A 57,671-nucleotide genomic window follows, 5' to 3' on the forward strand; every position below is an offset into this window, starting at 1 on the left:
TTCAGCATCTGAATTCTCCCCTATTTCTTTCTCTGTATACGACGTTCGCGTTTTTTAAAGTTTTCCACATCTCGTTGAATTTTCTTCTTGTATCCTGGCTTGACTTTAGTTGGCTTCTTGACGTGCCTGCTCGCTTTAACATCAATATCAGATTTTTGTTTTTTACGGTTTTTTCGTTTATTACGTTCGTCGATATCAACCCAATCACCGTTTTGGATATCGGCATCACGGAACTGAATGCCCATTTTTTCGAGGCGGTTCAATGAATCTTCATCGGAAGTATCGTATATGGAAGTGGCAATTCCTGAATATCCTGCACGAGCGGTCCTACCCGTCCTATGGATATAAAAGTCCAAGTCTGAAGGCAATTCATAGTTAATGATATGACTTACACCTTCGATATCGATTCCACGTGATGCCAGATCTGTCGCAACAATGAATTGATACTCCAAATCATTGATTTGCTTCATCATTTTTTTACGCTCACGAGGCGTTAAATCCCCATGAATACGGCCGACATTCAATCCTTTTTCGCTCAAGGAATTAGCCACATGATCCGCCATTTTCTTTGTGTTCGTGAAAACAATCGCCAAATATGGATTATAACGAACGATGATATCATGAAGTAACTGCTCTTTGTTACGGTGGCGAAGCGGTATAAGAACATGTTCAATTTTCGAAGCTGTCGCCTGCTTGGGATTCACTTGAACATACTTTGGATTCTCCATATATTTATTCAAAAACGGCTTCAATTTTTCTGGAATGGTTGCCGAAAAGACAAGCATTTGAATTTTTTCAGCCATACGTGAAGCAAATAAATCGACATCTTCAATGAATCCCATGTCTAGCATAAGGTCCGCCTCATCGACTACAAGCATTTTAGCTGTATACACCTGTAATGCCTGAGCTTCAACCAAGTCCTTGATCCGGCCCGGCGTACCAATTACCAATTGTGGCTGTGTCTTCAATTTATCTATCATTCGCTGTTTATCAGTGCCACCGATGAAACAACGGACTTGAATCTGCTTATCCTCAGGGAAATGGTCAGCAATTTTCAAAGCTTCTTTGTAGATTTGGTTCGCTAACTCACGGGTTGGTGCGGAAATAATCGCTTGAACCTCATTTTTACCAGCATCAAGCCTGTTCATGATCGGCAGCAAATAGGAATGTGTCTTTCCTGTACCTGTTTGCGACTGGCCAATTAAGCTACTTCCCTTTAAAAGCGACGGAAGCACGCGCTCTTGAATTTCCGTCGGCTTATCGAACCCTAAAGTACGAACCGCATCTAGAATGTAGCTTTTCAAATTAAATCGTTCAAATTGATTTTGTTTCATCAAAAAACTCCTTTATCCTGTCAGTCATTAGACATGTCCTGTTATTATAATAAATTTTACACAAAAAGCGCAAGCGCCTGGGTTGCTCGTGAAGAAAATAGGGATTGCCCCATAAGGCGCTTTTTGCCTTGTGAGGGCAATCTTCTTTTTCACAACGAGCTAGGCGCTGAGGTTAGTTCTCTTAAAATGGACTCTTGCAAACGAAAAGCCCCTGTCCTGGTCATAGCGTATCCCCCGCAGACATGGAGCTAAAAAGACTACCGTTACCATCTTACCTTCTTTCCGGTTACTTCACAACTGCCCAGTCACTCTTTCCTCAAACCTTTTTTGCCGAATTGCATAATTTATATAGAAGAGTACATCGCATATAAAAACTGAGGAGGTGAAACCTATGTTCCCAAATAAAAATCGTCAACCCGGACCCGGTTTTCAGCCACCCAATGGCGGAAGGATGCAGCAGCAACCTGCTCCTTTCAGACAGCCACGGCAAATTCCCCATCCTTATCAGCAGATGCAGCGGCCAATGGTCCAAAACAGACAGCAGATGCCACAGGGACCTCAAGGTTTCCGAGGCCCTTTCTCCCAACCGCAGCGGCAGGAAATGCCGCCAGCAAAGAAAGAGGGGCTATTGTCAAAAATACTCGGTAAGTCGAAACAAAAAGGAGCTTCCCCCAATTTGTTTGCGCCAGCCGCTTCCACTAACAAAAGTTCTTCAAGAAGCAGTGGAGGCGGTATTTTAGAAACATTAAAAAACCCTGATTCGCTTAATAATATGCTTTCCAACACGCAAAAAGTGTTGCAGGCCGCGGAACAATTCACGCCCATGGTGGAACAATACGGGCCAGTGATTAAAAATCTGCCTTCCATGTGGAAAGTTTTCAGGAGCATATCATCAGCCGATGAGACCAAGGATGCGGGAGCTACCGTTGAAAGCGAGCCAAAGGTTGAGGAACAAAAAAGCATTGAGGTAAAAACGGATTCGAAGAAAAAAGATAAAGCTAAAGAAGCTAGCCCCATCGCCCAAGTTCGTACCGAAACGAAAAGGGAAAGATCATCCGGGCCCAAGCTTTATATATAATGTCTGAAAAAATTTTTCCAATAACTGATTTTATGTAAATATGATGTTTTGTAATATCATCTATGGTCTTATATAATAGAAAGGTATAAAAAGTGGGAGTTTCTTGCCTTGAAGGAGGACACATAGATGAAAGTGATTAAAATTTCCCCGCGCGGCTATTGTTATGGCGTTGTCGATGCCATGGTCATCGCCCGAAATGCGGCTTTAGATAAAACCTTGCCACGTCCTATTTACATTTTAGGAATGATCGTGCATAACAAACATGTGACGGATGCGTTCGAAGAAGAAGGCATCATCACGTTGGATGGAAGCAACCGCAACGATATCATCGAACAGGTAGACAGCGGAACCGTCATCTTTACTGCTCACGGCGTTTCACCTGAGATTAGGAAGATCGCTGAGAAAAAAGGGCTCGTGACACTTGATGCAACATGTCCTGATGTTACGGCAACACATGACTTAATTCGGGAAAAACAAGCGGAAGGCTATCAAATCATTTATATAGGCAAAAAAGGCCATCCGGAACCAGAAGGTGCTGTCGGTGTTGCCCCTGATGTCGTTCACCTGGTTCAAAAGGATGAAGACGTGGAAGCCTTGAATTTGAATAGTGATAAGATCATCGTCACCAATCAAACAACGATGAGCCAATGGGATGTTTTGGATATCATGGATAAGGTCAAGGAAAAGTTCCCGCATGCCGAAGTCCATAAGGAAATTTGTTTAGCGACACAGGTTCGCCAAGAAGCGGTTGCCGAGCAAGCTGGCGAAGCTGATGTATTAATCGTTGTCGGAGATCCCAAGAGTAATAATTCAAACCGTCTTGCACAAGTATCCCAAGAGATTGCCGGCACGAGAGCTTATCGAATCGCCGACATTTCCGAGCTGAACCTTGAATGGCTAAAGGATGCAGAAACGGTTGCCGTCACTTCGGGGGCTTCTACACCAACTCCGATCACGAAGGAAGTCATCACATTTCTAGAGCAATATGAAGCAAATGATGAATCGACTTGGAATACCGAAAAGAAAACGCCATTGCATAAGATTTTACCAAAGATTAAAGTGAAGAAATGATTGCACAAAACAAAGGCAGCCACTAAGGGCTGCCTTTTTCGTGTTATTTAAATGAAGCGGAAAGGGTCTGTATTCATCCGGGATGGAATGAATTCAACATCGTAGTTCTTTTCGCGGCACATTTTTTCAAGGATTCGTGCAACACCTTTTTTCATCACCTTTTCAACATTGTGGCCCGGATCCACAATATTCAATCCAATCATCATCGCGTCATGGGCTGTATGGTAATACATATCACCTGTAACGTAAACATCAGCCCCCTTGAATTTCGCTGTCGTAAAGTATTTATTGCCGTCTCCGCCCAAAACGGCCACTTTTTTTATCGGACTTTGCAAATCTCCAACGATACGCACCTTTTCAACATCGAGAGTCCGCTTCACATGTTCAGAAAATTGTTCGAGTGTCATCTCTTCAGCAAGTACACCAATCTTTCCTAAGCCAAGAGACTCACCTTTGTTCTCCAGTTTATAAATATCGTGAGCAACTTCTTCATATGGATGGGCTTTAATCATCGCAGCTAGCACTTTCTTCTCGATATTTTCCGGGAATATCGTTTCAATCCTCATTTCAGCTACCTCTTCAAGCTTACCTTTAGAGCCAATTACCGGTTCACTGCCTTCACCTGGCAAGAAGCGTCCGGTCCCTTCCCCGGAAAACGAACAATTGCTATAGTTCCCGATCGCTCCGGCCCCTGCCTTGCCTAAGGCTTCCCTCACCTTTTGTTCGTCAGTCTTTGGAACATATACGACCAATTTCTTTAGGGCTGTCTCGTAAGTCGGAATCAATACCTCTGTATCCTGCAATTGTAGCGCTTCGGCAAGTAAATCATTCACTCCGCCCTTAGCAACATCCAAATTGGTATGTGCAGCATAAACAGCGATATCATGTTTAATCAGCTTTTCGATGATGCGGCCTCCAGCTGCGTTTGTATCGATCCGTTTCAATGGTCGGTAAATAAGCGGATGATGGGCGATGATCAATTCCACTCCGTGTTCTATCGCTTCGTCTACAACCTCTTCCAGCACATCAAGGGCAATCAGCACTTTAGTAACCGGCTTATTGAGCTGCCCGACATGCAGCCCGATTGGATCTCCCTCCATTGCATAATGCTTTGGGGAGAATTGTTCAAACGTTTCAATGATTTCGTGGCCATTCACTGTCTTCACCCTTTAAGCACCTCCTCAATTACTGAAATCTGAGATCTTAATTCATTGCGCTTCGTTTCCAGTCCGCTTCTTCCGCTTTCATCCAATTGTTCGATGATTCTTTCCAAATGTTTTTTCTCAAGCTGCCATTTTTTTATGAAAATGTCACTGAATTGCTCTCTTAAATATGGACCGAAAGTGAGGCCGGCTTGCTTGTTCACCCCATAAGGGCGGAGCGGTTCTCCTTTTTTGGCAATTAAGATCTCGTAGATTTTCCCATCTTCTTCAAGGATTTCCTCTCCACTAAGTTCCCAGCCGTTTTCGATTAGCCAGCTGCGAACATTCGCTGCACCTACATTAGGCTGAAGGATAAGTCTTTCTGCCTTGCCGAGTTTTCCTTTTCCGCTTTCCAATATACTTGATATTAACGTCCCACCCATTCCTGCAATCGTAATGCATGTCGCTTCATCAGGATTCAATACTTCAAGCCCGTCTCCTTTACGGACTTCTATCTTGTCCCCAAGCCCCGTCATTGCCACTTGCTTGCGTGCTGACTGATAGGGACCTTCTACAACCTCACCTGCTATAGCGCTGTCACACAAGCCGTTAGTCACCGCATAGCACGGTAAGTAAGCATGGTCTGAACCTATATCTGCTAGAATGCTTCCTTTTGGTATATGTATGGCTACACGTTCTAATCTCATCGATAGTTTTTCATGATTCATATTTATCAACTCTCTTAATTCAAATAATGTCTTACTATAATAAGTTTCCCATTCGATTATACCAAGTTCAATCGAAAAATTACAGATAGGAGAAATGGGGCCCTTTCTATCAGTTGGCAAAAGAAATCTTCCATCTGGAATCTCCCTTTTCCGAAAAATGAAAAACTGACTCAAAGAGCTCGCTTTCCAACGATTTCTTGAGTCAGTTTCATGACTTATTTCAGTCCATGAATATATTCGGCCATGGCGTCAATATTCTGTTCTTCGACTAGACCTGACGGCATTGCACCTCGTCCATTAGTGATCACTTCTTTAACCTCGTCCACCGACAGACGATCGCCTACTCCTTTTAGAGCAGGCCCTACACCGCCTTGATAGGCGTCACCATGACAAGAGATACAGTTTTGCTTATAAATGTCCTCAGGTGATGCTGAGGCATTTTCTGTTTCTTCTGTCTTTTCGCCGCCCTCTTTTTCCTTAGCAAGATCTTTGGCATCACCCAAACCTTTAAACGAAAGTAAAAACATAAGTCCAATACCAAAAACCATGATAATAATAAAAGGCATTACTGGATTGCGATTCATAGTATTTCCTCCCCTATGTAGAACCTAAACTTACCATAATTAATATTATATACAAACAACTATATATTATTTTACTTGAAAAGAGTTTCAAGTAAAAGCCCAAAAATAGAAGATATTATATAATTTCTTAAAATTGTCAAAAACTTATGTATATTTCCAAACATTTTACTTTTTCTTACATATGCTCATAATACCCTAAATTCATCATTTAAAACCGCTGGTTATATTAATAAAAAGTAAAGAATGACAAGTGCTCCCAGGCCCCCCGCTATGGAAAAATGGAGCAGCTTCAGTTTTTTGCCAATTAGTATCCAGAGTCCGCAATTAATGAACAAGAAAATATAAAGGATACCTACTTTGCCGGGTGCCATGAATTCCGCAAAACTGATGGTTAGTAAAAGCAATGATAGCACCATTCCCATCAACGACATTTGAAAAATGATTTTCCTGCCGATAAAGCGTCGGACCGCCAGCCAAAAGACAAGTATTGAAATTGTTGTCATAAGCATTTGCATTCTTATGGGTATTTCAGTAAAATAATTCAAAAATACAATAAATGCAAAAAGGACCCCAATCAACATCCCTGAAAAGATGCCGTTTTTTTTGCTCTCGGTTTTAATCGATTTAGATGGCGGCTGTTCGCCTTGAGAGTATAATGCAAGCAGGTAATTACAATATTGTTCTGGAAGCATACGGCTTTCCTTCCAGGAGTTTATTTCTTGAATGATGATTTTCTTTCTCATCTCATCCATGGATCTCACTTCCTCTTCACTTTTTAACGGCTTAGCTTTTTAGTTATGCAAATTGTTTCCGATTCCATTATACGGAAAAACGGATAAGTATTGTTCTTTCAAGGATATTTTTACATTAAAATTTAAAAAAAGAGCCGCTCCCGAACGCTAGGCATTCAAAGAGGGCTCTGTAAAGGACATATAAATTCTATTCCAGGAAATCTTTCAAGCGTTTGCTGCGGCTTGGATGTCTCAGTTTACGTAGCGCCTTCGCTTCGATTTGACGGATACGCTCGCGGGTTACCCCAAACACTTTACCCACCTCTTCAAGAGTACGGGTGCGGCCATCATCAAGTCCAAAGCGGAGTCTCAAGACGTTCTCTTCACGGTCTGTAAGAGTATCCAATACGTCTTCAAGCTGTTCTTTCAAAAGTTCATATGCTGCATGTTCCGATGGGGAAGTCGCATCCTGATCTTCAATGAAATCACCTAAATGTGAATCGTCCTCTTCACCTATTGGCGTTTCCAATGAAACAGGCTCCTGAGCTATTTTCAAGATTTCACGAACTTTTTCAGGTGTTAAGTCCATATCCTCCGCAATTTCTTCCGGAGAAGGTTCACGTCCTAAATCCTGAAGAAGCTGTCTTTGGACACGGATCAATTTATTGATGGTTTCCACCATATGCACCGGTATCCGGATCGTTCTTGCTTGGTCGGCAATGGCACGGGTTATCGCTTGGCGAATCCACCATGTTGCATACGTACTGAACTTGAATCCCTTGCGGTAATCAAATTTTTCCACTGCTTTGATAAGGCCCATATTACCTTCCTGAATCAAATCAAGGAAAAGCATTCCGCGTCCGACATAGCGCTTGGCGATACTGACAACAAGACGAAGGTTAGCTTCTGCCAAACGGCGTTTCGCTTCTTCATCTCCATCTTCAATTCTCGTCGCCAGAGATATTTCCTCTTCTGCCGATAAAAGGTCGACCCGACCAATTTCCTTTAAATACATGCGTACTGGGTCATTAATTTTAACGCCAGGAGGAACACTTAAATCATTTAAGTCAAACTCTTCTTCTTTTGCAAGTTTCTTCTCATCAGGATCGTCTTCATCTTCGTCTTCCTCACCATCAGTGAGTATTTCGACGCCATTTTCTGCTAACACCTCATAGAACTCATCCATTTGATCGGAATCCAACTCAAAACCGCCAATCATTTCAGCAATTTTTTCTAAAGTCAAAGAGCCCCGTTTTTTACCTAGCTCTAGTAATTTTTCTTTCACCTGTTCAAGGCTAAATTCATTATCAACTTGTTTGGAACGTGCTGGTTTTTCAGCCATTAGTTCCCCTCCTTCCAGGACTTACACCTAAACGACTACAACATTTTACGCAATTTAATGATTTCCATGGCAATTTGTGCAGCAGTGACATAATCACTTCGTCTAACTGCATCTTTTTCTTCAACTTGTTTTTCTTTTATCTTTAACAACTTTTCATATTTCAACACTTGATTTATACAATCGGTCAGTTCTTTATCGGTAACTTCCTCATTCACTGACATCATTTCTATTTCAGAAACGATCCTTCTCAAGTTTGGATCCGGTAAATAAGTAAGGAAAAAGCTTGTATCCGGTTCGTGTCCATCTTCATAGAACGCATATAAATAGGTGATGATTGCCTGATGTTCATCTACATGAAAGACCGTTTGACCAAGCAACTGCTGAATTTTGAATGTCATATCCCTGCTTTTTAGCATATGGGCAATCAACTTCATTTCAGCATTATGGTGAGCAGGCTTTAACTTATGCTCATATTGCAGGGCCATCTTCTTTGGAGCTGCTGGCTGCGGCAGTGTCCCCTTCTTGCGTTCCGTAAAGAACACCTGACGCTGCTGCTGTTCCAGCGCATCCAATGAAAGGGAAAATTCAGAGGATAGCTGCCGGAGATAATGATCCCTCTCCACTGCATTGGGCAATCGCGAAATTTCTTTAAGGACTTCTTCGATATATTGAATTCGATCTCCTTCATTATTTACATTTTTCCCTCGACGCAAATAATGCATTTTGAATGCCATGTAGGTTAAACTGGCCCCTATTACTTCAGAAACAAAGCTTTTTTCACCGAATTCCTTTATGTAGTCATCGGGGTCCAAGTTATCAGGCATGAGAGCGACTTTCACGGAAAACTCATGGTCCTGTAACATATTAACTGCACGATTGGCGGCGTTCAATCCCGCAGAGTCCGAATCGTAGCAAATAAGTATCTGGTCAGTATTTCTTTTTAAAAGCTGGATATGCTGGTCCGTCAGGGCAGTGCCCATTGTAGCGACCGCATTCTCCACACCTGCGCCAACTGCTGAAATGCAATCGGCAAAGCCCTCAAAAATGACAGCTTGTTCTTTCTTTCGTATGTGTGGTCTTGCATGATGGAAATTATATAAAGTTTTACTTTTATTAAAGATTGGCGTTTCAGGACTATTCAAATATTTGGGCTCATCGTCCCCCATCGCTCTTCCTGAAAACGCAATCGTATTTCCTTGATGATCCATAATTGGAAACATGACTCTATTTCTGAAACGGTCAAAATATGACTCGTCTTTTTCCCTGTAAATAATAAGCCCTGCCTGCTCCATGTATTCCGCTGGAAACCCGCGTTTTAAAAGGAATTTGGACACGAAGTCCCATGAATCCAAAGAGTAGCCAATTTGGAACTTTTCTATCGTTTCTTCAGTAAACCCGCGTTTAAGTAAATATTCGAGAGCATCCTGCCCCTCTTTCGTATTAACGAGGAGATGATGATAAAACTTCCTCAGCAGGTCATGGGCTTCAATCATTTGCTGAGAGCCTGCCGGCATGTTAGATCGCTTGGAATCCTTATTGATTTCAACATCCAAAGGAACATTTCCTTTTTCAGCTAAAACTTTTGCAGATTCCACAAAGCTGTAGCCTTCTATATCCATCAAGAAGGTGAAAATATTCCCGCCTGCCCCGCAACCAAAACAGTGAAAAATTTGTTTTTCCGTTGAAACGGAAAACGAGGGCGAGTTTTCACCATGAAATGGACATAGGCCAAAGTAATTGCGCCCCTGCTTCTTCAGCTGGACATACTCCCCAATTAAATCTACAATGTCAACAGCTTCGCGAATTTGATTAATTTTCTCATCTTCTATACGGCCATTTATCATTTTTCCACCTTGCAATATTGGTGATAGTTTTTTTAATTCGATACTGTTTCCTAATTCCCTGCAAAGTTCGACAATGTTTTCATAAGTTTATTTGTAAAACATGCACGATCTTCCTTTGTGAATGCTTTCGGCCCTTTCGTATGCTTACCCTGCCTGCGGAGTTTCGCCGACTGATAACGCATATCCAAGAGCATGAAAATATTCTCGTCAGTGTATTCTTTTCCCCTTGGCGAAAGGACATAAACGTTTTTAGGAAGCAGGGTCCCAGCCAAACCAATATCTGCTGTAACGACAATATCACCCTTTTTTACTGAGTTTACTATATAAAGATCTGCCGCTTCTTTGTCTGCATCGACATAAACCCATTTACCTTCAGGGTTATTCATCATATTTTTATATGATGCAACAAAACAGACTTCAACATCGTGCAAATTTGCACAATGAAGGATTTCGTCTTTCACCGGGCATGCATCGGCATCGACGTGTATCGTAGGTTTATTATTCATACCTTCTAATTCTACATCTTTCTGCATAATCCTTTTTCTCCCCTAAAATTTATGAAGATATGGTGAATTTTCAGCATTGATTCAGAGGATTCCCTCTAAAAAGAGCACAAATCATTCTCCAAAGAATACCTGCTTATTTAAGTGAAAGCACCTCTTTTGCCTTGAAAAAGACCAGCCCTTCCTGAATTATACGGAACATGTCGAATTATTTTTACAATAAAAACCTTGACATCTCATTAACCTTTAGTTTATTCCTTATTAATTAAGTCTAAACCTTAAGATTACTTTTTTCTCACAATTTTTTATTATAGTCTATTTGATTAGAAGATGCCAACATTTAAATTCTGAATGTTTTTTCATGCAAATCAGCGGATTGCACTTGGAAACTAGAGGAATTTTATGTAATTATTTTGAACTTATTCTTGTTATTCCCTTTTTCGACCTTGGCATTAAAATGTGAGCTGACACATAGAGTGTCTAGCTCACATTTTAATTTGCCTTAATTATAAGGATCAACGGTTTTTATTTTGAAGGATATTGATTATCAAATTGGCTGTTTCTTCGACAGCCTTATTGGTTACATCAATGATAGGACAGTTCAACCTTGATATGATTGTATCAAAGTATGTCAATTCTTCTTTTATTCGCTCCACATTTGCGTAAATGGCATGATCATTGAGCCCAAGTGACTTTAATCGTTCTTTACGAATATGGTTCAGCTTTTCCGGGCTGATCTTTAAACCGATGCATTTTTCAGGAGGTACCAGGAACAGCTCTTCTGGAGGTTCCACTTCAGGCACTAAAGGTACGTTCGCCACTTTATAGCGCTTGTGGGCTAAATACTGTGATAATGGTGTTTTGGAAGTGCGCGAAACACCCACAAGGACGATATCTGCACGTAAAATGCCCCGTGGGTCACGTCCATCATCATATTTTACAGCAAATTCAATGGCTTCCACACGCTTGAAATAGTCATCATCCAGCTTTCTCACCAGACCAGGCTCATTAAGCGGCCCTTTTGGCGCCCTTTCCTGAAGGATGTCCATGAGCGGCCCTAAAATGTCATAAGCAGACAGGTTTTCTTTCTCGACCTGTGCTTTCATATACGCTCTAATGGCTGGCTTGACAAGAGTATAAGCAATGATCGCCCCATCCAACTTAGCCAGTGATATCACTTCATCCACATTTTGTTCATCTTCAATATACGGAATTCTCTTTATGGAAAAAGCAGATCCCGAGAACTGGCTTGCAGCGGCTTTTGTAACCAATTCCGCTGTTTCCCCTACTGAATCCGATACAACATATATAATAGAACCGTTCATATTCTCCGTCATTCCTTTTGCAAGCCCCCTAATAGCCTTCATCAGCCAAAGCTACGAATGCTTTCGTAATATTGGTTTTTGTAATCCTTCCAATTACTTCATAGCCTTTTTCTGTGTCTTTGACGACCGGTAATGAGTCGATTTGTTTATCAATCAATTTTTTGGCAACATCAATCAACAGGTCTTCTTTTGAACACATGGTAATATTGGGCATCCTAGTCATGATGATGTTGACTGGAATGGAGTTAAGCTCTTGTTTCCCAATACTCGCACGCAACAAGTCTTTCCTTGATAAGACACCAACAAGCAATGCATGCTTATCGACGACGAACATTGTTCCGACATCTTCTAAAAACATCATGACTATTGCATCATATACGGAAATGCCCTCGTCAACAACGACAGGTATCGATTGGTAGTCTCGTACATAAAGATGGTTGAGGCTATCTGTCAAAAGCTGTGTCCCTGACCTGCCTGTATAGAAATACCCCACCCGGGGCCTGGCATCAAGAAAACCTGCCATCGTTAAAATCGCTAGATCTGGACGAAGTGTCGCCCTGGTAAGGTTCAATCTATCCGCAATATGCTCTCCAGTAATCGGTCCGTTTTCTTTTACGATTTGTAAAATATGTTCCTGACGCTTATTCAATTGGATTATAATCACCACCCCACTGCTTTCGCAGAGTAAAGTAACAAAAGTTGTTCATTTAATAATTATATACTAAATTATTTAATTAGGGCATTTTTGTCCTATTTATTGACCATTTATCTTTTGAAGAAATCGGAAGCTCTTATTAAAGGGTTTCCGATTTCCATACATCCTTTCGATCATGTAAGGATGATTTTATTCATGGCAGCAAAACCTGCAACTAAATCACTGATTTCCTTCATTAAGGATAAACGGTTATTACGGATTGCTTCATCCTCTGCCATGACCATTGTATTCTCGAAATATGACTCTATTTCCGTTTGAAGCGAAACAAGCTGTTCAAACCGCTCATTCTCATCTTTGGATTCCAAATAACGCTTTGCCACTTTTTGATATTTTACGTATAACGCATTCTCTTGATCATTCTCAAAGGCATTAGGGTCGACAGTTACCTTTTTGTCACATTTCACGGCAATGTTCATGACGCGACTCAAAGCTTCCAAACTTTCTTTAAAGCCAGCTTCGTCTTTTTTCGCATTCAAGACATGTGCACGTTCCACGATGGAATGGATATAGCCGATCTCATTGAACAGAACTGCATCAATCAGATCGTAACGGATTTGCTGTTCTTGAAGCAGGTGTTTGACACGGGCTTTAAAGAATATGAACATATCCGCTTTAACTTCTTCAAGATCACGTTTTAAGATGCCTTTTGATTCCAGTCCTTTAAGGCCTAAAACAATAAGCTCCTCTAAAGGAATATCCCATTTTTTCTCAGCTAGGATTTGGACGACCCCGCTCGCCTGCCTTCTTAATGCGTAAGGATCTTGGGAACCTGTCGGAATGACACCAATGGCGAAGAATGAAGACAGAGTATCAATTTTTTCAGCTAAACTCACAACTGCACCAATGACTGAAGGTGGTACAATGTCATCCGCATGTCTTGGCATATAATGTTCATTGATAGCCGCGGCCACTTCTTTGGCTTCCCCTTTTAGGAGAGCATATTTTTCACCCATATACCCTTGCAATTCAGGGAATTCATAAACCATATGACTCACTAAATCGAACTTGGCAATTGCCGCTGTACGAAGCGCCATTTCTTTTTCGGCCTTTAAATTCAAAGCATCCGCAAGGGCACCGGTCACTGCAGTTACCCGGGCAGTTTTCTCGGCCAATGTACCAATTTCTTCATGATAAACGATGCTGTCAAGTTTTTTCAAAGCATCCGAAATCTCTTTTTTCTGATCTTCTTGATAGAAGAATGCTGCATCCGATAAGCGGGCACGCAATACTTTTTCATTCCCTTTAGAGACCTTATCCAAATGACGGTCATCGCCGTTACGCACGGTTACAAAGTAAGCAAGCAGTTTCCCGTCCTTATCTTTAACAGGGAAATAACGTTGGTGTTCCTTCATTGATGTGATAAGTACCTCAGCAGGAAGCTCTAGGAATTCTTCTTCAAAATGTCCAAATAACACCGTTGGATACTCTACCAAATTATTGACTTCTTCAAGCAGATCTTCATCGACCGGGATGATCCAGCCTTTCTCCTGCTCAAGCTCTTTAATCTGATCCAATATAACTTGTCGGCGTTTATCTGGATCCGCCATTATAAATTGTTCTTTTAGCGTATCTTCATACCGTTCCGGCTGCTCGATGATTGCGCTATTGCCCAAGAAACGGTGTCCTTTTGTTTCACGGCCCGTTTCCACGTCAGCAATGCTAAATGGAACTATGTCATTGCCGAATAAGGCAATCAGCCATTTAATCGGACGGACGAAGCGGAGCTCCTGATTGGCCCAGCGCATATTTTTCGGGAAAGTCATGCCGCTGATGATTTCCTGAAGCTCAGATAAAAGCTGAGCAGTCTGCTGTCCTTTTATGAATTTATTCACATGGGCATATTCCACACCCTTGAGTTCTTTAAAATAAATGTCCTCTGGAGTCATGCCTTGACCCCTGACGAATCCCAATGCGGCTTTAGACCAGTTGCCTTCACTGTCCAAAGCGATTTTCTTAGCCGGACCTTTTGCTTCTTCTTCGATATCCTTTTGGGATTCTTCCACATCTTTCACCAATACAGCTAAACGTCTTGGTGTGGAAAAAGCTTCAACCGTTCCGAATTCAATCGCTTTTTCCGTTAGCCATTGCTGTACTTTATCTGACAATTGTTTCATTGATGCTGTCACAAAACGGGCAGGCAGCTCTTCCAATCCAATCTCCAATAACAAATCACGCTTGCTCATTTGTATTCTCCCCTTTCACTTTCAGGATCGGGAAGCCTAATTTTTCCCGCTCTTCATAGAAGGTTTTGGCAACCTTACGCGCTAAGTTACGGCAACGGGCAATATAACCCGTTCTTTCCGTCACCGAGATGGCACCTTTGGCATCCAAAAGGTTAAATGTATGTGAACATTTCAAGACATAATCATATGCAGGATGTACAAGTCCTTCTTCCATTTGGCGATGCGCTTCCTTTTCATACATCGTGAAAAGCTGGAATAGCATATCAAGGTCGGAGGTTTCGAACGTATATTTCGAATGTTCGTATTCCGGCTGACCAAATATATCCCGAACTGTGAATCCATCTGTCCATTCTAGGTCAAATACATTTTCCTTATCTTGAATGTAAGAGGCGAGACGTTCGATTCCGTATGTAATTTCCACTGAAACCGGCTTACACTCAAGGCCGCCCACTTGTTGGAAATATGTAAATTGAGTGATTTCCATTCCATCAAGCCATACTTCCCAACCTAGACCAGCACACCCTAGTGATGGATTTTCCCAGTTGTCCTCCACAAAGCGAATATCATGCTCAAGCGGATTTATCCCTAATGCGCGTAATGAATCCAAATATAACTCTTGGATATTGTCAGGCGACGGCTTCATGATCACTTGGAACTGATGATGCTGATACAGTCGATTAGGGTTCTCGCCATAACGGCCGTCAGCAGGACGGCGGGAAGGTTCCACGTAAGCAACGCTCCAAGGCTCCGGTCCAATGGCTCTCAGGAACGTGTATGGGCTCATCGTTCCTGCCCCTTTCTCTACATCATAAGCATTCATCAATATGCAGCCTTGTTCAGACCAATGCTTTTGTAACGTTAAAATCATATTTTGAATATTCATCGTACACCTCCAGATTATTTAAAACGGCTCTTATAAAATTAAGGAATAGGAACCCATTACATCTTGGCAAACAAAAAACTCCCGTCCCTATGCGAAATGCATAGGGACGAGAGTTTACCCGCGGTTCCACCCTAATTGCCGTTTATAAAACGGCCTCTTTTCAAAGCAACATGCTCCGGAAACGCCCTTCCCTGTAAATCCATACCCCGGCTTCCACCGTCCCGGGTTCGCTTTTTATGGAGAATGACAGATACTCTTTTCCATCAACGCAATCTTCTTATTTTGATGATTAGAATTTTATACAAACTAGCATGGAATGTCAATAGGGCAGATCCTAAAACATATCTTTCATCGTATCAATCTGTTTCAGGAACTTTTTTGATTTCAAATGCAGACCGGAATATTCCTCATAATATGCATCGATGATCTTCCGAAGTTCTTTTTTCGTTTCAGGCTTAACGGAAATGTTTCCGAGCCTTGATAAATCGAAATAATAAAAGATTCGAAGCAATTTGACGGCTGCAGGTGAAATTTTATAATGATAAGGGTCTTTCCCCAGACAGCGGTGACAGATAAAGCCCGCTTCCCGAAGCGAGAAGGAGAATTCCCCTTCCGTTTCACCACATACAGCACACTGATTCAGCACTGGGTTAATCCCATTTACGGGCAGCATCTTCATTTCAAAAATGAATGTCAAAACCTCTGCGTCATATTCCTCGTTTATGTAATGCAAGGTTTGCGAAAGCAATTCATATAAATACGGATTCGGCTTCTTATCCTCGACGCTTTTATCAAGCAATTCAACAATATATGAAGCATAAGCAGTGGCAAAAAGATCCTCCCGTATGAAACGGAGTGAATCGACCATTTCGCCTTGCTGAAGACTACCGAGTCCGGTTGATGTGGTTACAAGAAAATACCCGGAGCAAAAAAGCTGTGTGACGGCAGAAAGCCTGCTGTTTGGTTTACTGGCTCCTCTAGCCATAACGCCAATTTTTCCTAGCTCACGGGTATATATAGTAATGATTTTGTTATTTTCTCCATATGCAGTTCGCCTTATGACAATGCCCTCACATTTTTGGAGCATACCAAGACACCACCCATGCTCGCCAAGACTAACCTATGAAACAGGAAAATCAATTTCTGCTAGCTCATCGTTCAATACCAAGTGTCTTTCCTGTCTCTCGACTTCTATCTCCTTAAACAGCAAATAGGTGTCCACATTACCTGTTTCAGTAAATAACTCCCAGGTAAAATCCAACATATAAAGCCCACCTTTCATTTTTAACTAGCAATGAATATCCGACCATATGGTTAGCTTGACCGTTTTCCGAACTTTCATGAAGCGTAAATTTTGTTAATTAATACTCGCTCTCATTGAAGCCATAATCGCGAAGCTGGCTTGCTTTGTTCCGCCAATCCTTCTGTACTTTCACCCATAGTTCCAAGAAAACTTTCGAGCCCAATAAGTTTTCGATATCCACTCTGGCACGGCTGCCGACTTCTTTAAGCATTTTCCCTTGCTTTCCGATGACAATGCCTTTTTGTGAATCACGTTCGACAACGATCGTCGCCATGACATTAATGGTATCACTGTTGTCCATTTTTTTAATTGAATCGATGACAACAGCCACTGAATGCGGAATTTCTTCACGTGTCAGGTGCAGTACCTTCTCGCGGACCAATTCGGAAATGATAAAACGTTCCGGGTGGTCTGTCACTTGGTCAGCTGGATAAAACTGGGGACCCTCTGGCAGATGCCCCTTGATTTGTTCAAGCAGTGTATCGACATTATTTCCTTCAAGCGCTGAAATCGGAACGACCGCCGCAAAGGGGTATAGCTGTTGGTATTTTTCAATGATCGGAAGTAAATCATCTGGATGCATCGCATCGATTTTGTTTACAACAAGGAAAACAGGCGTTTTTACGGATTGAAGTTTTTCGATGATAAACTCGTCACCGCGTCCGTATCCTTCAGTCGCATTGATCATGAAGAGAATCAAATCGACTTCCTTCAATGTATTCGTGGCCACTTTCATCATGAAGTCACCAAGCTTATGCTTTGGTTTATGAATGCCGGGTGTATCGATGAAAATCATTTGTGAATCGTTTTGAGTAAGTACACCCTGGACCTTATTTCTTGTAGTTTGCGGTTTATCGCTCATGATGGCGATCTTTTGACCGATGACCCGATTCAGAAATGTACTCTTTCCAACATTAGGTCGTCCAATAATCGAAATGAAACCTGATTTGTAATCTTTTACTTGTTTATCATCAAATAGTTTATCCATTTAAATCCTCCGGTGAAAAAGCTCCTGGAAGCAATTCCTGTACTGTTAGTTCTTTTATATCCCCATGTAAGTTGGTCAAAACGACCGGCATATCCTTTTCACACAGTTCCGAAATAACCTGCCTGCATGCCCCGCATGGGGAAACGGGACCATCGGTATCTGCCACGACGGCAAGTTTAGTGAATTTTTTATCATTATGGGCATAAGCGCTGAATAAAGCTGTCCTTTCGGCACAATTACACATGCTGTATGCAGCATTTTCTATATTACAACCATGATAGACCTTTCCATCAGAGGTTAAAAGGGCAGCCCCCACCTTAAATTTGGAGTAAGGCACATAAGCTTTATCCCTTGCTTTTTTAGCTTCCTCAATCAATTCTTTTGTATTCAATTCACATCTTCCTTTCAAATTGAGTACCATTTTGGCAACCTACAGGCCAAACTTGGGCAAAAAGATAATCAATCCAACTATTATAGAAAATATAGCATATATGAATACAGCTCCGGCTGCAATATCTTTTGCCTGCTTGGCAAGCGGATGGATTTGATCCGTTACCAGGTCCACTACCCTTTCAATCGCTGAATTAACGAGCTCCAGCGTAATCGTACCGGCTATTGCCGCTAAAATGAAAAGCCACTCCATCCCATTCAATGAGAAGTACCAACCAAAGAATACGACGATTGCCGTTAACACGAAATGTATCTTGATATTGCGTTCAGTCCTAACGGCCTCCAAAATTCCCTGACAGGCAAAAGAGAAACTTTTTAATAAAGGATACCTTTTTTTACCCTTCTCTTGAAAGTCCATATTCTTCCAAGATCTCCTTTTGTTTAGTGAACATCACTTTTTCATCTTCTTCATTCATGTGGTCGAATCCTAATAAATGCAGAAAACCATGCAGTGCTAAAAATCCAAGTTCCCGGTCAAATGAATGACCATACTCTTCAGCCTGTTCTTTCGTGCGTTCAATGGAAATGATGATATCCCCTAACATGCGGGGCATTTCCGCACCGACAATTTCCACTTCATCTTCCCCCATTTCTTCAAGTGCAAAGGAAATGACATCTGTAGCTGAATCTTTATGTCGATATTCTTTATTGATTTCCCGAATCCTATCATTGTCTACAAATGTAACTGACAGCTCGGTGTCTTTTTCAATGTTTTCTTTTCTTGCCGCAAATTGCAGAATGCTTTCAACAAGCCGCTGGGCTTCCTCCGTTACTTCATTCGTTTCATCCATTAAATCGATAGCTAAAATCATTCTTTCACCTTCTGTCCTAATTTATCCGGCTCCGGATATTCAATCCTGGAGTGGAAGATACCATTCAGCGATTCACATAAGGAATGCTTCACGATACTCAATTCTCTCATAGTAATGTCACATTCATCAAATTGACCATCAGAAATCCTGTCCTGAATGATGAAACTTACCAACTCTTCAATCTTCTCCGGAGTTGGGTGCTTCATCGATCTCACTGCGGCTTCCACACTATCGGCTATGCCGATGACGGCCACTTCCTTCATTATCGCCCTCGGCCCGGGATATCGGTAGGCAGCTTCAAGTGTGGACTCATCCTGTTTTTTTGCCTTATGGTAGAAAAACTTCAATAAAGTCGTACCATGATGCTGCTCTGCAATATCCACAATCTCTTTCGGGAATTTGTGACCTCGCAGCATCTCCCCGCCATCTACGGCATGGGCAATGATGATATCCCTGCTCGTTTCCGGCTGCAGCCGATCATGCGGGTTCTCTTCATTCATCTGATTTTCGATGAAGAAATGCGGCCGCTTCGTTTTACCTATATCATGATAATAGCTGCCGACCCTTGCCAGCAACCCATTCGACCCGATGGCTTCACAAGCCGATTCCGCCAAATTGGCAACCATAACACTGTGATGATATGTCCCCGGTGCCTCAATCAAAATCCTCCGCAATAACGGATGATTGGGATTCGCGAGCTCGATAAGCTTAATCGATGATAAGATCCCGAAACCTGCCTCGAAAAACGGTAACAGGCCCATTGTCAAAACGGCTGAACCCACTCCAGAACCTATGGCGGCAGCAGCATAATACAAGTACTCCATTCTAGTATAATGGCTGTCCATAATAAAGATGAGAGAAAAAACAAATGCCATATTGATTAAAGACAATAGCAGCCCCGCTACCAGCACCTTTGATTTGAAATTCGGCCTGGATAGAATGATGATTGCCGTCAATCCCCCGAAAATGATATAAAGCCCCATCGAGAAATCCAGATTTCCAGGTGTATCACCATTAAATATAATCGTACCATACGAACCTAACAATATGATCATTGCCACCGCTAACTTATCATTCAATAATATCTTGATGATCATCGCCGCCATGGCACCCGGAAAAATGTATTCCAAGTTCGAGTTTTTCAAGTCTGCCAGAATGCTGACCGTTTTCATGGTAGCCATTGAAAGGATAAAGACAAGACTGAAGATCAATAATTGGTTGTACTTGTTATCCTTTTTGGAAATGGAATAGTAGAAATAGTAATAAAAAGCGGCAAAGGTCAGGAATATGAATAACAGCAGGCCGATATACGGGTAAATGGTAGACTCCGTATTTAAGAAGCCTGCCAGTTCAAGCTGCCTATATACATCCCTGTCCACTAATTGATTTTCTTCAACGATGATCTGACCTTGAAGGATCCTGATCGGCTCCACGCTTTCAATCGCTTTCCTTCGCTGTTCTTCGGTTTTGTCCTTATCGAAAAATACATTCTGAATGATTGCCGTACGCGCAAGGGAAGTGGAGGCTTTTTTCATATCGCCACTAATGCTCATATAATCCAATTCCTCTACAACCTTTTTCTTGGCATTTTCGACGTCACTTGCAGCGATCCGCGAGCTCATCACATTATTCACGGCTGTAATGGTTGAATCCTTCGCTATTTTCAACTCATCTTCATCCGCCTGAACTAATGCCAGGAAAACGGATTCCTCGATATTTCTATTCACTTCATCGGTCAATTTTTCTTTTAATATGGAAACTTTTTGAGCATCCGTCTTTACGGTCCCTTTTTTATCGTCTTTTCCCTCATCTTCTTTATGGTCTTTATCGGGGTCCGTTTCTTTATTGACCTCTATTGCTGAATCGAAAATGGATGAAATCAGATCGACTTTATTTTTGGCATATTCCTTTTTTAAAGAATAAACATCCGCCACCTGTTTTGAAATCTCTTCTTTTTCCTGTTCCGTCTTATAGGTATCTTCCACAGTCTTAGTTGAACGGATTGTTTGTTCCGCAGGCTTAAAAAGCTCTACCTGGACCCTTTCAGGCTTAACATTGGAGAACATTAACGCATACGCAAATAAACCAAGTATGATGAACAGAAGCACTTGAAAAAAGCGATGGACCAACAGCCCTTTTATTTGAGTGAAAAATTTCTGGATACGATTCAAGGAAGGTCCTCCTAAAAAATGATGTTTATAATTCTAGATATGTAAAATCATAACAGTTTTCATGTGAATTTTCACCTTCGTATTGCTAAATGTAGCTTCTTATCCACTTTTTCCCCATAAAGTTTGTCATTTAGACACATCACGAAAAATCCGCCGATTGAAATGGCGGATTTTTTCTTATGACTTCGCCTGCTCGTAAGCAGTAATGATTTTGGCGACAAGCGGATGCCTTACTACATCACTTTGTTCAAAATAAACAAAGGAAAGGCCTTTAACATTCTTCAAGATCTCTTCTACTCGGACTAGACCTGACTTCATGCCTTTCGGAAGGTCAATCTGGGTCCGATCTCCCGTAATGACCATTTTCGATCCGAAACCAAGCCGGGTCAAGAACATCTTCATTTGGGCTTCCGTCGTGTTCTGGGCTTCATCCAATATGACAAAGGCATCTTCAAGCGTACGGCCCCTCATATAAGCCAGAGGAGCTATTTCAATCGTTCCGCGCTCTATCATCCTTTGCGTCTGTTCCATCCCTAGGAGGTCATGGAGAGCGTCATACAGCGGCCGTAGATAAGGATCTACCTTTTCCTTCAGATCACCAGGCAGAAAGCCAAGGCTTTCCCCCGCTTCGACGGCAGGCCGTGTCAGGATGATCCGTTTAACATGTCCATTTTTCAATGCGTTGATGGCCATCACTACAGCAAGGTAGGTCTTCCCGGTTCCGGCAGGCCCAATTCCAAATACAAGGTCCTGTTTCTTTATAGCCTGAATATAGTATCTTTGCCCGATTGTTTTGACTTTAATGGATTTCCCTTTAGCCGTTTTAGCGATTTCCTCATCATATAATTCACCGAAGTACTCCAATGTGCCTTTTCTTGCCAATTCAATTGCATAAAGCACATCCCTGGAACTGATTGCAATTCCTTTTCTCACCACTGTCAATAATGCGTTGAGGATTTCCTCCCCCATCGTTACCCGCTCGATATCCCCGGCAACACTCACCGCTTCACCTCGGGTTATGACGGAAATGCCAAGCTCCTCTTCGAGCACTTTTACATTTGAATCTCCATTGCCCAATAATGCGATCGCTTCATTGGGTGATTTTATTTCGAGCTTAATTACTTTCACATCATCTGCCATTCGTTAGTCTCCTTGAATGATTGGCTGTCCAATCGCTATATCTTCAATAACTTGGTAATGTATAGATAATTTAACTTTACCATTCTCCATGCTTTCGTGCAAAATTTTTTCCTCGATGATTTCATCTTCCTCTTCTAAATGCTTTTTCAATTCTGCTTTAGCCATTTTCCGGCCTTCCTTGACCGCTTCTTTCTCGGTATAACTTCGTACAATATCTTCCTTGCTCCTCAATGTCACTTGTTTATAGGAAATGGGTAGTTCCCATTGAAGAAAGTGAAAAGGCCTCACTGTCGTTTCTTTTTCCTGTTTTCCATATCCCGGATCCTTGAAACCCCATACCGGAAGGGAAAAGCCCCCCATTTTCAAAAAGTGCCTGCTCGTTTCATCCCCGTTAAAAACAGAAAACTTGGTTTTTAACGGAACTTCCACTTTCGCTTTATACCACGTTTTCCCTTTTATTACTCCCTGTGCCGATACAATCTCCTGTTTATCCTCTTTTCCAATCAATCCTGAAACAAGAAGCTGCCCTTTTCCTACATAATCATTTACATTAACAATAGATTGTCCCTTTTCAACGAACATATCAGCGATGATCGCTTTTTTTGAAGCAACCAAATTTTGCGGAGATGTTTTCTCGACCTCTTTAGGCTGCCGTTTTTCTACTACCCGAAAATGGTATGTCGTTCCCTTTAGCTCTACCCCTACCCATGTCAATGCCCCAATCCGGTCTGACAGCTTACGCTGAATCGTATCCACATCATCAACAAAGAATTGTACTTTCCCGATCTTCACGCCCATCTTGTCCAATTCTTTCCGAATGGCATGCTCGGTTGCCGGTTTGGCATCTTGAACCTCGATGCCCCAAACCATATTGGAAAGTACAAATATACAGAGCAGGAAAGCGATCATCCCCGCTAAAAACCCGCTGTTTTTCATGACTCTCTTCATTAGGAAAGGGAAACCCTTTCCCTGCATGAACTTTACTTTACAATCGCTCTTACGCATGACCTGACGGAGTTTGGGGATATCCCTGATATCCAGATGGAAAATCAGGGCTTCACTTCCGACACGCTTCACATCCCAGATATGAAGCCCCCTTCTCGTCAGCATATTTATCAGCCGTTCTGCACCTTTGCCATAAGCCTTCACCTTTACATAGCCTGTATAATAGTTTGTCCATTGGTTTTTCATGGAGACCTCCCGGGATCATTCATTAATAAAATAGACCTTATCGATTTTGCCTTCGAGCATGATTTCTTCCGGCAAAATCGTCTTTATGACAAAGGCATTTCCCTTTATCAACAACTGCCCATTTTTCAGCATCAATCGCACTTCGCTGTCTGTAAAAGCCAATAAGCCACGATGGTTTTCAATATAAATATGTAATTGACCGATCATTGTAATTCGCGGCAGGTCCATCATGACATCTTGCGGAAGGTCCATTGTTTTGGTCATAAGCTGTTTCACTTTTTTTCCCCAATTGCGTGCCATAAAAAAGAACCCCCTTTCATCTCAATGTATGAAATGAAAGAGGGTTCTAGCACAAAATTATAAGTGATGAAAGTCTATTTTTTCATGCTCATTTAATGACGGGCTTAAAAAAGCCCTCGGTTCCGAATCACCTTCTGGACCTCTGAAGACTTCTCTTCGCCCTTGGCGGTCCCAGCACTTCTGACATGATGATGCCATCAATCAGCTGCTTTTTACCAAAAGACGGCCCTTTGCGATAGACCGGACTGTTATTATCTGAAATCGTTGATGTGATTTGATCCGCCTTCGCTTTTTGATATAAACGCTGCTGATCGTACTTCTGCTGAAGCCTTCTAAGCTCCGCAATCCGTTCGTTCGCCTCATTCGTCGTCTCATCGATCACTTCAACAGCCTGAGCCGCCTGCTGTTCGACTTTCCTTACGGGAGCAGGCGCAGGGCTTTGCTGCGGATTCTCCTGCTGCATTTCACCTTGAAGCTCCCGCATGACCTCCTGCCATTTCTTTTTCGGAGGCTTGTTAGGATCATCATATTGCTGAGGCTGCTTTTTCTTTCCTAACATGGACGTTAAAATACCGATCAAGACAATGATAAGGAATGGGTTCTTGAGAAAGAAATCAATAAAATCTCCCATTTAAAGACCTTCCTTCCCTGACCTAATTATTATTATTGTTATTGTTGTTATCTTTTGGATTGTCTGATATTTTACTGATGGAATCTCGCATATCCGTATCGGCCGTGATATTTTGGATATTCATATAATCCATCACTCCAAGGTTTCCGCTTTTCAGTGCATCGGCCATGGCCAATGGAACTTCCGCTTCGGATTGAACAACCTTCGCTCTCATTTCCTGAACACGGGCAACCATTTCCTGTTCAAGTGCAACAGCCATAGCACGGCGTTCTTCGGCCTTTGCCTGGGCTATTTTCTTATCGGCTTCAGCTTGGTCCGTCTGTAATATGGCCCCGATATTTTTTCCGATATCCACTTCAGCGATATCAATGGAAAGAATTTCGAATGCCGTTCCTGAATCCAAACCTTTCGATAATACCGTTCTTGAAATCAAATCGGGGTTCTCAAGTACATCTGTATGCATTTTCGAAGCACCGATCGTCGATACGATCCCTTCACCTACACGGGCAATGATCGTCTCTTCACCGGCACCACCGACAAGGCGTTCAATATTGGCCCGGACCGTTATCCTTGCCTTCGCTTTCACTTCAATACCATTCATCGCCACACCAGAGATGAACGGAGTTTCGATCACTTTCGGGTTAACGCTCATTTGAACGGCTTCCAGTACATCACGTCCTGCAAGGTCAATGGCTGCACCCCGTTCGAAAGGAAGCACGATATTGGCACGTTCTGCAGCAATTAATGCATTCACCACTCGATCGACATTACCGCCTGCAAGGTAATGGCTCTCCAATTGATTCGTTGAAACATTGATTCCAGCCTTATGGGCCTTGATAAGCGGGTTGACGACCCTGCTTGGTATAACACGGCGAAGCCTCATCCCAACTAATGTAAATATACTGATTTTGACTCCTGCCGCTAAAGCGGAAATCCATAGCATTACTGGTACGAATGTGAAAAACACTGCCAATACGATGATGGCAGCAATCACTGCCAGTACAATAAATATCGTTCCTGAAGTTATCACTTAATGATTCATCCTTCCTGTATCTTTTAATTTTAATTTGAATCCGGAATTTCCCGGACGACTACCCTTGATCCTTCAACTTTAACGATGATGATTGACGAACCTTTGGAAATAAAGCTTCCTTCGGTCACGACATCTACTCTTTCTTCTTTGACCAAAGCTGTTCCTGAAGGCCTCAAATCTGTAAGGGCCTTCCCTTCTACACCTAATAAATCCAAACGGTTCGGATTGCTGACATATCCTTGTTCCGTTTTTGTTGCATCGGTTAATATCATTTTCCTGAAAAATTTCATCTGTTTTCCAAACACCTTTACAAGTAGGATGAATACCAAAATGGATACGGTGACCGCAATTAGCAAGGATATCGTCATATGGACCGGATCACCTGTTGCGAGGAATAAACTCCCCACTATCGCGGTAAATCCGAGCAGCCCGATAATCCCCCCTGGGATAAAAAATTCAATTAGTACGAGAATGACCCCGATGATGAACATCGCTAACGATTCGTATCCGGTGATACCGGCGACAAGATGACCATAGAAAAATAAGACAAGACTGGTGATCCCAATGACCCCCGGAATTCCAAAACCGGGTGAAAACAATTCGATCACTATCCCGATTCCCGCTATCGTTAACAAAATGGGAACGACGATCGGGTTGGTCAAAAAGCGGGCAAGTTTCTCAGGAAAGCTTTCTTCGATTGACCGAATATCAGCATCCTCGACTCCAAGTATACTATACAGCTCCGCTTTCCCAGAGACGGTGCCTTCACTATATCCAGCCTTTTTTGCCTGTTCAGCTGTAAATGTCAGCAATTTCCCTTTTTCCGCTCCATATTCGGGCAGATCGATGTCAACATCCGCCATCGCCTGGGCGTATATGGGATCACGTCCATTTTGTTCTGCAGCAGTCTTCATGGCAGCTAACCAATAAGATTGCGCTTTCTTACCTGCAGCATTCCCCGTTGAATCTATCACAGCCGCAGATCCCATGGTGGCGCTCGGAACCATATAGATCTCATCTGCACTTAGAGAAATGTATGCCCCTGCAGATAATGCCCTATTATTGACATAGGCAACTGTCTTGATTGGTGAATCCGACAGTAACTTTGCAATTTCCCCCGCTGCATCCACAGCACCTCCAGGGGTATTCACCTCGAAAACGACAAGATCTGCATCAGCTGCCTCAGCAGTGGTCAGCGCGCGCTCCAAAAAGGCCGAGAGTCCCTTTTCCACCGTTTCTTCAATCGGAACATGGTAAACGATTTTCTCGTTTGCAGATGCCGTCGCCCCCCAAAAAGAAGACATGGTGAACAGCAATCCAAATAATAGTACAGATAAATAACGCCAAATTTTCAACGGAACGCCCCCTTTCCCGTATTAAACGCGGTAAGTGCCTCATCGCTCAGGAGGAACACCTACCAGTAAATTCAGCACGCAACTAAATTCGAATAAGGAGCAAATGAAGCGACCCTTTACTCTGTTCTTTAGTTATTACGTATGTATATGAAAAAGGTTTCAAAAAAAAGCAAATAAAATTAAAAGTGACCCCATTTTCTTGGGCTGCGTCTCAATAATATACGCTAAAAATTCATGAAATACACAAAAACCACAGGCAATTTGCCTGCGGTTAGGTTTCGAGTTTTAAGTTTAGAGTTTAAGATAGATGTTGTTGTACTAATTTGTTTACTAGAGAACCATCCGCTTTACCTTTAACTTTAGGCATTAAAGCTCCCATAACTCGCCCCATATCTGCTTTGGATGTTGCTTTGACTTCTTCAATCGTTTGTTTAACGATTTTAGAAATGTCTTCTTCTGAAAGTTGCTCAGGCATATATGCCTCTACGTATACTAGTTCGGTGCGGACTTTATCCACGAGATCTGAACGACCTGCGTTTTCAAACTCCTGGAGGGAGTCTTTGCGTTGTTTTAATTCGCGAGAGAGCACTGTCAATTCTTCATCATCTGTTAAATCTTGTCTCTGCTTCATGGCTTCGTTTTGAATAGAAGCTTTCAGCATCCGAATAACAGATAGTTTGTCCTTTTCCTTGTTCTTCATCGCTTGTTTCATATCATTATTTAAACGCTCGAGAAGACTCATCTTTCCACCCTCTCTTAGAATTTACGTTTTCTTGCAGCTTCAGACTTTTTCTTACGTTTTACGCTTGGTTTTTCATAAAATTCACGCTTCCTAGCTTCCTGAAGCGATCCTGCTTTAGATACAGTACGTTTGAAACGACGAAGAGCATCTTCAAGCGATTCGTTTTTACGAACGACGGTTTTAGACATCTCTTTCCCTCCCTCCGAAAACAACACACTAACTCAAGTTGTCAACATGTTATACATGTACTAAACAATTATAATATATCATCTTTAGCAGGTCAACTAATAAAATCAAACTTATTTTGAATATCATCATGTTATTATCATTATTTTTCACGAAACGTTGATTCAATTTGCATGAGAATCCAAATTATAGCATGTCTCCCGTCATTGGGCCATAAGCTTACTATGAGGTGACAGTCATGCATGAGCTATTTTCATTCCTTTTATTCATTGCGATATTTTTGGCAGGTATGTCGGTTTTACGAATCGGACTGTTCAATATGTCGGGTACAGCATTAAAAACCTTTCTCTCAAAGGTTACGGATAAGCCATGGAAAGGCTTAATGGCCGGAACCATCTTTACCGGGATCCTGCAGAGCAGCTCGGCGGTCATGGTCATGACGGTCGGCCTCGTTTCCGCAGGAAGCATAACGTTCCCGCAAACAATCGGGATTATTCTTGGAACGAATATCGGATCCACCTTTACAGCCGAGTTCATGACCTTCTCTCTGGATCGTTGGATCATTCCCGGTGTCGTAAGCGGCGCACTCCTTTGCTTCTTGCCGAAAGCATTACCGAGAAGCATAGGGATGTCACTGATCGGAATCTCAGCCATCTTCGCGGCGATGAGTGGTTTTAAAACGCTTTCAACACCGATTGCAGCCTACCCATCCATACAAACGCTCATCCATTACATAGAGGGCCACATGAGCTATGCCCTATTAGCCGGGGTATTATTAACAGCACTCATCCACTCCAGTTCTGCAACCATCGGGATAGCCATGAGCTTTTTGATGAATGGGGAGTTATCCGTCTCTTCCGCAATCATCATCATGCTCGGATCGAATATAGGCACTTGCATCACCGGATACATGGCCAGCATCGGTTCTGGTAGACAAGCCGCCTTCACGGCTTATGCACATATTTGGCTAAACGTCATCGGGGTTGCCGCATTCCTGCCTTTTGTGGACATCTTGGAAAGGACGGCTGCCCTTTTCACCGAAAACAAAGGGACACAGCTGGCCCATGCCAGTGTCATTTTCAATATCTTGACTTCTTTGGCCGTCTTGCCATTAGCAAGGCAATTCTCCAACCTCATTCTTTTGGTGCATCGGCCACACTTAAAAAAATAAGGAGCTGTCCAAAAGTCATTGGAGACTTTTGGACAGCTTCGCGGGAAGGATGGATATCACATGTAGCTGCACCAGATATAAATGGATGAATGATTACTGGGGGTTTTTCAATAAGCTCAAACCATTCGATATAACGGCAGCTGAAATCAAAATCATCAAACCTTTATTAGAGAAAGATGTTAGATAATAACAGATACTGCCACTATATTGAAGTGTCATATACTCAAAATTTCACCACTCATATAAAGTAGTGTTAATGATAAAAGAAAATTAAAAACCTTTTTTCATTTCCTTCCCCCTGTTCATGCATTTATTTAAGCAACTTTACTTCCTGTTTGATTCCCCTTAATATTTATTAAATCCACAATAAGTTTTTTTGAATTCATGGGTTCCAAAAATGATACGTGTCCTCTTTTTTATGGACATGGGATATCACCAGTTCAATTACAATCCGATTTTTTTATGGAAGTAATAAAAAAAGGCGGAGAAAAATAAAATATTTTTCTCCGCCTTTTTTATTTTCGGGGACTTATTATACGGTCCCTTTTTAAAATCAATAATCGGAATCAGCCGTTAAGCCCTTTACGATGGAGACACCTGCACTCGCTCCAATTCTTGTTGCACCAGCTTCAATCACTTTCTGGGCATCGCTCGTGTTGCGGACTCCGCCTGAAGCTTTGACACCGATATCCGGGCCAACCGTTTTTCTCATAAGCGTGATATCTTCAACAGTCGCTCCGCCGGTAGAAAAACCAGTTGATGTTTTCACATAATCCGTTCCTGCCTTTACGGCCAATTCACATGCACGGACCTTTTCTTCATCAGTCAATAAAGAAGTTTCAATGATCACCTTTGAAAGAGCCTTACCAGTGGATGCCGCTACAACAGCACGAATATCCCGCTCCACCAACTCATCATCCTTGTCCTTCAATGCGCCGATATTGATTACCATATCGACTTCGTGAGCGCCATTGGAGATGGCGTCTTTCGTTTCAAAAGCTTTGGTTTCCGGCGTGGTTGCACCCAGAGGGAAGCCGATGACCGTACAAACTTTCACTTCTGAACCTTCCAAAAGTTCGCTTGCATATTTCACCCAAGTCGGGTTTACGCATACGGAAGCAAAGTTATACTCTCTCGCTTCTTCGCATAATACCTTTATTTGCTCTTTGGTTGCATCTGCTTTTAATAACGTGTGGTCAATTATACCTGCTACATTTTGTGACATTAATAAATCCTCCTCAAAAACAATCTGTAACTAGTTGTACGTACCTCTCATGATACCATAGTTTTTCCACTTTGACGATATATATAGTCTTTACCCGAAAGTGCCAAGAAAACACATCAAAATGAGGATAAAAAAAGACAGCGATTAACCGCTGTCTTAGATATTGGATGCTTGTTGCAACGGAAAATCCTTCACTACCGTCACGAACTGACCTTCACTAGATGGATAGCCAGACTTTGTAATCTTCACTTTGACGATTTCACCGACCATATCATCTGAAGCCGGAAAGATGATTTTCATGTAATTATCGGAGTAGCCTTCATAAAGGCCACTTTCCAACTTCGTTTCAGGAATGACTTCCAGAACCTCACCCTCGAATCGGGAGGCATACTCTTTTGCCAGCTGATCCGACAACGCGATAAGGCGGTGGACGCGTTCATTTTTGATATCTTCATCCACTTGATCTTCCATACGGGCAGCTGGAGTCCCTGTCCGTTTTGAATAAGGGAAAACATGAAGTTCGGAGAATTTATATTTTTCTATAAAGTTATATGTCTCCATGAATTCTTCTTCGGTTTCACCCGGGAAACCTACGATGACATCAGAGGTAACAGCAAGACCCGGAAGTGCAATTTTCAACTTTTCGATTCGATCACCGAAGAAATCCATCGTATATTTACGTCTCATCCGTTTTAAAACTGTATCGGAACCCGATTGGATTGGTATATGCAAATGACGTACCACTTTTTTCGAATTCGTCAGCACTTCAATGATTTCATCTGTAATTTGGCTTGCTTCAATGGAGGAAATACGGATACGCTTCAGCCCATCGACTTTTTCCAAGTCCTGCAGCAGCATCGCCAAATTATAGTCTTTTAAATCGTCTCCGTAACCGCCAGTATGAATTCCGGTGAGGACTAGCTCTTTATAGCCTGCCTCGACAAGCTGTTCAGCTTGGTGAATGACTTCTTTTGGGTCGCGGGAACGCATCAAGCCACGGGCCCAAGGGATGATGCAGAAAGTGCAGAAATTATTGCAACCTTCCTGGATCTTAAGTGAAGCGCGTGTACGGTCTGTAAAAGCAGGTACATCCAATTCTTCGTAGACACGGTTTTTCATGATATTTCCTACAGCATTGATTGGTTCACGTTCCACCTTGAATTGCTCAATGTAATCAAGGAGTTTAACCCTGTCTTGTGTTCCTACAACAATATCCACACCTGGTATGGCCATGATTTCTGCCGGCGATGTCTGTGCATAACATCCCGTTACCGCTATGACGGCATTCGGGTTCTTACGAATGGCACGACGGATGACCTGACGGCTTTTCTTATCGCCAGTGTTTGTCACCGTGCATGTGTTGATGACATATACATCCGATGCATTTTCAAACTCAACACGATCATATCCCCCTGTTTTGAATAATTGCCATATAGCCTCTGTTTCATAATGATTCACTTTACAGCCTAATGTATGGAAAGCGACCGTTGCCATTTTTCATCACCTCAAAAGTTCTACATGATAAGAAACAGCGGAAAGTGCATATAAAGGTGCTGTTTCAGTTCTTAATATTCTTGGTCCAAGACCGCAAGCCATAAAACCGGCATCGGTCAGTTTTTCAATTTCCTTATCTGCTAAACCACCTTCAGGCCCAAATACGAATAGGATGGATTGCCCAGCGGTTAAATCTTTCAAGACAGAAGCCAGTACAGAAGCTTCCCCACGTTTCGCCTCTTCTTCAAAAGCGATTAATTTATGATCGAAACCGGAAGCATAACCAGCAAGCTGATCTGCCGTCATCGGTTCCTTGATGGCAGGGATAACCGTGCGGTGGGATTGCTCAGCTGCCTCTTTTGAAATCTTCTGGAGTCTCTCCAATTTCTTAGCTACCTTTTTGTGGTCCCATTTTACCACCGAACGAGCAGCAATAAAAGGGATAAATTCAACGGCACCCAGTTCAGTACCCTTTTGAACGACATATTCCAATTTATCCCCTTTAGGCAGACCGCTCGCTATCACAACCCTTACAGGAAGTTCCTTTTCTTCATTCTTCCATTCGGTAACTGTCCCTATAACAGCAACATCAGTAATTTCCGAAATTTCCGCGATAGCCGTCATACCATTACCTTTCACCGTGATGATCTTTTCCCCTGGTCCCATTCTCATCACCCTGGCTATATGGTGAAAATCATCGCCTGATATCTTCACCGTGTTTCCATTGATGTCTACTTCGTTAAGAAAATACCGTTGCACACTGCCACCTACTTCGTCTAGTCTAAAAAAACTCACAGGCTAACAGTCAGGAATCCGGAATGCAAGCCGTGCAAAGATTCAAGCTAAAAAAAGGTACTCTGACTATCAAAAAACCCGATAATCAGAGTAACTTTTCAATTAATCATTTCTTTTCGCGATTATTGCCACCCAATCTTCCATCAAGATCGTTTCCTCAACGGTGAATCCGGATGCTATAATCGCTTCCTTCACATCTTGTTTCTTAGTTTGAATGATTCCGGAAGCGATGAAATATCCGCCAGGTTTAACCACTTTCGCTACATCATCTGTAAAACGCATGATCACTTCAGCAAGAATATTAGCCACGACGATATCCGCTTGTTCCTTCACACCATCCAGTAAATTGCCTTGTGAGACAGACACTTTATCCTGCACTTTATTTAGTTCCACGTTTTGTTTGGCTGACTGTACTGCCACTTCATCCAAATCAAGGGACTGGATTCGTTTTGCGTCCAATAATGCAGCTGCTATACTCAGAACACCTGAACCAGTTCCTACATCAACGACTAAATCCCCAGGCTGCACTGTACGCTCCAGCGCTTGGATGCACATGACCGTCGTCGGGTGTGTACCCGTTCCGAAGGCCATGCCTGGATCAAGTTCAATGATCAATTCGTCACTGCTTACTGGAGTGTAGTCTTCCCATGTTGGCACGATGGTAAAACGTTCGGATATCTTGACAGGGTTATAATATTTTTTCCAAGCCGTCGCCCACTCTTCTTCATTCACTTCACTAATTGAAACAACATTCTTCCCAAGGTCTATATCAAAAAGAAGGAGATTATTGATTGATTCCTTAATAGCATCAATGGTATCGCCAAGGAAGCTGTTAACAGGCAGATAAGCCTTAATGACTACACCTTCATTCGGATAATCATCTGGGTTTAAGTGGTAGATTTCGCCAAAAACATTTTCTCGTTCCTTGACTAATTCTAGAGGATCCTCAATGACAACACCACTTGCACCTGCCTCATGAAGAATATTCGAAACAGGTTCAACCGCTTCATTCGTTGTTTGGATTGCAAATTCAGACCACTTCATAATCTACCAACTCCCAATTTGTTCTTTTACTTTTATTCACCTATCTTTAAAAGCACGCTTTACTTTTGAGAAAAATCCATCATCTTGTTCATCAATGCCTTGTCCGCTGATATCACTGAACTCACGAAGCAGGTCCTTTTGTTTTTCCGTTAATTTCTTAGGCGTGACCACTAATACGACCACATGCTGATCTCCTTGGCCATATCCTCTGACATTCGGAACCCCTTTGCCTTTTAAACGGAAACGAGTGCTTGTTTGTGTACCTGCAGGAATCTTCAGCTTCACTTTTCCATGAAGCGTCGGAACTTCTATTTCATCCCCTAATGCTGCCTGGGCAAAAGTAACCGGCATTTCGCAATAAATATCATCGCCATCCCGCTCAAAGAATTCATGGCTGCGCACATGGAAGACTACATATAGGTCTCCTGCCGGACCGCCATTGATTCCTGGCTCTCCTTGGCCGGTTACACGCAACTGCTGGCCATCATCAATGCCTGCTGGCACCTTGACTTGGATCTTTTTACGTTTTTGGACTTTTCCGTCACCGCCGCATGTTGAACATTTATTAGGAATGATTTTTCCTGTTCCTTGACAATGGTGACATGCTCTCCGGTTCACAATCCTTCCGAACGCTGTGTTTTGTTCAACATTCAATTGACCGGTTCCATGGCAATGTGAACAATTTTCCACTTTTGTACCTGGTTTGGCACCGGATCCTTTACAAGTATCACAATTCTCTTCACGCGGAATTTCGATCTCAGTATCTTTTCCGAATGCAGCTTCTTCAAAAGAAAGCGTCATCGTATACTGTAAATCCGCCCCTTGACGCGGTGCATTAGGATCTCTCCTGCGTCCGCCGCCGCCAAAAAAACTACTGAAAATATCTTCAAAACCGCCGAAACCGCCAAAGTCCTGACCGCCAAAGCCTTGATTTGGATCTGTGTGTCCGAATTGGTCATAATGGGCCTTTTTCTGTTCGTCACTCAATACTTCGTAAGCTTCCTTGATTTCCTTGAATTTATCCGCAGCATCGTCCGCTTTATTAATATCAGGGTGATATTGTTTGGAGAGCTTTCGATACGCTTTTTTGATTTCATCCTTCGAAGCACTCTTCGAAAGGCCTAACACCTCATAATAATCGCGTTTACTCATATCTAAAATCCACTCCCGATTCGATTCACATAAAGGTAATATTATCACTGAACGAAGATAATAATCAACTAGAAAAGTGCAAACGGCTTTAATACATTTTTGCAAATGGTATTGCCAGTGCCGATTTGCACACATTTCCCTCTAAAATCCAACGATTCCCCAACAGTGATTGTAGCACTTCAATAATTCCATTCACTGTAAAAAAAGCCAAAGTCAAGATAACCTGACTTTGACTTTTTTTACAATGGCAGGCAGAAATACTGCCCAATATATCAGTGTCCCGATTGGGCCACTCTTTATTTTTTCTCTTCTTCGTTAACTTCCGTGTATTCAGCATCCACCACATTATCGTCTTTAGCAGACTCGCCAGCACCGGCTTCGCCAGCTTGCTGAGCTTTTGCCGCTTCTTCATAAAGCTTCATTGTCAAAGCTTGAACGATTTCGTTAAGCGCATCTTTTTTCACTCGGATTTCTTCAAGCTCATTTTTCTCGATTGCAGCTTTCAGTTCATCCTTCGCTTCATTCGCTTTCGTTACTTCCGCTTCGTCCACTTTACCTTCTAGATCTTTAAGTGTTTTTTCCGTTTGGAAAACTAATTGATCAGCTTCGTTACGAAGTTCGACTTCTTCTTTACGTTGTTTGTCGCTATCGGCATTTTCTTCCGCTTCACGTACCATGCGTTCGATTTCTTCATCAGAAAGTCCTGAAGATGATTTGATGGTGATCGCTTGTTCTTTGTTCGTGCCAAGATCTTTCGCACGAACGTTCACGATACCGTTTTTATCGATATCGAATGTCACTTCAACTTGTGGAATTCCACGAGGTGCCGGTGGAATGTCACTCAATTGGAAACGACCAAGAGTTTTATTATCCGCTGACATTGGACGCTCACCTTGAAGGACATGGATATCAACTGCCGTTTGATTATCAGCAGCTGTCGAGAATACTTGTGATTTACTTGTCGGGATCGTAGTATTACGGTCAATCAATTTCGTGAATACTCCGCCCATCGTTTCAATTCCAAGTGAAAGTGGTGTCACATCAAGAAGGACAACGTCTTTAACATCCCCTGTCAATACGCCACCTTGAATTGCAGCACCCATAGCCACTACTTCATCAGGGTTTACACCTTTGCTTGGTTCTTGACCGATTTCCTTTTTGATCGCTTCAACAACCGCAGGAATACGTGTAGATCCACCAACAAGGATTACTTTGTCGATTTCAGATGCTGAAAGACCAGCATCTTTCAATGCTTGACGAGTTGGTCCCATAGTGCGTTCCACAAGACCTGTAGAAAGCTCATCGAATTTAGCTCTAGTCATCGTTACATCCAAGTGAAGCGGGCCAGCTTCCCCAGCAGTGATGAACGGTAAAGAAATTTGAGTTGACGTTACGCCGGAAAGATCTTTTTTCGCTTTTTCAGCTGCATCTTTCAAACGTTGAACCGCCATTTTATCTTTTGAAAGGTCGATTCCGTTTTCTTTCTTGAATGCTTCAACTAAGTAATCGATGATGACTTGGTCGAAATCATCCCCACCTAGGCGGTTGTCACCAGCTGTGGACTTAACTTCGAAAACGCCGTCCCCAAGTTCCATGATCGAAACGTCAAATGTACCGCCGCCAAGGTCGAATACAAGGATCGTTTGATCTTCTTCCGTTTTATCCAAACCGTATGCAAGTGCTGCAGCTGTCGGTTCGTTGATGATGCGTTCCACTTCAAGGCCGGCAATTTGACCAGCATCCTTAGTTGCTTGACGTTCTGCATCATTGAAGTAAGCAGGTACAGTGATAACCGCTTTAGTAACTTTTTCGCCAAGGTACTCTTCAGCATATGATTTCAAGTATTGAAGGATGATTGCAGAAACTTCTTGAGGTGAGTATTCTTTTCCTTCAATGACTTCTTTATGGTCGGTACCCATATGGCGTTTAATGGAAATGATCGTGTTAGGGTTTGTAATCGCTTGGCGTTTCGCCACTTCCCCTACTTGCCTTTCTCCATTTTTGAATGCCACTACGGATGGAGTTGTACGGTTTCCTTCTGGATTCGGGATTACTTTTGGTTCCCCGCCTTCAAGTACAGATACACAAGAGTTTGTTGTACCTAAGTCAATACCAATAATCTTGCTCATAGTTTCACTACCTCCCAATTATTTATATGTAAAAATCCTATTCGTTCACTTTTACCATTGCAGGTCGAATCACGCGGTCTTTAAGAATGTATCCTTTTTGGAATTCCTCGACGACGATGTTCGAACCGAAGTTTTCATCTTGAACTTGCATGACCGCTTGATGCAAACGCGGATCGAACTCTTCGCCAACCGAACTGATCGGTTCGATGCCTTCTTTAGTCAATGCATCAATAATTGCTTTATAGACCATTTCCATGCCAGATAGCAAGGATTTTGTCTGTTCATTATCCGCTTCGATTTTTGTAGCTCTTTCAAAATTATCAAGAGCCTCCACCAAATCACTAGCAATACTTTGAACTCTATATTTTTGGGCCGCCTCCATATCAAGCTTGGCACGGCGTCTTGAATTATCAAAATCGGCCTGCAGACGAAGGTAACGGTTATCCATTTCTTCGATTTTCGCCTCAAGTTCGGCAATCTTTTCATGAGCCAATTGAAGTTCATCTTTTTCAACCGGAGTTCCCTCATGGTTTTCTTCCGCCGGAATTTCTTCTTCAGCGAAAACTGCTTCTGGAGCGCTTTCCTCGATTGTTTCATTTTCCAATGTTTGTTCTTCGTTTTTATTTTCTGTCACAATCTCACCTCCCTAAAAGGGTTATACAATTTATGCTAAAGTAATATGCCAGGCCGCGGAATATACTCCTCCGCCACCTTAACAATATTACCTTTGCTACTATTTTTGATACAGTCTTGTCATCAGGGCCGTTAAATCTTTCGAGAAAAACGAAAGCAAACTGATCACTCTCGAGTATTCCATTCTCGTTGGACCCAATATGGCCAATGTGCCAACTTGCTCCTGCCCGATTGAATAGGTTGCCGTAATCAAACTGCAGTCATCAAGCACTGTGTTTTGATTTTCACGGCCGATCTTGACGTGGATGCCCGATGGATTTTGAGTAATAAGTTCATAAAATCCCTGTTCCTGCTCAATCATCGATAAAAGCGTGCTTACTTTAGCAATATCATGGAACTCCGGCTGCCTCAGCATATTCGTTTTCCCGCCGAAAAATATTTTTTCGGGCTTTGTGTCCGTCAAGGTCTCCGCAAGGATCGAGACCATCGATCCATAGTTATGAATGTGGCGGCTCAATAGAACTGCAACTTCCTTATAGATCTTATCCTTTAAATCAACCAACGGAACATCGACCAAACGGGAATTCAATATGTTCACCATCTTTTCAATTTCGTTTATATCTAAAGAAGGCGGTAAGGAAATCATTCGATTTTCCACATGACCTGTATCCGTAATAATGATGGCTATTGCCGTTTCAGGACTTAAAGGAATGATCTGGATTTTTTTCAGCTTATGCTCATTCACTTTTGGCCCGAGTACAATCGCCGTATAATTCGTCAGTTCCGAAAGTATTTTCGCTGACTTCTGAACGATCTTTTCCAATTCATAAATTCGTTCTACAAAGACGGATTTTAATATCTTCATTTCATTCTTTTTCGGAGCTTGAGGAGAAAGTAAATGATCCACATAATATCTATACCCTTTTTCAGAAGGGATCCTACCGGAAGAAGTATGGGTTTTTTCTAAAAATCCCATTTCTTCTAGATCAGACATTTCGTTGCGAATTGTGGCAGAGCTGAACGTAATTTCATCTTTCTTCGACAAGCTTCGCGACCCGACTGGCTGGGCAGAATGGATGAAATCCTCGATTATCACTTGTAGAATCAATAATTGACGATCAGTTAGCATGTATGATCACCTCTGTTAGCACTCTGTCTCATCGAGTGCTAATATACTAATAAATTATCAAATGAAGCTTATGATGTCAACAATGAAAACCGCTAATTCATCGTTAAAATTACATAGATTTCCTTCAGTCGGAATCAATAACGCCTAAAAATGATTGGAACACTTCATTTCCCAGCAGTTTGCCGCGCTCAGTCAAGTGCACAAACCCGTCTTCCACCTTTAGCAGACCCTTTACCGCCCCTTCTTCGAGCGGTTTCCTGAAAATCTCCGTCATTTCAACAAAAAATTTATTCTTAAAGATTTCCAATGAAACTCCTTCCGTTTTCCGGAGCCCCAAAAACATCTCCTCTTCCATCCGTTCATGAAGCGGTACCGGGTGTTCTTCCAGCACAGGGAGCTCGTTCGCCAGCAATGGCGTCATATATTTCTTCACAGGCCCATGATTGGCCACCCTTTTACCTCCAGTATAGCCATGTGCACCTGCACCAATCCCATAATATTCCACATTATTCCAATATGTCAGGTTGTGCCTGCTTTCAAATCCAGCTCGGGCAAAATTACTGATTTCATATTGATGCAGACCATGCTTCTCCATCTCTTCCATCAGCCTCTCATACATCGAAGCCTCGAGCTCCTGCGGCGGCAGGTTCAATTTCCCCCTTCGCATCTGATTATAAAAAACCGTCTTCGGCTCAACGATCAATGAGTAGCTGGAATAGTGCGGCAATCGAAGGGCAATCGCTTTATCCAGCGTATCCTTGAAATCTTCCATCGTTTGGCCCGGCAACCCATAAATCAAGTCTATGCTTATATTCGTAAAGCCAACCTCTTGGGCCAAATGAATCGTTTCATATACTTCAGAGGCCCGGTGGGTCCGGCCAATTCGTTTTAATAATTCATCATTGAAGCTTTGCACTCCAAAGCTAAGCCTATTGACCCCCGAATCATAAAGTATCTCGAGTTTTTCCCTCGAAAGATCCCCTGGATTGGCTTCGAATGTATATTCAGCCTTTTCGGGATCAAAGGGCAGGGTTTCATTGATTGCTTCACATAAGAATGCAAGCTGCTTTTCATCTAGAGAGGTCGGTGTCCCTCCACCGACGAAAACTGTCTCCAAACCTGCAGTCGGGTATTTGGAAAGCTGCATCACCATTTCCCTTTTCATCATCTGTAAATATTCGTCGACCGGCTGTCCCTGCAAAAATACTTTATTGAAATCACAATAATGACAAATATGTTCACAAAATGGTATATGGAGGTAGGCGCTTTTGATCATTGTGTTCACAACCTTTTAATCGAATGAGTCGATAGAAAAAGAGGCTAGATCTCCTCTACCCTCTTTTTTCTATCTATCGTTTATTTTATTTATTTTTTGGTGTCGTATCATCCATTTTCAAAACAGCCATGAAAGCTTCTTGCGGAACTTCAACTGAACCTACTTGTTTCATCCGCTTTTTACCTTCTTTCTGTTTTTCGAGCAACTTACGTTTACGGGAAATATCGCCGCCGTAACATTTAGCCAATACGTTTTTGCGCATTGCACTAATCGAAGAACGGGCGATGATTTTTTGCCCGATCGCCGCTTGGATCGGCACTTCAAATTGTTGTCTTGGAATTAGCTTCTTCAATTTTTCAACAATGACCTTCCCGCGTTCATAAGCAAAGTCCTTATGAACAATGAAACTTAAAGCATCGACAGTTTCAGAATTCAATAAGATATCCATCTTCACTAGCTTGGACGGTTTGTAGCCGATCAACTCATAATCGAACGAAGCATAGCCTCTTGTATTGGATTTCAATTGATCGAAGAAATCATACACGATTTCCGATAATGGAATTTCGTAATGAATGCTCACACGAGTCTCATCTATATATTCCATATCAATGAAGTTACCGCGTTTATTTTGACAGATTTCCATGATCGTCCCAACAAACTCCGTCGGTGCCATCATCGTTGCTTTGACATATGGCTCCTCGACCCGTTCGATCTTTTGAGCATCAGGCATATTAGATGGGTTATCCACTTTCAGGACCGTTCCATCTGTTTGGACCACATCATAAATAACACTAGGTGCAGTGGTGATCAGATCGATTTTGAATTCACGTTCAATCCGTTCCTGGATAATTTCCATATGAAGGAGTCCAAGGAATCCGCAACGGAAACCGAAGCCCAACGCTTGCGATGATTCCGCTTCGAACTGAAGCGCTGAATCGTTCAATTCCAATTTTTCCAATGCATCCCGTAAATCATTGAATTTCGATGCGTCAATCGGGTATAAACCGCAATATACCATAGGATTCATCTTCCTGTAACCCGGCAATGGTTCTGTCGCGCTATTCACGGCACTTGTAATCGTATCACCAACAGTCGTATCACCAACGTTTTTAATGGATGCCGTAAGGAAACCTACATCACCGACGTTCAGTTCATCCAACAGCTGGGTCTTAGGGTTGAAGACACCCAATTCGGTAACATCGAATTCTTTGCCAGTTGACATCATTTTGATTTTGTCGCCCACTTTAACGGAACCCTCGACAACACGGATATAGGCAACTACACCGCGGTACGCATCAAATAGTGAATCGAAAATAAGCGCCTTGAAAGGTGCATCGGGATCACCTTGTGGAGCTGGAACCAATTCAACGACCTGTTCCAAAATCTCCTCGATTCCGATTCCTGCTTTAGCCGAAGCCAAGACTGCATCGGAAGCATCCAATCCGATCACTTCCTCGATTTCTCCACGCACCCGTTCCGGATCTGCACTCGGCAAATCAATTTTATTGATGACCGGAATGATTTCAAGGTTGTTGTCCAAAGCTAAATACACGTTTGCAAGCGTTTGGGCCTCAATTCCTTGTGCCGCATCGACAACAAGGACAGCGCCTTCACACGCTGCAAGGCTTCGTGACACTTCATACGTAAAATCGACATGTCCCGGTGTATCAATAAGATGGAAGATATATTCTTCTCCATCTTTCGCGTTATATTTCAATTGAATCGCATTCAATTTAATCGTAATTCCGCGCTCACGCTCTAAATCCATGGAATCCAATAGTTGACTCTTCATTTCACGCTGAGTCATGGCGTTCGTTTTTTCAATGATACGATCCGCCAATGTAGATTTACCATGATCAATATGAGCGATGATGGAAAAGTTACGAATTTTTGATTGTCTTTTTAATTTTTCTTCTCTATTCATGACGTTCACTCCCACTAGTCGACACAATACACTATTTTTTATTATATCAATAGAAAATGCAAGATTCAACAGAATAGTTACAAAAGAAGCATCATTGCAGGGCAAAGGATAAAAAAAGGCTGCATTCCGGATTCGGATGCAGCCTTTTGGCAGGGCACACTCAACTTATTACATACCTAAATCATATCAATTAGTGCTTGAAAGGCACCTGATATGGACTCTCCCAGCGTTTTGCCGATCGATGAAAAAAAGTTGAAGGCTTTCATTTCTTCAAGTTTTTCTTTTTTCGTCTCCAAATCATGACTTGTTACTTTTTCGCCAAGGATATCCGCTTCCATCTCCCCTTGGTCCGATTGGTTAATCATGAATGCACTATTCAAAGAGGGATCTTCATACCCCTTCATTTTTTTCATCCCGTCGTTCGCTTGCTGCATCCCAATCAGAACACCTAAAAATAATACGAGCACGATCCCTGTACATTTCAACCAAAATCGAACCATGATAAGAGAACTCCTTTCAAATCACTTCGCTTCCGAATCCCCGGTCGGGTTATCCACTGCTTTGGCATCCCAGTAAAATTCACTGAAAACATCGGTAAAGGCATCAACGGTCAAGTACATTTCTTCGAAAGTATTATCAACACCGCCAACTTCAATGAGCATGGCATTGCCTGTTAAATCTTGATTATATATACCATTATGGCTAGATCCGCCTTGTTTCATAACCCCTCGTGAAATACCTGGGTATTTTTTCTCCAGTGCTTTATGAAGCTTATTGGCAAGTGCGGCATTTTTTTCATAGTTCGGGTTATTACCCCCGATCACGAAAGCGATTTTGGCATATTCTTTACCGTTAATCGTAATTGTCGTATCTTTTTTCCTCTTTGAATCGCGGTGAATATCGATCAGATATTCTAAATCTTTATTATTGGCCAATGCCGTCTGAACAGACCTTCGGGATTCTTGATAGGATTTGGTAAAATTCAAGCCCTTATTATTCAGATTTCCCATGATATCCGTTTTATCGAGCGAGGAACCAATCCCCTTATCGGCCAGATCTTCAACCATCCGTTCACCGAGTTTCGTAATATTGATTTTAGAATGGTAGGCCAGGTCCGGATTTGTCACGCCTTTTAAATATGGAAGATATGACTCCCGATTATGACTATGGTAAATCTCGACCACTTTCCGTCCATTGGTCGTTTGTTTCGGCTGATTGGCCGCTCCTTTTTCGGGTTCTTCAATCTCATCCAGGTTTTGCAGGGATGCATCCCTTTCTTCATTCAGGACGTCTACTGGCGGCGAAGATTCATATGGCATATTCGTATAGTTCGTTCCTTCCCCAGCAACGAGGATTTCATTATCAAAAATCGAAAAGCCTGGCAGCTCCCTTCCGAGTAAACTTCGCGGGTCCTCGAGTGAAATGTTTGTCGAGACTTTTATCAATTGATTCGTGATCACTGATTCCCGCTTCCCTTCCGGCAGGGCATTAAAAAGATAATGGTTTTCATTGGCCAGCATCGAGAACAGCATTTTTCCCGAGAATTGGTTGGCTACAGTATGTACGGAATTAGAAGATATCCGATACTCCGGTCTTAGGGAGGTCATGACCCCACTGACTGAAAAAACAAAAAGAAGCAAGGCGAGAATACCTAGAAAAGTTTTTATTATTGTTGATCCGTGAACGGCTGTTATGATTCCTGGGGAATTTCTTCTTTTCATCCTTCCACCCTCTCTATAGCTTGTCTATTAATACCTATGACTTTGCTAGAAAGGGTAGAACACCATTTTTGGGCACTGAAAGTGATTTAACGTGTGTAGTAGCCGGCATTATCCTGATTTATTGAATGATGCAAGGCTGCATTTAAACCATTGGCTATCAAATTGGCCATATCCTCAATGAAAACATCGACTTCTTTCGGTGTAACCATTAAATTTTGACCAAGAGGTGACAGCACTTCATAAATCAATTTCCGTTTCTCTTCATCAGGGAGTACACCTATCATTCCCAAGAAGGTTTGGCGCTCCTTTTCACCTGGCATATCCTCTTCGGTCAACTTCGTTCGCTTCCCGAAACTGAATCCAGCTGGTGCCAACGATCGTGATGGTCTGTCCCCTTCATTCAGTTCCTTGCCAAAGTGCTTCAAAATATAATCTATCGTATCGCTTGCAATTGATACGGCATCCACGACGGTAGGTATTCCAATTGCTATAACAGGAACTCCCAGTGTATCCTGGCTCAATTCCTTTCGTTTATTTCCAACACCAGACCCTGGATGGATGCCTGTATCCGTAATTTGAATCGTGGAATTCACCCGTTCGATCGAACGGGCAGCCAATGCGTCAACGACGATCAGGAAATCAGGTTTACTTTTTTCGATGACTCCTTTAATGATGTCACTCGTCTCGATTCCCGTAATCCCCATCACACCGGGGGAAATCGCACTGACCGGCCGATAGCCTTCCTTGACGGACTCCGGCTGCAATTCGAACAAATGCCTTGTGACTACAAGGTTCTCAACGACTGCTGGGCCCAGAGCATCGGGAGTAACATTCCAATTACCAAGACCGACAACCAAACAGCTGCTTTCTTTGGTGATCTTATTCCGTTTCAAGAAGTAAGCCAGTTCGTTGGCGAACACCTTTTCCACCCGTTGCTGCGTTTCCGTATCCTGCTGGCGGATGCCCTGCACTTCGATGGTCAAATAACTGCCCTGTTTCTTACCGATTTCCTTTTCCCCCTCAGCCGTGACCTCGACCAAGGATACCTTCAGATCATCCACTTCTTTTTCCTTGATGATGACCCCTTCGATACGGGATACATCAACTTCCTCTACAACACCTTTATGTTCAAGGGCAATTTCCTTTGCTTCTATCGCCAAATCTGTACGAATTCCGTATTCTCTAAGGTCCAAATTATTTTCCATAACGGCCTCCTGATGTTTGAATTGTATCGAATCTAGTATTTTCAATAGTCTCTCTTAAACATTCTGTCATTTTTGCTTTTTTATTATTCATTTTTTTGGTACAATGAGTGATGACGAGATGAATTTATTCCCGAAATTATAATTCCTTTTCGATTCTCAGTCTGAAGTATTGCATATTTATGAGCAGTCTGATAGAATATCACTTGTGCTATTTGATATGGATTTGAAAAGTCGAGTTCATATAATCTCGATTTCTTTGTAGGAGGTGAACGGAATGCCAAACATTAAATCTGCTATTAAACGTGTGAAAATTAACGACAAAAAACGCGTTCATAACATTACTGTTAGATCAACTATGCGTACTACAGTGAAAAACGCTGAAGTTGCATTAGCTGGTGAAAACGTTGAAGCTGCTAAAGAAGCTCTTTTAACAGCTGCTGTGAAATTAGACAAAGCTGCATCTAAAGGATTAATCCATAAAAATGCGGCAGCCCGTAAAAAATCTCGTTTAGCGAAAAGACTTAACGCTCTTAACGCATAATGACAAAAAAAAAACGATCCAATCGGATCGTTTTTTTTGTGCCGTTTTTTCATAAAAAAGGCGACAGGATATCTGCCACCTTTTTTATCATCTAATTTTTAAAAGCAGCAGCTCAAGCGTGATTGCCTTATCCGCTTGGCCGGTCTTCATTTTATAATCCGCTTCCGCTAAGTCGTTCATGATGCTCAACAGCTCGCGTTCCTGGAATTTCCCCGTCTTTTCAAGTGCCAGCTTTACCCGGTATGGGTGCACCTTCAATTGACCAGCAATTTTTTGCTGGCTATAACCTTGACGGGAAAGCTCCTTCACTTGATACATGAGCCTGACCTGGCCTGCAATGACACTCAAGATCTTGATGGGTTCTTCATTCTGCCTGAGAAGATCGTGCAGTATCGTCATGGCACTCTCCATCTTTCGCTGTAACACATGATCAACAAGCGTGAAGATATTCTGTTCAAGTGATTTAGCAACCAGCTTTTCCACTATCTCGACCGTTATATGTTTATCAGCTTCTGCATAAAGCACCATTTTATCTAGTTCATTCGTCAGCATCATCAGATTCGTTCCTGCAAGTTCAAGTAAAAGCTCTGTAGCCTGCTCATCTATTTGGACTGAAGAAGTTTCGACCCTCTCCTTCACCCACCCCTTTAATTCATGATCACCAAGCTTCTTCGCTTCAACGAGAACCGCCTTACGCTTAAGCTCCTTGGTGATTTTTTTCCGTTCATCCAGTTTCTCATAAGGTGCGGTCAATACAACAATAGAATAAGGGACCGGGTCAGCCAAATACGCTTCCAGTCTTTTTACATTATGTTCAACTCTTGACTTCGTTTTTTCAGCTGTCAAAAAAAATGGGTTTTGCATGAAAACAAGGCGCCTTTCCCCGATAAACGGGAGGGTTTCGACATCTTCAAGCGCAGTTTCAACAGGCGTCTCTTCTAAATCAAATTGAGCAAAGTTAAAATCCATCTCATCTTCGTGAAGGATATTCTCGATCAATAGCTGCTTTGTTTCGTTTATTAGATAGGCTTCTGTTCCATATAACAAGTATACTGGAGCGAATTGCCCTTTTTTTATACTTTTCCAAACGTCTAATACCAATAGAATCCGCCTCTTTACTATGTATTCTTCTCTAATGGTATAGGTGGATGGACCATTTGACAAGCTATAAAGGGAACTAACCCTTAAAAAGGGCTAGTTCCGGATCTATATGAACACTTTCAAGAAAGGCCCGGGTAATCTTCCTTGAAAGCGGGTAGTGTATTCATGTAGAACAAATAATGAGCTTTTCACTTTCGCTTGCTTTGTTTGTACTTATATTTTGACCTCAAAAATCTAAACTATTTGTGTCAACTCTTGTCAGTAAAGGAAATGAAGAATGAAGCCTGTAGATTTTTTTTTGGTAATGTTTTATACTATTAGCAGAAATAGGAGGGGTAAATAATGAACGAATTCGAAAAGAATGTTCAGTCAAAAACAGATGACGTCGCTGATTCCGCTATGGGATTCATCGGTTCTTTTGTATTTTTCGCTGCCATGTTCACCATAGCTGTCGTCATTAAAGCTGTCGGATCCTGATTTCTTTAACTACATGCACTTATTTTTCCTGATGGAGGCTGCCGCTGCAGTCTCTTTCTTTTTGATTTTCTACATACTATGGAAGTATCTTCCGAAAGGTTCCACTGCTTTTGTAATACTTGTAAATAATAGAACCATCCTCGTCTGTCCTGAACACCTTTATGCCATTTTTCTCAAGATTCGCAATTACGTCTCCATGAGGGTGACCGTAGCGATTATCTTTTCCAACTGAAATAAGTGCCGCTTTCGCCTGTATCTGTTCAAGGAAGGCCGCGGAAGAAGAAGTTTTACTGCCATGGTGTCCAACCTTCAAGATATCCGCCTGCAACTGCGGAAATGTGCTCAATAATTCCCTTTCCCCTTCTTCTCCCATATCACCGGTAAATAACCATGACAATCCCCCAAGCTCCGTTAATAGAACTATGGATGAATCATTCTTATTTTCCTCTTTCTTATATGGACTGAGAACAGCAAACGGCGCTCCTCCTCCCAACCAATTGCCCCCCCTTCTCAGTACAGTCATTTTCAACTTTTTATCTCTTGCCACCGACACAAAATCCATATCCCCATATTGCTCTTCACTCCAGCCTCCAATGATGATCTCCCCAACTTTAAAATTCTCAATCAATTCTTTTGCACTTCCCATATGATCTGCATCCGGATGGGTTAAAATGAGTTTGTCCAATTGGTGGATTCCCTTACTTTTCAATAATGGAATGATGATATCATCCGCGGTGTTGAACTTCTTTCGCTTTTTTGCCCACGTGTCGATTGGAAATGTAATTTGCCCACCCGTATCGATCAAATAATTGCCGCGATTGAACGGCAGGATAATTAAAATGGAGTCACCCTGTCCAACGTCGATGATCTGCACTTCACCAAAAGGAGAGAACCTTTGTAAATTATATTGAAAAAGCAAAAGGACAATCATTATTCCGCACCAGATTTTACTTTTTCCAAAAGATATATCCCAAGTCAGGTATAACCCTAAAAGGGAAATAACAAGTAATACCATCATGATGAAAGATGGTTTTCCAAACGGAATGGAAACCAGCGGCAAATCCGATGCTGCATCCGCGGCTTTATTGCAGAGTACGAATGTGAAATTCAATAATGATATGAGGGGTTGCCCCAAGGGAGGCAACAATAAATGAATAAGGAGGGACATCAGCGAAAGCGGCAGCAATATGATGGAATAAAGCGGAACATACAATACGTTTAGAAACACGCCAAGAAAGGATACTTCAAAAAAGTGGAAAAGTAAAATCGGAAGGGCTGCCAATTGGCAGATGGAACTGATGATGAATAGTTGCATTGTTTTCTTAGGATATTGTAAGAAAATGCTTGGAGACATGATAATGGAGAAAGTGACTGCGAATGAAAGCTGAAAACCTATATCATAGATCATGTTAGGCCGAAAAAACAATAATGCCATATAAGTCAATCCGATTGCGGCACCCGCAGAGAGTCGTTTCTTGAATAACAGGAGAAGAAAGAAAAGCATAGCCATTAAACAGGACCTCACCACAGATGGACTTGCACCTGATAGTAACATGTAAACCGGAAGGAAGATTAAGATGGCCACCATCATTCTTTCCCGTGTAATCCCAACCCTGATGCCGAAGTAAAATAACATCCCCGTTAAAAAACTGACATGGAGACCGGAAATCGCAAGTAAATGAACTAGCCCCAATCGCTGGTAATTAGTAAGGTCGTCTTCATCTATATATGTCTGGTCGCCGAATATGAGAGCTGTGACAAAACCGCTTGATTCTTCTGGAAAGTGTTCCATAATATACGTAATTCCCTTCAGGCGCAAATTACGAATCGAAACCGGAATCGAGTTTTCAGCCTTTTTGCATTCTTCAAAGGAAATGGAATCCGCTTTTAATATCCAATGGATGCCTTGGCGAAAAAGATAACGTTGGTAATCGAAACTGTTTTCATTCCTGTTTTTGTCGGGAATTTGCAATGTCCCTCCAGCCGGACATGATAAACCGATGCGCAGAAACCGACTCAGCTTTTCCTGTTCCAATTCGGTTGTGATTTTATAACGAAGCACTAGCCGTTCACCTTTCTCACCGCGCACGAATCCTTTTAACGAATTTCCATCTATATTCGGTTGGTCGGTAAATGTGATGATGAATCGGCTTTCCGTACCATGATAGGCAGTTTTATTTCGGTGATCGGAGAAGGAGGCAGCCCCTAAAAATATCCCCATGATCACCAAATGAAAACATAGGGCCTTCACGCTTAACCCCACCGAAAAATAAAGGAAACAGAGAAAAATAAGGATAATGATCAGCAGCCTTACATTAAAAAAAGAATGGGCCATAACACCAAATGTAGCCGAAACGGCTAGTAAGACAAGATATCTAGCCATGCCTGCCCCCCGTCCTATTTAATTTTCAAATATTTGATTGGCCTGCTTTTCCAACTCCATTAAATCTTCTTTTGTCAGGTCTGTTCGTTCAAGCTGAGCCAGCAATGAGAATACAAAGTCCTTTTTTTGTTTTCCATTAACATCGATGGCCCCTTTTGCTTCAACTTTCTCGGTCTTGACACCAGCCTGTTTGAATAATTCCAGGGCATATGGATGATTTTTGTAATCCTCCGCATAATAAACAGCCTTTATGCCAGCTTGGATGAGTGATTTACAGCACTGAAGACATGGAAAATGCGTTACATATATTTCTGCCCCATCAGTGGGCACCCCAAATTTCGCACATTGTAAAAGTGCATTCATTTCTGCATGTATCGTTCTGACACAATGATTATCAATTACATAACAGCCGTCATCAATACAATGCGTCCCTCCCGCAATGGACCCATTATATCCCCCCGCAATGATTCGGTTGTCCCTGACGATGGTCGCCCCTACAGTGAGGCGTGTACATGTGCTTCTTAAAGCTAATAAATGGCTTTGCGCCATGAAATATTGATCCCAACTAATTCTGTTCATGTTCTATCCCTATCCCCTTACCGCTAGAATGATTTTCTTCAATTTTACCCTCTTCCTGGCCATTTGTGTAGCATATTCAATCATTCATTTAACTGAAATGGAATCCCGTAACCTTTCAAACGTTTTATCGCCGATTCCCGTTACCTTCTTCAAGTCATCGACCTCCTTGAATTTCCCTACCGTTTCCCTGTATTCCAGGATCGCATTCGCTTTTGATGGTCCAATTCCCGTCAAGGTTTCCAATTCTTCCTGTGTAGCTGTATTCAAGTTCACCAGTCCTCCTGATGTCCTCCCAGAGACGGCATCACCAGACGGTCCGACTTGCATATTCTCCAACTTCCCCTCGTCTTCTTCACCTATTTCCGGAACATAAATGACCATTTGATCTTCGACGATTTGAGCAAAATTCACTTTATCTTTATCAGCCATGTCCGTAAAACTCCCCGCAGCCGAAATCAAATCGATCACCCGGTCACCTGCCTGTGCAGTGAATAGGCCTGGGGACTTGACCGCTCCTTTAACGTCCACTTTAATGATCTCAGGTTCGGCAGGCGTTTCCTCTTCACTTTGTTTAATTTCAGCATCTTTTGCAGTAATGGCAAAGATATCTTCCGTATCAGCCGGATCCTCCCCTTGTTGCAAAAAAAAGTAAATGCCTGCTGCCACAAATGCCACGGCAACAGTTACCACAGTTACCATCATCAATTTCCGTTTAAAAATCGCTTCCATTTCTTTACCTCCTTGTTGGATTTCGCACGATACATTGTCATAGGACAGATTAAAAATACATAGTGTTTCTAGGAGAATCAATCGCTTTAAGTGAGAGGAGTTGATCGGAATTGAAGAAAATCGGTGTTATCGGAACCGGAAATATGGGAACCATTTTAATCGAGGCATGGCTGGAGGCAAAAATATTGAATCCGGCGGATCTAATCATTACAAATCGCACGCTTTCCAAAGCATTGGTACTGAAAGAAAAACACCCTGGTATCAAGGTTGCGGAAAGCGCAGCCGAAATCGTCCAACAAGCTGACTTTATCTTTCTCTGTGTAAAACCATTGCAAATTAACAGCCTATTACAGGAAATCAAACATCATATAAAAAGGGATCAGCTGGTTATTTCCATCACAAGCCCGCTTTCAGTCTCCCAGCTTGAATCCGCCGTGAACGCCCCTTGTGCCCGTTTTATCCCGAGCATAACGAACCGTGTGGGTTCAGGGGTATCGTTACTGAGCTTCAGCAAGAGCTGCAGTAAGGAAAAAGTGTCAGCTTTATTTGATTTGGCCTCTGCCATATCGGCACCGGTCATCATTGAAAACGATATCACCCGGGTAGCTTCCGATATCGTCAGCTGCGGTCCTGCCTTTTTCAGCTATTTAGCACAAGCTTTTATTGACGCGGCTTGCCAAACGACGAAGATAGATAAAGAAACGGCTACGACTTTGACTGAGAATATGCTGGTTGGCTTAGGGGAACTGCTCGGTAAAGGGGTTTATACATTGCCGACCTTACAGGAAAAGGTTTGTGTAAAGGGTGGAATAACAGGTGAGGGGATCAAGGTTTTAGAAGCGGAAACCGGGGAAATGTTCCATCATCTTTTTCAAGCGACACATGAAAAGTTTGCAGAGGATCTTCACGAAGTTGAAAAGCAGTTCGGCCATCCTTATTAATATTCGCAATCAATATCTTTAACTCCTTCTAAAAGTATAAAAAAGAAGAGGTCAGACCTCCGCTCGTACAAGTAAGATGTACGAACGGAGGCTCTTGACCTCTTTATCATTTACTGGCTACAAATAAGATTCTTTCGGTTTCCGCTACAAGCGGTGCGTCTTCAAGGTCCGCCAGAATTTCAGAAACCGTAAAACCTGCTTGCTCCAACCACTTTTTATATTGTTCAACCGGATAGGTCCGTTGATAATGCAACTCATCAAACCGGTCATACAGACCGCTTTCATCATCCCTTACGAAAAAACTTAAATCATGTTCCACACTGTAAGGTTCTTCACCTGGGAAGCAGTCCCATATATAGGATACTTCTTCACCATTGACAGCAAACGTATTATCATGAAAGATTTCTTCCATTTTATAAATGGAATGGACATCAAACAAGAATAATCCGCCATCCTTCAAATGCTCATGAACCCGGCTGAACGTCTTGACTATATCTCCCTCATTACGAAGGTAGTTCAGCGAATCACAAAAAATCGTGACACAATCAAATTGGCCAAGTCCTTCGAGTTCTGCCATATTCTGCTGGAAAAGCGGAATTGATAATCTAAGCTTAACCGCTTTTTCATTAGCAACAAGTAGCATTTCATCAGATAAATCCACACCGGTGACATCGAATCCGTGTTGCGCCAATTCAACGGTCATTTCCCCGGTTCCACACGCTAAATCCAGGACTTTCCTGCCGCCAATTCCGTACTGTTCCAGCTTCGCCGTAAGGATCATCAGCCATTTTTCATAAGGTGCGTCCTTCATCAGTTCATCGTATACATAGGCAAAGCGTTCGTACGTCATGAAGTCAGTTCACTCTCTAGATCTTCAAAAGGTGCATCTCCCCATAAACGTTCGAGGTTATAGTAATTTCTTTCATCCTTATGGAAAATGTGGGCCACTACATCGCCAAGATCAACAAGCACCCATTTCGCCTCGTCAAAACCTTCAAGACGTTTTACATTGATTCCTGATTCATCAGCTTTGCTCTTCATTTCACGAGCTATTGCTTGTACTTGTTTTTCAGAATTACCGTGGCAGATCAAAAAGTAATCCGCTACTAGGGAAATACCTTGCATGTTCAATGCCACGATATCCTCCGCTCTTTTATCGTCCGCCGCTTTTGCTGCAATTACAAGAAGTTCACGTTCAGTCATTACATCTTCTCCTTCAAATTCATGATCAAATCATTATATGTCTTAAATGTGTCAGGGTAAATTGCCTGATTTCTTTTCATTAAAAAAACAACTGTATTCCTTAAAGCCTGAATGACAGCATGATCCAAATTTTGCTTTGCCGTCTGCCTGACTTCATCGACACCGGGAAAAGAACGTCCCGGCTCAATATAGTCAGCAAGGTATACGACTTTATCCAATAGGCTCATGCCAACCCTGCCAGACGTGTGATAGGCAATTGCATCCAAGATTTCAGCGTCCTGAATGCCAGCTTCCTTTTTCACCAGATAAGCCCCGACAGGAGCGTGCCACAGCTCCATATTGTATTCAAGTAGAGCCTGGTCCATTTTTTCAGCGATTATTATTTGCTCCATTTCCTCTTTTGGACGAAATTTTGCATAATCATGGAAAATGGCTGCCAGTTCGGCTTTTTTGACGTCGGCACCATACCGTTCAGCAAGTTCTATCGCTGACTCGACCACACCCAATGTATGAATGTACCTGCGCTCGGTGATTTGTTCTTTGACCAGCGCCAATGCTTTCTCACGATTCATATAAACCATTCCCTTTAATATACTTCACCACTGGATCTGCTATTAAATATTTCACGGTTTTCCCCGTCCTTAACTTCCTTCGTATCATGGAAGACGAAATGAACATCTGGGGGACTTTCACCATCGTGATCGGGTATAAGGTCTTTTCGTTATATCCAGGGCGCTTCACACCGACGAAATTGACCATATGCACCAGCTCGTCGATACGATGCCAATTTGGTAAGTACTCAATCATATCTGCGCCAATTATGAAATAGAACTCATTGGTTGGCTCAAGTTCTTTCAGCAATTTTATTGTGTCATACGTATAAGATGTGCCTTTTCTTTCTATTTCAATACCCTCAATATAAAAAGATGGGTTTCCGGCTAGCGCGTTTTCCAACATGGCCAGCCTGTCCATATCGGTTACTTCCTCCGATTTTTCCTTATGGGGAGGAACGTGATTCGGCATGAACCTGATTTCATCTAGCTCAAGGGCATCCAGCACTTCATTCGCTATAATTAAATGCCCGATATGCGGAGGATTGAATGTACCGCCAAGAATTCCAATTTTTTTCATAGATAGGTTCCTTAAGGTAATTTAAGTTGTTTGTTTTCTTTTGATTCTTTATACAGCACAATTGTGTAGCCGATAATCTGAACCAATTCCGCCCGTGCACCTTTTGATAAAGAAAGTCCCACATCATTGCGGTCCTCTTCACAGTTTTGAAGGATGCTGACCTTGATTAATTCACGTACTTCTAGCGCCTCACCAATTTGCTTGATGAGATTATCATTGACGCCGCCTTTACCAACTTGAAAAATTGGATTGAGGTGATGGGCCTTTGATCGTAAAAATCTTTTCTGTTTTCCTGTTAACATGTGTTACCTCCTAGTTTGTTCAAGACAATATCTGTCATTCTTGCTGTATCCGGCATAATGCCTGTCCATATCTCAAATGCGAGTGCAGCCTGGTTGATGAACATCCCCAAACCATTTTGCGTTTCCGCCCCTTTTTCCCCTGCTTCACGCAGCAGTTTGGTTTGCAAGGGGTTATAGATGATATCACTGACAATTGCGCCGGTTTTAAGCTGGTCGACCTTTAACGGTGAATGATCCAATTCCGGGCTCATTCCAGAAGAAGTCGTTTGGATGATTAAATCATATTGTGATAAGCTTTCTTCCGCTTCGATAATCGAGAGTGCCTTCGATACTTTATCATATGGGCAATCAGAAACAAGCTGGGCCGCTCTTTCCTTTGTCCGGTTTGCAATATCAACTTGCTTTACCCCTTCTTTTACAAGGGTAAAATAAATCGCACGCGCAGCACCGCCCGCTCCGATCACTAACGTTTTTTTAGCCTTGATGTCACTTGATATTTCATCGCATAAAGATTTGAAAAATCCTTTTCCGTCTGTATTATACCCTATAAACCGACCATTTTTGTTAACAACCGTATTTACAGCCCCGATTGCAAGGGCCAGTTCATCCACTTCATCAAGGAAAGGAATGATTGAAGTCTTATGAGGAATCGTGATGTTAAACCCTTCTATACCAAGGGCTTTCATGCCTTTCACGGCATCGTTCAAACCTTCTTTCGTCACATGAAAATGATGATAAACCGCTTCTATATTTTCTTTTTCAAATGCATCATTATGAATGTCCGGTGACATCGAATGTGCAATTGGATCTCCCATTACCCCATATATCTTTTTCATAGACTTGACGACCCCTATATTTAGATTAATGATTTGCGAACGATCACATTGACGCCCTTTGGAACATGTGCAACGATTTTCGCTCCCGGCTCATTGACCGTCACCCAGCCAAGACCAGAAAACACAATATCCATTTTACCATCTTTCAAGGAGAACTCATGTGGAATCAGCTTCGGAAACTCCTCGATTTGTTCAGGCCGTGGGGGCGTCAGTAATTCCCCGGCATGGTTTTTATACAATTCATCGGCATTTTCGAGTTTTGTACGGTGAATATTCAATTCATTCGAAAGGTAGCAAGTCAATGAACGCCTTCCGCCTGAGACATAGTCCAACCGGGCCAACCCTCCGAAAAATAGCGTCTGCGCTTCATTCAGTTGGTACACTCTCGGCTTGATTTCCTTTTTCGGCATAATCACCTTGAAGTCCCGTTTGTCCACATAGTGAGCCATTTGATGATGATTAATGATTCCCGGTGTATCGATCAACGCCTGTTCATCATCCAAAGGAATTTCGATCATATCCAAGGTAGTCCCTGGGAAGTGGGAAGTCGTGATGATATCACTTTCTCCGCTCACTTCTTTTATAAGACGGTTTATGAAAGTCGATTTCCCTACATTCGTACATCCCACCACATAAACATCTTTACCTCTCCGATACCGCTCAATCGCATCAGCCGCTTCAAGTATGTGCTTTCCCTTTTCTGCACTGACAAGCAGGACATCAACCGGGTTAAGACCCAATTCCTTGGACGATTGCTTCATCCAATTGATCAACTTGTTCGGTTTTACGGATTTAGGCAATAAATCAACCTTATTTCCGATCAGAAGAACATCATTTCTTCCTACAAATCGATGCAGGCCAGGCAGCCAGCTTCCATTGAAATCAAAAATATCGACGATTTTGACGATTAAAGAGTCGGTTTCGCCTACTTTATTCAAGATTTTCAGGAAGTCATCGTCTGTTAAGGAAACATCTTGAACTTCGTTATAATGTTTCAATTTAAAGCAGCGCTGACAAACGATGGTCTCCTTTTCCAGAGCTGATTTAGGGGCAAAGCCCAATTCCTTCGGATCTTCAGTCTGGACCTTCACACCGCAGCCGATGCACGCTAATTCTTGATGATTGTTCAATTGTGATCCTCCCATTCTATCATTCCTTTTCGTTTAAAAAACGCCATGATCTTTCTTTCAAAATAACGATTGATCCTTGTTCTGAATTCGTCGGTTTGTGCTACAGGGAGCACTAAGATCGTATGAAACCCGCCTCTGTTCCCTCCCAATACATCCGTCAATAACTGATCGCCGATTACGACCGTTTCTTCCAATTTCAACCCCATTGTCTTACGGGCCTTATGGAAAGCTCTTGCCATCGGTTTTCTGGCCTGGAAGATAAACGGAATGTGAAGCGGATCGGAAAAAGCCCGAACCCGATTTTCATTATTATTGGACACAATCGTCACTAAAATCCCATGATCCCGCATATTGTCGAACCATTTGATTAAATCGGGGGTGGCAGTTGGCCTGTCCCATTCAACGAGAGTATTATCCAAATCGGTAATGACTCCCTTAATCCCTCTTTTTTTCAATTCTTGAGGATCTATATTAAAAATGCTTTTAACATGTTCACTCGGCAAAAATAATTTAAGCATATTGACACCTCTATATTTTCGTTAAAATTTACCGTCTCCATCATATCGAATTTTCAGCACACTTTCAAAAAAAATTAGGAAAGAAAGGCCGTCGGTAAAGAAACATCATAATGTATGTTTTCTAATATGGAAAGGCATTTTTCATTAAATAATGGGAAATTTGCAGTCTGACCAGAACAAAAGAACTAATTATTCATAAAAGATTTCGACAAAAATTTCATTTATTCAATCTGTGGATAACTTTACTAACATTTTCCATACTGATGTGCACCATTTCCCCTACCTTGTAAACAACTTAACCACAAGTTATCCACTTTCAACTGTGGATAACAGAACGATTGTTCTCCACGTTTATTTCTGATACAGTAGGGGTACATCAAGGAAGACTTATCAATATATGCAAGTAAACACCAAATTATTACTCGCAATCCCAATTGGAGGTGAGCAGCCGCAAATGGCGTTCTGATGCAAAAACTATCTGATGACCTGTTGCTTGAATCCTATTTTAAAGCACAGAATTTAAAGTTGAGTACCGATTTCATCCGCCTCATAGAAACGGAAATTCATCGAAGATCCCTGACACATAAAATCCGATCAATATTTTAATATGAAATACATAGGCTGACATCAAATGTCAGCCTCTTATTTTCATTTGAAGTTAGACGGCCCTCATGAATCCGATTGTTTCACCCACACGGACATCTGCGGGAATGGATATGTTTCCTTCAAGTTCAAAACTTCCTTTTTCAAAAAGAAGAACCACTGTGGACCCAAAGCTGAAATAAGAAAATTCCTGTCCTTTTTCCAATTCATCCGATTCATCAGTAATGACGATCGAATTTATGAACATGGCCCCGACTTTCACCATTGCCAGACTTCCCGCTTCATTTTGAAGTTCAGTTATTGTCCGGTAATTTTTTGATAAAGGCTCTTTTCCATATTTCATGCCCCATTTATTAACGGGGTACGATTTCCTTCCAAGGGTCCAACGTTTGACCACGGAACCCTTGATTGGTGCATGGATCCTATGGTAATGACTCGGGCTTAAGTATAGCACGAGATATTTGCCCCCTAAGTACTTTTCCAAACAAAGCTCATCCCCGAGCATTTCCTCCATTGAATATACCTTTCCCTTAA

At 42.2% G+C, this 57,671-nt stretch carries 61 protein-coding genes and 1 other annotated feature (2 of these 62 only partly in view); of the genes, 7 read left to right on the forward strand and 54 right to left on the reverse strand.

Annotated elements, in window-relative coordinates; all coding sequences use genetic code 11:
* Window positions 1–8, reverse strand: partial view of a deoxyribonuclease IV gene (locus tag JNUCC41_RS26145; protein WP_192205567.1) — the 5' portion only. It extends 889 nt beyond the left edge of the window; only the first 8 of its 897 coding nucleotides appear in the window; its start codon is at window positions 6–8; its stop codon lies off the left edge, out of view.
* A 12-nt stretch (window positions 9–20) separates the two neighbouring features.
* A complete protein-coding gene (locus JNUCC41_RS26150; protein ID WP_192205569.1) occupies window positions 21–1,334 on the reverse strand; it encodes a DEAD/DEAH box helicase in 1,314 nt (437 codons plus the stop codon).
* 391 nt (window positions 1,335–1,725) lie between these two features.
* On the opposite strand from JNUCC41_RS26150, the gene vrrA reads away from it, so the two are divergent.
* Both vrrA and JNUCC41_RS26160 read left to right on the forward strand, forming a co-directional pair.
* Window positions 1,726–2,412, forward strand: a complete 687-nt coding sequence (gene vrrA, locus JNUCC41_RS26155; protein ID WP_192205571.1) for a VrrA/YqfQ family protein — start codon at window positions 1,726–1,728, stop codon at window positions 2,410–2,412.
* 126 nt (window positions 2,413–2,538) lie between these two features.
* Entirely contained in the window at window positions 2,539–3,483 is a 945-nt protein-coding gene (locus tag JNUCC41_RS26160; RefSeq protein ID WP_192205573.1) for a 4-hydroxy-3-methylbut-2-enyl diphosphate reductase, read from the forward strand.
* Between the two features lie 47 nt (window positions 3,484–3,530).
* Here the strand turns inward: JNUCC41_RS26160 and JNUCC41_RS26165 are convergent, their stop codons facing one another.
* The 26 genes from JNUCC41_RS26165 to rpsU form a co-directional block, all read right to left on the reverse strand.
* Complete coding sequence (locus tag JNUCC41_RS26165; RefSeq protein WP_192205581.1) at window positions 3,531–4,649, reverse strand: Nif3-like dinuclear metal center hexameric protein; 1,119 nt, start codon at window positions 4,647–4,649, stop codon at window positions 3,531–3,533.
* Window positions 4,646–5,353: a tRNA (adenine(22)-N(1))-methyltransferase gene (locus JNUCC41_RS26170; RefSeq protein WP_192205583.1), complete on the reverse strand. Its 708-nt coding sequence runs from the start codon at window positions 5,351–5,353 to the stop codon at window positions 4,646–4,648. Before JNUCC41_RS26170 ends, JNUCC41_RS26165 begins: the two co-directional genes overlap by 4 nt.
* Before the next feature lie 215 nt (window positions 5,354–5,568).
* Window positions 5,569–5,937: a cytochrome c550 gene (gene cccA, locus JNUCC41_RS26175; protein WP_192205585.1), complete on the reverse strand. Its 369-nt coding sequence runs from the start codon at window positions 5,935–5,937 to the stop codon at window positions 5,569–5,571.
* A 221-nt stretch (window positions 5,938–6,158) separates the two neighbouring features.
* Complete coding sequence (locus JNUCC41_RS26180) at window positions 6,159–6,689, reverse strand: hypothetical protein (protein ID WP_192205587.1); 531 nt, start codon at window positions 6,687–6,689, stop codon at window positions 6,159–6,161.
* Between the two features lie 187 nt (window positions 6,690–6,876).
* On the reverse strand, window positions 6,877–8,010 hold the full coding sequence (gene rpoD / locus JNUCC41_RS26185; RefSeq protein ID WP_034308477.1) for an RNA polymerase sigma factor RpoD: 1,134 nt from the start codon (window positions 8,008–8,010) through the stop codon (window positions 6,877–6,879).
* A 35-nt stretch (window positions 8,011–8,045) separates the two neighbouring features.
* Complete coding sequence (gene dnaG, locus JNUCC41_RS26190) at window positions 8,046–9,851, reverse strand: DNA primase (protein ID WP_192208344.1); 1,806 nt, start codon at window positions 9,849–9,851, stop codon at window positions 8,046–8,048.
* 53 nt (window positions 9,852–9,904) lie between these two features.
* Complete coding sequence (locus JNUCC41_RS26195; RefSeq protein ID WP_144526817.1) at window positions 9,905–10,360, reverse strand: YaiI/YqxD family protein; 456 nt, start codon at window positions 10,358–10,360, stop codon at window positions 9,905–9,907.
* A gap of 512 nt (window positions 10,361–10,872) precedes the next feature.
* The gene (locus tag JNUCC41_RS26200; protein WP_370662553.1) at window positions 10,873–11,694 is read right to left on the reverse strand and encodes a pyruvate, water dikinase regulatory protein; all 822 of its coding nucleotides are present in this window, start codon (window positions 11,692–11,694) and stop codon (window positions 10,873–10,875) included.
* Between the two features lie 16 nt (window positions 11,695–11,710).
* Window positions 11,711–12,349, reverse strand: coding sequence for a transcriptional regulator CcpN (locus JNUCC41_RS26205; RefSeq protein WP_286182260.1), 639 nt, complete (start codon window positions 12,347–12,349; stop codon window positions 11,711–11,713).
* Between the two features lie 161 nt (window positions 12,350–12,510).
* Window positions 12,511–14,580 carry a glycine--tRNA ligase subunit beta gene (gene glyS / locus JNUCC41_RS26210; RefSeq protein ID WP_192205591.1) on the reverse strand — a complete coding sequence of 690 codons (2,070 nt, stop codon included), beginning with the start codon at window positions 14,578–14,580 and terminating at the stop codon, window positions 12,511–12,513.
* Window positions 14,567–15,463, reverse strand: a complete 897-nt coding sequence (gene glyQ / locus JNUCC41_RS26215) for a glycine--tRNA ligase subunit alpha (RefSeq protein ID WP_034308488.1) — start codon at window positions 15,461–15,463, stop codon at window positions 14,567–14,569. The genes glyS and glyQ overlap by 14 nt, the downstream gene beginning before the upstream one ends.
* A 99-nt stretch (window positions 15,464–15,562) precedes the next feature.
* Window positions 15,563–15,739 (reverse strand) — a binding site (T-box leader).
* Window positions 15,740–15,797: 58 nt separating this feature from the next.
* Window positions 15,798–16,550, reverse strand: a complete 753-nt coding sequence (recO, locus tag JNUCC41_RS26220; protein ID WP_076365248.1) for a DNA repair protein RecO — start codon at window positions 16,548–16,550, stop codon at window positions 15,798–15,800.
* Window positions 16,551–16,583: 33 nt separating this feature from the next.
* Entirely contained in the window at window positions 16,584–16,727 is a 144-nt protein-coding gene (locus JNUCC41_RS26225; RefSeq protein ID WP_076365246.1) for a YqzL family protein, read from the reverse strand.
* Between the two features lie 97 nt (window positions 16,728–16,824).
* The gene (gene era / locus JNUCC41_RS26230; protein ID WP_192205593.1) at window positions 16,825–17,754 is read right to left on the reverse strand and encodes a GTPase Era; all 930 of its coding nucleotides are present in this window, start codon (window positions 17,752–17,754) and stop codon (window positions 16,825–16,827) included.
* Complete coding sequence (locus JNUCC41_RS26235) at window positions 17,747–18,145, reverse strand: cytidine deaminase (protein WP_192205595.1); 399 nt, start codon at window positions 18,143–18,145, stop codon at window positions 17,747–17,749. Before JNUCC41_RS26235 ends, era begins: the two co-directional genes overlap by 8 nt.
* Window positions 18,146–18,184: 39 nt before the next feature.
* Complete coding sequence (locus JNUCC41_RS26240; protein WP_192205597.1) at window positions 18,185–18,562, reverse strand: diacylglycerol kinase family protein; 378 nt, start codon at window positions 18,560–18,562, stop codon at window positions 18,185–18,187.
* Window positions 18,540–19,016 carry an rRNA maturation RNase YbeY gene (gene ybeY, locus JNUCC41_RS26245; protein WP_076365237.1) on the reverse strand — a complete coding sequence of 159 codons (477 nt, stop codon included), beginning with the start codon at window positions 19,014–19,016 and terminating at the stop codon, window positions 18,540–18,542. Before ybeY ends, JNUCC41_RS26240 begins: the two co-directional genes overlap by 23 nt.
* Window positions 19,013–21,187 (reverse strand): HD family phosphohydrolase, encoded by a 2,175-nt coding sequence (locus tag JNUCC41_RS26250; protein ID WP_192205599.1) that lies wholly within the window; start codon window positions 21,185–21,187, stop codon window positions 19,013–19,015. The genes ybeY and JNUCC41_RS26250 overlap by 4 nt, the downstream gene beginning before the upstream one ends.
* Window positions 21,188–21,364: 177 nt before the next feature.
* Entirely contained in the window at window positions 21,365–22,327 is a 963-nt protein-coding gene (locus tag JNUCC41_RS26255) for a PhoH family protein (RefSeq protein ID WP_192205601.1), read from the reverse strand.
* 3 nt (window positions 22,328–22,330) lie between these two features.
* Window positions 22,331–23,518, reverse strand: coding sequence for a sporulation protein YqfD (gene yqfD / locus JNUCC41_RS26260; RefSeq protein WP_192205602.1), 1,188 nt, complete (start codon window positions 23,516–23,518; stop codon window positions 22,331–22,333).
* Window positions 23,519–23,533: 15 nt separating this feature from the next.
* Window positions 23,534–23,818, reverse strand: coding sequence for a sporulation protein YqfC (gene yqfC, locus JNUCC41_RS26265; protein ID WP_034308511.1), 285 nt, complete (start codon window positions 23,816–23,818; stop codon window positions 23,534–23,536).
* A gap of 127 nt (window positions 23,819–23,945) precedes the next feature.
* Window positions 23,946–24,449: a hypothetical protein gene (locus tag JNUCC41_RS26270; RefSeq protein ID WP_192205604.1), complete on the reverse strand. Its 504-nt coding sequence runs from the start codon at window positions 24,447–24,449 to the stop codon at window positions 23,946–23,948.
* 22 nt (window positions 24,450–24,471) lie between these two features.
* Window positions 24,472–25,461, reverse strand: a complete 990-nt coding sequence (gene floA / locus JNUCC41_RS26275) for a flotillin-like protein FloA (RefSeq protein ID WP_370662593.1) — start codon at window positions 25,459–25,461, stop codon at window positions 24,472–24,474.
* Between the two features lie 50 nt (window positions 25,462–25,511).
* A complete protein-coding gene (locus JNUCC41_RS26280) occupies window positions 25,512–26,831 on the reverse strand; it encodes an NfeD family protein (protein ID WP_370662594.1) in 1,320 nt (439 codons plus the stop codon).
* 304 nt (window positions 26,832–27,135) lie between these two features.
* Window positions 27,136–27,579 carry a GatB/YqeY domain-containing protein gene (locus tag JNUCC41_RS26285; protein WP_192205606.1) on the reverse strand — a complete coding sequence of 148 codons (444 nt, stop codon included), beginning with the start codon at window positions 27,577–27,579 and terminating at the stop codon, window positions 27,136–27,138.
* A gap of 14 nt (window positions 27,580–27,593) precedes the next feature.
* Complete coding sequence (rpsU, locus tag JNUCC41_RS26290; protein ID WP_028391853.1) at window positions 27,594–27,767, reverse strand: 30S ribosomal protein S21; 174 nt, start codon at window positions 27,765–27,767, stop codon at window positions 27,594–27,596.
* 236 nt (window positions 27,768–28,003) lie between these two features.
* On the opposite strand from rpsU, the gene JNUCC41_RS26295 reads away from it, so the two are divergent.
* A complete protein-coding gene (locus tag JNUCC41_RS26295) occupies window positions 28,004–28,936 on the forward strand; it encodes a Na/Pi symporter (RefSeq protein ID WP_192205608.1) in 933 nt (310 codons plus the stop codon).
* A gap of 553 nt (window positions 28,937–29,489) precedes the next feature.
* Here JNUCC41_RS26295 and deoC read toward each other — a convergent pair.
* The 13 genes from deoC to gpr form a co-directional block, all read right to left on the reverse strand.
* Complete coding sequence (gene deoC / locus JNUCC41_RS26300) at window positions 29,490–30,161, reverse strand: deoxyribose-phosphate aldolase (RefSeq protein ID WP_192205610.1); 672 nt, start codon at window positions 30,159–30,161, stop codon at window positions 29,490–29,492.
* A 156-nt stretch (window positions 30,162–30,317) separates the two neighbouring features.
* Entirely contained in the window at window positions 30,318–31,655 is a 1,338-nt protein-coding gene (gene mtaB / locus JNUCC41_RS26305) for a tRNA (N(6)-L-threonylcarbamoyladenosine(37)-C(2))-methylthiotransferase MtaB (RefSeq protein ID WP_192205617.1), read from the reverse strand.
* Between the two features lie 6 nt (window positions 31,656–31,661).
* The gene (locus tag JNUCC41_RS26310; protein ID WP_192205619.1) at window positions 31,662–32,414 is read right to left on the reverse strand and encodes a 16S rRNA (uracil(1498)-N(3))-methyltransferase; all 753 of its coding nucleotides are present in this window, start codon (window positions 32,412–32,414) and stop codon (window positions 31,662–31,664) included.
* A gap of 138 nt (window positions 32,415–32,552) precedes the next feature.
* Complete coding sequence (prmA, locus tag JNUCC41_RS26315) at window positions 32,553–33,494, reverse strand: 50S ribosomal protein L11 methyltransferase (RefSeq protein WP_192205621.1); 942 nt, start codon at window positions 33,492–33,494, stop codon at window positions 32,553–32,555.
* A gap of 36 nt (window positions 33,495–33,530) precedes the next feature.
* Window positions 33,531–34,646 (reverse strand): molecular chaperone DnaJ, encoded by a 1,116-nt coding sequence (gene dnaJ, locus JNUCC41_RS26320; RefSeq protein WP_192205629.1) that lies wholly within the window; start codon window positions 34,644–34,646, stop codon window positions 33,531–33,533.
* Between the two features lie 296 nt (window positions 34,647–34,942).
* Window positions 34,943–36,775, reverse strand: a complete 1,833-nt coding sequence (gene dnaK / locus JNUCC41_RS26325; RefSeq protein ID WP_076365208.1) for a molecular chaperone DnaK — start codon at window positions 36,773–36,775, stop codon at window positions 34,943–34,945.
* Between the two features lie 37 nt (window positions 36,776–36,812).
* Entirely contained in the window at window positions 36,813–37,409 is a 597-nt protein-coding gene (grpE, locus tag JNUCC41_RS26330) for a nucleotide exchange factor GrpE (protein ID WP_192205631.1), read from the reverse strand.
* Between the two features lie 99 nt (window positions 37,410–37,508).
* Window positions 37,509–38,537: a heat-inducible transcriptional repressor HrcA gene (gene hrcA / locus JNUCC41_RS26335; protein ID WP_192205639.1), complete on the reverse strand. Its 1,029-nt coding sequence runs from the start codon at window positions 38,535–38,537 to the stop codon at window positions 37,509–37,511.
* A gap of 124 nt (window positions 38,538–38,661) precedes the next feature.
* Window positions 38,662–39,813 (reverse strand): radical SAM family heme chaperone HemW, encoded by a 1,152-nt coding sequence (gene hemW, locus JNUCC41_RS26340; protein ID WP_192205642.1) that lies wholly within the window; start codon window positions 39,811–39,813, stop codon window positions 38,662–38,664.
* An 85-nt stretch (window positions 39,814–39,898) separates the two neighbouring features.
* Window positions 39,899–41,737: a translation elongation factor 4 gene (gene lepA, locus JNUCC41_RS26345; protein ID WP_192205644.1), complete on the reverse strand. Its 1,839-nt coding sequence runs from the start codon at window positions 41,735–41,737 to the stop codon at window positions 39,899–39,901.
* Between the two features lie 176 nt (window positions 41,738–41,913).
* A complete protein-coding gene (locus tag JNUCC41_RS26350; protein WP_098369759.1) occupies window positions 41,914–42,237 on the reverse strand; it encodes a YqxA family protein in 324 nt (107 codons plus the stop codon).
* A 21-nt stretch (window positions 42,238–42,258) separates the two neighbouring features.
* On the reverse strand, window positions 42,259–43,458 hold the full coding sequence (spoIIP, locus tag JNUCC41_RS26355; protein ID WP_192205646.1) for a stage II sporulation protein P: 1,200 nt from the start codon (window positions 43,456–43,458) through the stop codon (window positions 42,259–42,261).
* An 86-nt stretch (window positions 43,459–43,544) separates the two neighbouring features.
* Window positions 43,545–44,663: a GPR endopeptidase gene (gpr, locus tag JNUCC41_RS26360; protein WP_192205648.1), complete on the reverse strand. Its 1,119-nt coding sequence runs from the start codon at window positions 44,661–44,663 to the stop codon at window positions 43,545–43,547.
* Window positions 44,664–44,937: 274 nt separating this feature from the next.
* Here gpr and rpsT point away from each other — a divergent pair, with 274 nt between their 5' ends.
* On the forward strand, window positions 44,938–45,204 hold the full coding sequence (gene rpsT / locus JNUCC41_RS26365) for a 30S ribosomal protein S20 (RefSeq protein ID WP_034308554.1): 267 nt from the start codon (window positions 44,938–44,940) through the stop codon (window positions 45,202–45,204).
* An 87-nt stretch (window positions 45,205–45,291) separates the two neighbouring features.
* Here the strand turns inward: rpsT and holA are convergent, their stop codons facing one another.
* Window positions 45,292–46,305 carry a DNA polymerase III subunit delta gene (gene holA / locus JNUCC41_RS26370; RefSeq protein WP_192205650.1) on the reverse strand — a complete coding sequence of 338 codons (1,014 nt, stop codon included), beginning with the start codon at window positions 46,303–46,305 and terminating at the stop codon, window positions 45,292–45,294.
* Window positions 46,306–46,647: 342 nt separating this feature from the next.
* Between holA and JNUCC41_RS26375 the strand changes: the two genes are divergently transcribed.
* A complete protein-coding gene (locus tag JNUCC41_RS26375) occupies window positions 46,648–46,782 on the forward strand; it encodes a YqzM family protein (protein WP_081108861.1) in 135 nt (44 codons plus the stop codon).
* Between the two features lie 76 nt (window positions 46,783–46,858).
* Here JNUCC41_RS26375 and JNUCC41_RS26380 read toward each other — a convergent pair whose 3' ends face one another.
* The 3 genes from JNUCC41_RS26380 to JNUCC41_RS26390 form a co-directional block, all read right to left on the reverse strand.
* Window positions 46,859–49,165, reverse strand: coding sequence for a DNA internalization-related competence protein ComEC/Rec2 (locus tag JNUCC41_RS26380; protein WP_192205652.1), 2,307 nt, complete (start codon window positions 49,163–49,165; stop codon window positions 46,859–46,861).
* Window positions 49,166–49,183: 18 nt separating this feature from the next.
* On the reverse strand, window positions 49,184–49,744 hold the full coding sequence (locus tag JNUCC41_RS26385; RefSeq protein WP_192205654.1) for a ComE operon protein 2: 561 nt from the start codon (window positions 49,742–49,744) through the stop codon (window positions 49,184–49,186).
* 84 nt (window positions 49,745–49,828) lie between these two features.
* Window positions 49,829–50,473, reverse strand: a complete 645-nt coding sequence (locus JNUCC41_RS26390; RefSeq protein ID WP_192205656.1) for a helix-hairpin-helix domain-containing protein — start codon at window positions 50,471–50,473, stop codon at window positions 49,829–49,831.
* Between the two features lie 110 nt (window positions 50,474–50,583).
* Here JNUCC41_RS26390 and comER point away from each other — a divergent pair, with 110 nt between their 5' ends.
* Complete coding sequence (gene comER / locus JNUCC41_RS26395) at window positions 50,584–51,414, forward strand: late competence protein ComER (protein WP_228467468.1); 831 nt, start codon at window positions 50,584–50,586, stop codon at window positions 51,412–51,414.
* 106 nt (window positions 51,415–51,520) lie between these two features.
* Here the strand turns inward: comER and JNUCC41_RS26400 are convergent, their stop codons facing one another.
* Genes JNUCC41_RS26400 through JNUCC41_RS26435 form a run of 8 tightly spaced genes read right to left on the reverse strand, consistent with a single transcriptional unit; the run spans window position 51,521 to window position 56,534 of the window.
* Complete coding sequence (locus JNUCC41_RS26400; RefSeq protein WP_192205658.1) at window positions 51,521–52,264, reverse strand: class I SAM-dependent DNA methyltransferase; 744 nt, start codon at window positions 52,262–52,264, stop codon at window positions 51,521–51,523.
* On the reverse strand, window positions 52,261–52,617 hold the full coding sequence (rsfS, locus tag JNUCC41_RS26405) for a ribosome silencing factor (RefSeq protein WP_034308569.1): 357 nt from the start codon (window positions 52,615–52,617) through the stop codon (window positions 52,261–52,263). The genes JNUCC41_RS26400 and rsfS overlap by 4 nt, the downstream gene beginning before the upstream one ends.
* Window positions 52,617–53,189 (reverse strand): bis(5'-nucleosyl)-tetraphosphatase (symmetrical) YqeK, encoded by a 573-nt coding sequence (gene yqeK, locus JNUCC41_RS26410; RefSeq protein ID WP_192205660.1) that lies wholly within the window; start codon window positions 53,187–53,189, stop codon window positions 52,617–52,619. Before yqeK ends, rsfS begins: the two co-directional genes overlap by 1 nt.
* Window positions 53,179–53,748 (reverse strand): nicotinate-nucleotide adenylyltransferase, encoded by a 570-nt coding sequence (locus tag JNUCC41_RS26415; RefSeq protein ID WP_192205662.1) that lies wholly within the window; start codon window positions 53,746–53,748, stop codon window positions 53,179–53,181. The genes yqeK and JNUCC41_RS26415 overlap by 11 nt, the downstream gene beginning before the upstream one ends.
* Before the next feature lie 11 nt (window positions 53,749–53,759).
* On the reverse strand, window positions 53,760–54,050 hold the full coding sequence (yhbY, locus tag JNUCC41_RS26420) for a ribosome assembly RNA-binding protein YhbY (RefSeq protein ID WP_192205671.1): 291 nt from the start codon (window positions 54,048–54,050) through the stop codon (window positions 53,760–53,762).
* The gene (gene aroE, locus JNUCC41_RS26425) at window positions 54,044–54,886 is read right to left on the reverse strand and encodes a shikimate dehydrogenase (protein ID WP_192205673.1); all 843 of its coding nucleotides are present in this window, start codon (window positions 54,884–54,886) and stop codon (window positions 54,044–54,046) included. The genes yhbY and aroE overlap by 7 nt, the downstream gene beginning before the upstream one ends.
* 20 nt (window positions 54,887–54,906) lie before the next feature.
* Window positions 54,907–56,016 (reverse strand): ribosome biogenesis GTPase YqeH, encoded by a 1,110-nt coding sequence (gene yqeH, locus JNUCC41_RS26430; protein WP_427556825.1) that lies wholly within the window; start codon window positions 56,014–56,016, stop codon window positions 54,907–54,909.
* Window positions 56,013–56,534 carry a YqeG family HAD IIIA-type phosphatase gene (locus JNUCC41_RS26435; RefSeq protein ID WP_192205677.1) on the reverse strand — a complete coding sequence of 174 codons (522 nt, stop codon included), beginning with the start codon at window positions 56,532–56,534 and terminating at the stop codon, window positions 56,013–56,015. Before JNUCC41_RS26435 ends, yqeH begins: the two co-directional genes overlap by 4 nt.
* A gap of 465 nt (window positions 56,535–56,999) precedes the next feature.
* Here JNUCC41_RS26435 and JNUCC41_RS26440 point away from each other — a divergent pair, with 465 nt between their 5' ends.
* Window positions 57,000–57,140, forward strand: a complete 141-nt coding sequence (locus JNUCC41_RS26440) for a sporulation histidine kinase inhibitor Sda (protein ID WP_034311351.1) — start codon at window positions 57,000–57,002, stop codon at window positions 57,138–57,140.
* 52 nt (window positions 57,141–57,192) lie between these two features.
* On the opposite strand, the gene JNUCC41_RS26445 is transcribed toward JNUCC41_RS26440, so the two are convergent.
* Window positions 57,193–57,671 carry the 3' portion of a phosphatidylserine decarboxylase gene (locus tag JNUCC41_RS26445; protein ID WP_192205679.1) on the reverse strand. It continues 307 nt past the right edge of the window, so only the last 479 of its 786 coding nucleotides appear in the window; the start codon falls outside the window, past its right edge — the gene reads right to left on this strand; its stop codon occupies window positions 57,193–57,195.

This window comes from Brevibacillus sp. JNUCC-41 (assembly GCF_014844095.1).
GTDB lineage: Bacteria > Bacillota > Bacilli > Bacillales > DSM-1321 > Peribacillus > Peribacillus aracenensis.

Coding starts and splice junctions, on each gene's coding strand:
- JNUCC41_RS26170 (WP_192205583.1), bottom strand. CDS start 5,353: ATGAATCATGAAAAACTATCGATGAGATTAGAACGTGTAGCCATACAT.
- spoIIP (WP_192205646.1), bottom strand. CDS start 43,458: ATGAAAAGAAGAAATTCCCCAGGAATCATAACAGCCGTTCACGGATCA.
- JNUCC41_RS26435 (WP_192205677.1), bottom strand. CDS start 56,534: ATGCTTAAATTATTTTTGCCGAGTGAACATGTTAAAAGCATTTTTAAT.
- rpoD (WP_034308477.1), bottom strand. CDS start 8,010: ATGGCTGAAAAACCAGCACGTTCCAAACAAGTTGATAATGAATTTAGC.
- JNUCC41_RS26440 (WP_034311351.1), top strand. CDS start 57,000: ATGCAAAAACTATCTGATGACCTGTTGCTTGAATCCTATTTTAAAGCA.
- JNUCC41_RS26150 (WP_192205569.1), bottom strand. CDS start 1,334: ATGAAACAAAATCAATTTGAACGATTTAATTTGAAAAGCTACATTCTA.
- JNUCC41_RS26195 (WP_144526817.1), bottom strand. CDS start 10,360: ATGAATAATAAACCTACGATACACGTCGATGCCGATGCATGCCCGGTG.
- JNUCC41_RS26285 (WP_192205606.1), bottom strand. CDS start 27,579: ATGAGTCTTCTCGAGCGTTTAAATAATGATATGAAACAAGCGATGAAG.
- yqeK (WP_192205660.1), bottom strand. CDS start 53,189: ATGAATCGTGAGAAAGCATTGGCGCTGGTCAAAGAACAAATCACCGAG.
- rpsT (WP_034308554.1), top strand. CDS start 44,938: ATGCCAAACATTAAATCTGCTATTAAACGTGTGAAAATTAACGACAAA.
- JNUCC41_RS26380 (WP_192205652.1), bottom strand. CDS start 49,165: ATGGCTAGATATCTTGTCTTACTAGCCGTTTCGGCTACATTTGGTGTT.
- prmA (WP_192205621.1), bottom strand. CDS start 33,494: ATGAAGTGGTCTGAATTTGCAATCCAAACAACGAATGAAGCGGTTGAA.
- vrrA (WP_192205571.1), top strand. CDS start 1,726: ATGTTCCCAAATAAAAATCGTCAACCCGGACCCGGTTTTCAGCCACCC.
- cccA (WP_192205585.1), bottom strand. CDS start 5,937: ATGAATCGCAATCCAGTAATGCCTTTTATTATTATCATGGTTTTTGGT.
- JNUCC41_RS26390 (WP_192205656.1), bottom strand. CDS start 50,473: ATGGAAGCGATTTTTAAACGGAAATTGATGATGGTAACTGTGGTAACT.
- JNUCC41_RS26180 (WP_192205587.1), bottom strand. CDS start 6,689: ATGGATGAGATGAGAAAGAAAATCATCATTCAAGAAATAAACTCCTGG.
- mtaB (WP_192205617.1), bottom strand. CDS start 31,655: ATGGCAACGGTCGCTTTCCATACATTAGGCTGTAAAGTGAATCATTAT.
- JNUCC41_RS26240 (WP_192205597.1), bottom strand. CDS start 18,562: ATGGACTTTCAAGAGAAGGGTAAAAAAAGGTATCCTTTATTAAAAAGT.
- JNUCC41_RS26200 (WP_370662553.1), bottom strand. CDS start 11,694: ATGACGGAGAATATGAACGGTTCTATTATATATGTTGTATCGGATTCA.
- era (WP_192205593.1), bottom strand. CDS start 17,754: ATGGATAAACTATTTGATGATAAACAAGTAAAAGATTACAAATCAGGT.
- JNUCC41_RS26375 (WP_081108861.1), top strand. CDS start 46,648: ATGAACGAATTCGAAAAGAATGTTCAGTCAAAAACAGATGACGTCGCT.
- recO (WP_076365248.1), bottom strand. CDS start 16,550: ATGCTCCAAAAATGTGAGGGCATTGTCATAAGGCGAACTGCATATGGA.
- JNUCC41_RS26350 (WP_098369759.1), bottom strand. CDS start 42,237: ATGGTTCGATTTTGGTTGAAATGTACAGGGATCGTGCTCGTATTATTT.
- yqfD (WP_192205602.1), bottom strand. CDS start 23,518: ATGAAAAACCAATGGACAAACTATTATACAGGCTATGTAAAGGTGAAG.
- JNUCC41_RS26160 (WP_192205573.1), top strand. CDS start 2,539: ATGAAAGTGATTAAAATTTCCCCGCGCGGCTATTGTTATGGCGTTGTC.
- dnaK (WP_076365208.1), bottom strand. CDS start 36,775: ATGAGCAAGATTATTGGTATTGACTTAGGTACAACAAACTCTTGTGTA.
- hrcA (WP_192205639.1), bottom strand. CDS start 38,537: ATGCTAACTGATCGTCAATTATTGATTCTACAAGTGATAATCGAGGAT.
- dnaJ (WP_192205629.1), bottom strand. CDS start 34,646: ATGAGTAAACGCGATTATTATGAGGTGTTAGGCCTTTCGAAGAGTGCT.
- lepA (WP_192205644.1), bottom strand. CDS start 41,737: ATGAATAGAGAAGAAAAATTAAAAAGACAATCAAAAATTCGTAACTTT.
- JNUCC41_RS26270 (WP_192205604.1), bottom strand. CDS start 24,449: ATGGGAGATTTTATTGATTTCTTTCTCAAGAACCCATTCCTTATCATT.
- JNUCC41_RS26385 (WP_192205654.1), bottom strand. CDS start 49,744: ATGAACAGAATTAGTTGGGATCAATATTTCATGGCGCAAAGCCATTTA.
- deoC (WP_192205610.1), bottom strand. CDS start 30,161: ATGTCACAAAATGTAGCAGGTATAATTGACCACACGTTATTAAAAGCA.
- JNUCC41_RS26225 (WP_076365246.1), bottom strand. CDS start 16,727: ATGTTGGATTTTACCTGGGAGTTATTTACTGAAACAGGTAATGTGGAC.
- gpr (WP_192205648.1), bottom strand. CDS start 44,663: ATGGAAAATAATTTGGACCTTAGAGAATACGGAATTCGTACAGATTTG.
- glyQ (WP_034308488.1), bottom strand. CDS start 15,463: ATGAATATTCAAAATATGATTTTAACGTTACAAAAGCATTGGTCTGAA.
- hemW (WP_192205642.1), bottom strand. CDS start 39,813: ATGATCAAAAGCGCCTACCTCCATATACCATTTTGTGAACATATTTGT.
- ybeY (WP_076365237.1), bottom strand. CDS start 19,016: ATGATTTTAGCTATCGATTTAATGGATGAAACGAATGAAGTAACGGAG.
- aroE (WP_192205673.1), bottom strand. CDS start 54,886: ATGAAAAAGATATATGGGGTAATGGGAGATCCAATTGCACATTCGATG.
- rsfS (WP_034308569.1), bottom strand. CDS start 52,617: ATGACTGAACGTGAACTTCTTGTAATTGCAGCAAAAGCGGCGGACGAT.
- JNUCC41_RS26400 (WP_192205658.1), bottom strand. CDS start 52,264: ATGACGTACGAACGCTTTGCCTATGTATACGATGAACTGATGAAGGAC.
- glyS (WP_192205591.1), bottom strand. CDS start 14,580: ATGAGCAAGCGTGATTTGTTATTGGAGATTGGATTGGAAGAGCTGCCT.
- yqfC (WP_034308511.1), bottom strand. CDS start 23,818: ATGGCACGCAATTGGGGAAAAAAAGTGAAACAGCTTATGACCAAAACA.
- JNUCC41_RS26415 (WP_192205662.1), bottom strand. CDS start 53,748: ATGAAAAAAATTGGAATTCTTGGCGGTACATTCAATCCTCCGCATATC.
- JNUCC41_RS26255 (WP_192205601.1), bottom strand. CDS start 22,327: ATGGCAGATGATGTGAAAGTAATTAAGCTCGAAATAAAATCACCCAAT.
- yhbY (WP_192205671.1), bottom strand. CDS start 54,050: ATGTTAACAGGAAAACAGAAAAGATTTTTACGATCAAAGGCCCATCAC.
- rpsU (WP_028391853.1), bottom strand. CDS start 27,767: ATGTCTAAAACCGTCGTTCGTAAAAACGAATCGCTTGAAGATGCTCTT.
- JNUCC41_RS26295 (WP_192205608.1), top strand. CDS start 28,004: ATGCATGAGCTATTTTCATTCCTTTTATTCATTGCGATATTTTTGGCA.